40 protein-coding genes are annotated in these 47,507 nt (G+C 63.8%); 20 read left to right on the plus strand and 20 right to left on the minus strand.

Annotated elements, in window-relative coordinates; genetic code table 11:
• Positions 1-273 precede the first annotated feature (273 nt).
• The 3 genes from JXA24_04545 to JXA24_04555 all read left to right on the plus strand — a co-directional run bounded on the left by JXA24_04545 (position 274) and on the right by JXA24_04555 (position 5,769).
• The gene (locus JXA24_04545) at positions 274-1,497 is read left to right on the plus strand and encodes a hypothetical protein (GenBank protein ID MBN1283024.1); all 1,224 of its coding nucleotides are present in this window, start codon (positions 274-276) and stop codon (positions 1,495-1,497) included.
• Positions 1,498-1,645: 148 nt separating this feature from the next.
• Complete coding sequence (locus JXA24_04550; protein MBN1283025.1) at positions 1,646-3,856, plus strand: hypothetical protein; 2,211 nt, start codon at positions 1,646-1,648, stop codon at positions 3,854-3,856.
• 458 nt (positions 3,857-4,314) lie between these two features.
• Positions 4,315-5,769, plus strand: a complete 1,455-nt coding sequence (locus tag JXA24_04555) for a putative metal-binding motif-containing protein (protein MBN1283026.1) — start codon at positions 4,315-4,317, stop codon at positions 5,767-5,769.
• Between the two features lie 9 nt (positions 5,770-5,778).
• Here JXA24_04555 and JXA24_04560 read toward each other — a convergent pair whose 3' ends face one another.
• Positions 5,779-6,282: a hypothetical protein gene (locus tag JXA24_04560; GenBank protein ID MBN1283027.1), complete on the minus strand. Its 504-nt coding sequence runs from the start codon at positions 6,280-6,282 to the stop codon at positions 5,779-5,781.
• Positions 6,283-6,557: 275 nt separating this feature from the next.
• On the opposite strand from JXA24_04560, the gene hisG reads away from it, so the two are divergent.
• The 9 genes from hisG (at position 6,558) to JXA24_04605 (ending at position 16,550) form a co-directional block, all read left to right on the plus strand.
• On the plus strand, positions 6,558-7,430 hold the full coding sequence (hisG, locus tag JXA24_04565) for an ATP phosphoribosyltransferase (protein MBN1283028.1): 873 nt from the start codon (positions 6,558-6,560) through the stop codon (positions 7,428-7,430).
• Positions 7,431-7,438: 8 nt separating this feature from the next.
• Entirely contained in the window at positions 7,439-9,160 is a 1,722-nt protein-coding gene (locus JXA24_04570) for an aminotransferase class I/II-fold pyridoxal phosphate-dependent enzyme (protein MBN1283029.1), read from the plus strand.
• Positions 9,157-9,741 carry an imidazoleglycerol-phosphate dehydratase HisB gene (hisB, locus tag JXA24_04575; GenBank protein ID MBN1283030.1) on the plus strand — a complete coding sequence of 195 codons (585 nt, stop codon included), beginning with the start codon at positions 9,157-9,159 and terminating at the stop codon, positions 9,739-9,741. The genes JXA24_04570 and hisB overlap by 4 nt, the downstream gene beginning before the upstream one ends.
• A complete protein-coding gene (gene hisH, locus JXA24_04580; protein MBN1283031.1) occupies positions 9,741-10,340 on the plus strand; it encodes an imidazole glycerol phosphate synthase subunit HisH in 600 nt (199 codons plus the stop codon). The genes hisB and hisH overlap by 1 nt, the downstream gene beginning before the upstream one ends.
• A 16-nt stretch (positions 10,341-10,356) precedes the next feature.
• Positions 10,357-11,112 (plus strand): imidazole glycerol phosphate synthase subunit HisF, encoded by a 756-nt coding sequence (gene hisF / locus JXA24_04585; GenBank protein ID MBN1283032.1) that lies wholly within the window; start codon positions 10,357-10,359, stop codon positions 11,110-11,112.
• Positions 11,109-12,374 (plus strand): phosphoribosyl-ATP diphosphatase, encoded by a 1,266-nt coding sequence (gene hisE, locus JXA24_04590; protein ID MBN1283033.1) that lies wholly within the window; start codon positions 11,109-11,111, stop codon positions 12,372-12,374. The genes hisF and hisE overlap by 4 nt, the downstream gene beginning before the upstream one ends.
• A gap of 16 nt (positions 12,375-12,390) precedes the next feature.
• A complete protein-coding gene (gene hisD, locus JXA24_04595; GenBank protein ID MBN1283034.1) occupies positions 12,391-13,653 on the plus strand; it encodes a histidinol dehydrogenase in 1,263 nt (420 codons plus the stop codon).
• Positions 13,654-13,663: 10 nt separating this feature from the next.
• Positions 13,664-14,716: an aspartate--ammonia ligase gene (locus JXA24_04600; GenBank protein MBN1283035.1), complete on the plus strand. Its 1,053-nt coding sequence runs from the start codon at positions 13,664-13,666 to the stop codon at positions 14,714-14,716.
• Between the two features lie 340 nt (positions 14,717-15,056).
• The gene (locus JXA24_04605) at positions 15,057-16,550 is read left to right on the plus strand and encodes a phosphomannomutase (GenBank protein MBN1283036.1); all 1,494 of its coding nucleotides are present in this window, start codon (positions 15,057-15,059) and stop codon (positions 16,548-16,550) included.
• On the opposite strand, the gene JXA24_04610 is transcribed toward JXA24_04605, so the two are convergent.
• From JXA24_04610 to JXA24_04660, 11 genes are all read right to left on the minus strand, one after another.
• Entirely contained in the window at positions 16,534-18,081 is a 1,548-nt protein-coding gene (locus tag JXA24_04610; protein MBN1283037.1) for an aldehyde dehydrogenase family protein, read from the minus strand. The genes JXA24_04605 and JXA24_04610 overlap by 17 nt on opposite strands.
• 50 nt (positions 18,082-18,131) lie before the next feature.
• The gene (locus JXA24_04615; protein MBN1283038.1) at positions 18,132-18,476 is read right to left on the minus strand and encodes a histidine triad nucleotide-binding protein; all 345 of its coding nucleotides are present in this window, start codon (positions 18,474-18,476) and stop codon (positions 18,132-18,134) included.
• A 9-nt stretch (positions 18,477-18,485) separates the two neighbouring features.
• Positions 18,486-19,244, minus strand: coding sequence for a hypothetical protein (locus tag JXA24_04620; GenBank protein MBN1283039.1), 759 nt, complete (start codon positions 19,242-19,244; stop codon positions 18,486-18,488).
• Between the two features lie 65 nt (positions 19,245-19,309).
• Positions 19,310-20,605 (minus strand): UDP-N-acetylglucosamine 1-carboxyvinyltransferase, encoded by a 1,296-nt coding sequence (gene murA / locus JXA24_04625; GenBank protein MBN1283040.1) that lies wholly within the window; start codon positions 20,603-20,605, stop codon positions 19,310-19,312.
• Positions 20,606-20,695: 90 nt separating this feature from the next.
• Positions 20,696-21,556 (minus strand): peptide chain release factor N(5)-glutamine methyltransferase, encoded by an 861-nt coding sequence (prmC, locus tag JXA24_04630; protein ID MBN1283041.1) that lies wholly within the window; start codon positions 21,554-21,556, stop codon positions 20,696-20,698.
• 60 nt (positions 21,557-21,616) lie between these two features.
• Positions 21,617-22,693 (minus strand): peptide chain release factor 1, encoded by a 1,077-nt coding sequence (gene prfA / locus JXA24_04635; protein MBN1283042.1) that lies wholly within the window; start codon positions 22,691-22,693, stop codon positions 21,617-21,619.
• 91 nt (positions 22,694-22,784) lie between these two features.
• Positions 22,785-23,033, minus strand: a complete 249-nt coding sequence (gene rpmE / locus JXA24_04640) for a 50S ribosomal protein L31 (protein ID MBN1283043.1) — start codon at positions 23,031-23,033, stop codon at positions 22,785-22,787.
• A 72-nt stretch (positions 23,034-23,105) separates the two neighbouring features.
• Positions 23,106-23,609 (minus strand): hypothetical protein, encoded by a 504-nt coding sequence (locus tag JXA24_04645; GenBank protein MBN1283044.1) that lies wholly within the window; start codon positions 23,607-23,609, stop codon positions 23,106-23,108.
• Between the two features lie 203 nt (positions 23,610-23,812).
• Complete coding sequence (radA, locus tag JXA24_04650; GenBank protein ID MBN1283045.1) at positions 23,813-25,162, minus strand: DNA repair protein RadA; 1,350 nt, start codon at positions 25,160-25,162, stop codon at positions 23,813-23,815.
• A gap of 60 nt (positions 25,163-25,222) precedes the next feature.
• A complete protein-coding gene (locus JXA24_04655) occupies positions 25,223-26,581 on the minus strand; it encodes an MFS transporter (protein ID MBN1283046.1) in 1,359 nt (452 codons plus the stop codon).
• 80 nt (positions 26,582-26,661) lie between these two features.
• Positions 26,662-29,859: a hypothetical protein gene (locus tag JXA24_04660; GenBank protein ID MBN1283047.1), complete on the minus strand. Its 3,198-nt coding sequence runs from the start codon at positions 29,857-29,859 to the stop codon at positions 26,662-26,664.
• Between the two features lie 440 nt (positions 29,860-30,299).
• On the opposite strand from JXA24_04660, the gene JXA24_04665 reads away from it, so the two are divergent.
• From JXA24_04665 to recA, 4 genes are all read left to right on the plus strand, one after another.
• The gene (locus tag JXA24_04665; protein MBN1283048.1) at positions 30,300-30,773 is read left to right on the plus strand and encodes a phosphatidylglycerophosphatase A; all 474 of its coding nucleotides are present in this window, start codon (positions 30,300-30,302) and stop codon (positions 30,771-30,773) included.
• 36 nt (positions 30,774-30,809) lie between these two features.
• Positions 30,810-32,045 (plus strand): competence/damage-inducible protein A, encoded by a 1,236-nt coding sequence (locus tag JXA24_04670; protein ID MBN1283049.1) that lies wholly within the window; start codon positions 30,810-30,812, stop codon positions 32,043-32,045.
• 38 nt (positions 32,046-32,083) lie between these two features.
• Positions 32,084-32,668 (plus strand): RNA 2',3'-cyclic phosphodiesterase, encoded by a 585-nt coding sequence (thpR, locus tag JXA24_04675; GenBank protein MBN1283050.1) that lies wholly within the window; start codon positions 32,084-32,086, stop codon positions 32,666-32,668.
• Positions 32,669-32,758: 90 nt separating this feature from the next.
• Positions 32,759-33,865 carry a recombinase RecA gene (gene recA, locus JXA24_04680; GenBank protein ID MBN1283051.1) on the plus strand — a complete coding sequence of 369 codons (1,107 nt, stop codon included), beginning with the start codon at positions 32,759-32,761 and terminating at the stop codon, positions 33,863-33,865.
• A 7-nt stretch (positions 33,866-33,872) separates the two neighbouring features.
• On the opposite strand, the gene JXA24_04685 is transcribed toward recA, so the two are convergent.
• A complete protein-coding gene (locus tag JXA24_04685) occupies positions 33,873-35,213 on the minus strand; it encodes a hypothetical protein (GenBank protein ID MBN1283052.1) in 1,341 nt (446 codons plus the stop codon).
• Positions 35,214-35,358: 145 nt separating this feature from the next.
• Between JXA24_04685 and alaS the strand changes: the two genes are divergently transcribed.
• Positions 35,359-37,959: an alanine--tRNA ligase gene (gene alaS / locus JXA24_04690; GenBank protein MBN1283053.1), complete on the plus strand. Its 2,601-nt coding sequence runs from the start codon at positions 35,359-35,361 to the stop codon at positions 37,957-37,959.
• A 124-nt stretch (positions 37,960-38,083) separates the two neighbouring features.
• Positions 38,084-38,641: an elongation factor P gene (gene efp, locus JXA24_04695; protein ID MBN1283054.1), complete on the plus strand. Its 558-nt coding sequence runs from the start codon at positions 38,084-38,086 to the stop codon at positions 38,639-38,641.
• Here the strand turns inward: efp and JXA24_04700 are convergent, their stop codons facing one another.
• Genes JXA24_04700 through bamD form a run of 3 tightly spaced genes read right to left on the minus strand, consistent with a single transcriptional unit; the run spans position 38,642 to position 41,611 of the window.
• A complete protein-coding gene (locus JXA24_04700) occupies positions 38,642-40,033 on the minus strand; it encodes a class II fumarate hydratase (GenBank protein ID MBN1283055.1) in 1,392 nt (463 codons plus the stop codon). It abuts the gene before it with no gap.
• Positions 40,034-40,048: 15 nt separating this feature from the next.
• Positions 40,049-40,825, minus strand: a complete 777-nt coding sequence (locus tag JXA24_04705; protein ID MBN1283056.1) for a tetratricopeptide repeat protein — start codon at positions 40,823-40,825, stop codon at positions 40,049-40,051.
• Between the two features lie 15 nt (positions 40,826-40,840).
• Entirely contained in the window at positions 40,841-41,611 is a 771-nt protein-coding gene (gene bamD, locus JXA24_04710; GenBank protein ID MBN1283057.1) for an outer membrane protein assembly factor BamD, read from the minus strand.
• Between the two features lie 311 nt (positions 41,612-41,922).
• Between bamD and JXA24_04715 the strand changes: the two genes are divergently transcribed.
• Positions 41,923-42,165, plus strand: a complete 243-nt coding sequence (locus JXA24_04715; GenBank protein ID MBN1283058.1) for a DUF1844 domain-containing protein — start codon at positions 41,923-41,925, stop codon at positions 42,163-42,165.
• A gap of 14 nt (positions 42,166-42,179) precedes the next feature.
• A complete protein-coding gene (locus JXA24_04720) occupies positions 42,180-43,643 on the plus strand; it encodes a DegQ family serine endoprotease (GenBank protein MBN1283059.1) in 1,464 nt (487 codons plus the stop codon).
• 96 nt (positions 43,644-43,739) lie between these two features.
• Here the strand turns inward: JXA24_04720 and JXA24_04725 are convergent, their stop codons facing one another.
• The 4 genes from JXA24_04725 to JXA24_04740 form a co-directional block, all read right to left on the minus strand.
• The gene (locus JXA24_04725) at positions 43,740-45,275 is read right to left on the minus strand and encodes a thrombospondin type 3 repeat-containing protein (GenBank protein MBN1283060.1); all 1,536 of its coding nucleotides are present in this window, start codon (positions 45,273-45,275) and stop codon (positions 43,740-43,742) included.
• A gap of 170 nt (positions 45,276-45,445) precedes the next feature.
• Positions 45,446-45,865, minus strand: coding sequence for a YjbQ family protein (locus tag JXA24_04730; GenBank protein ID MBN1283061.1), 420 nt, complete (start codon positions 45,863-45,865; stop codon positions 45,446-45,448).
• A gap of 69 nt (positions 45,866-45,934) precedes the next feature.
• Positions 45,935-46,507, minus strand: coding sequence for an ORF6N domain-containing protein (locus tag JXA24_04735; GenBank protein MBN1283062.1), 573 nt, complete (start codon positions 46,505-46,507; stop codon positions 45,935-45,937).
• A gap of 188 nt (positions 46,508-46,695) precedes the next feature.
• Entirely contained in the window at positions 46,696-47,151 is a 456-nt protein-coding gene (locus JXA24_04740) for a hypothetical protein (GenBank protein MBN1283063.1), read from the minus strand.
• Positions 47,152-47,507 lie beyond the last annotated feature (356 nt).

A 47,507-nucleotide genomic window follows, 5' to 3' on the forward strand; every position in this document is an offset into this window, starting at 1 on the left:
GAGCCTGCCTGCCGGCAGGCAGGGAGGCCGGATTCAGCAGCCTATATGACCCGGCCGACGAAAGCCCCCGACGAGACGGCGTCTGAGTCGAGGAGGGATAGCGAGAAGAGCACCCCGAGCCGCTCCGTCTACATCTGGTAGATGAAGCGCAACTTCGGGGTGATCGATTCCCGATAATCATCATAGGGATTGGTGTTGCCCTAGTGCGCGTTTGGGCCTATAATGCGCCGGAAAGATTAGAGAAATCATAGCGTTTCAGGAGGTTCCCCGAACGTGTCGAACGTCTCGATAGAGCAGAGATACCAGCAGCTCATGGACCTGGTGCAGAAAAACGCGCCCATGGAGGAGATCCAGAAGGCGGAGGTGGAGCTGGCCGATGCAGTCCAGCGCGCGCCGTTCGAGATCAAGGAGGGCACGCCGTTCTTCCAGCAGCTCGCGCAGAAGCTCGACGCCACGCAGGCGTTCCAGCACTTCAGGCTATTGAACGGCAGGATGGTGGACGACCGGCGCGAGCAGTTCATGGGCCGCCCCGAGAAGCAGGCCGATGAGGCCGGCAGGGCGGCGCAGCAGGAGCAGGCCAAGGAGGTCGCAAAGGAGGTCGCCAAGGACGCCGCAAAGGAGGGCGCCAAGGCGGCGACAGAGGAGGCGGGCAAGAAGGCCGATGCCAAGGAGGCGAAGGAGGGCGCCCGCGCGGCCGCAAGCATGAAGCTCTCCGAGGGGCTGGACCAGAGGGCGGCAGGAAAGCGCCTGGACGAGATGCTCTCGAAGTTCGAGAGGCTGGTGATCGACCGCTTCGAGGGGGGCAAACAGGTCGCGCAGGAGAGCGCGGACGGAAAGCCCCACTTCAATCCCAAGACAGAGGCGGAGTGGAAGCAGTTCTTCCAGAACTTCCTGGACCGCACGGTCGCGAAGAAGGCCCTCATCGACGACATCAAGCAGCTCTTCATGCGCGGCGTGGTGCAGAAGGGCGGAAAAGGGATCTTCATCGGCGACATGCATCTGTCAAATGGGAGGGTGGAGAAGTTCGTGCGCTTCTCGATCATCGCCGAGGCGCTCGCGAGGCTCCGCGCCATGATGCCCGGCAGCCAGATCACAAAGGAGATGCTCGGCAAGATGACGAGCGAGGAGCTGCTCTACCTCGCGCTCGCCGCCACGCGCGGCCGCGAGTTCGCGTTTCAGCAGAAGGATGCGGAGGGCCGATTCGGGCTCGCGAAGGCGGAGGCCCAGGCCGCTGAAAAGCTCGGCATCCCGCTCGAGCAGCAGCTCGCTAAGAAGGCGCGGATGCTGAAAGACCGCCGCGGCCGCGGCATGGCCTGGTACGACAAAGACGGCGAGCCGGAGGAGCTGCCATACCAGTTCGTACCCTGGTGGCAGTGGGGCAACCTCACCGGCCCCTCCAACACCAAGTGGGTCACCCGCGTATTCTACGGCGCGCTGTTCATAGTCTCCCTCATAGGCATCGTGGTGCTCACCCTGCGGCTTTTGGCGGGTGGGTAAAGCTTCACTTTTGTAGTATCAACCTAATATATTAATTTATATGGTTTAATTTACTTTTACTTCAAGGCAACTCCAGGGCCCGCGCTGCCGATAATATTGATGTATGGGTATCATAATCAAACCTGGCAAAATTCCTGAAGAAACCGCTTTGAGGATAAAAACCCTCTACCGCGAAGAGGCCTCTGTTCTGCTCGCACAGGGCCCGCGTGAAACAGACAGGGCCCACTTCGAGCTCACGATACAGGAGGGCGAGATCGAGGGCGGGGAGGCGCTCGAGACAGGGGAGGAGGGCTCGGGTGTCCTGGCAGACTATCTCACACTGAACGAGGGCGGCAAAGGCGTCACTTCGAGCGGAATAGGCTTTGTGATCGAAGAGGGCGTGCCGGCGCCTCGCATAGATAATTTCAACCGCCTCTTCGTCACATATCACAACGGTTCGGGCGAGCTGCGCGCAAGGTCCTTTGACAACAGGTCGTGCATCCCGATGGATGTTGAGCAGGCAGACGGGCTCCCCGCGCAGAGGCTCGAATGCTTTGAGACCTCGTTCCTCGGCGCCGCGGAGTTCGTCTCGCTCAAGGTAGGGGACTGGAACGGCGACGGCCGGATCGACATGGCATATGTTGTGGATGACCCGATCCTGGGCAGGCAGACCTATCTCTTCCAGAACAAGCCGATCCATGAGATCGCGCCCGAGGGCGCCTCGCAGCTGTGGAAGGTCTACGACGGGCTGCTCGCGGACGGCGTGGAGCTGGACGCGCACTTCATAGGCAGGATGAGGGCGCTCGGCGCGAAGATGGTCGAGCTCATGAAAGAGGGTGAGGACGCCATTGTCGACGACATCATGCGGAAGATCGACTATGCAATGGGTCTGGGTCACAGCGTGGAATACAGTTTCAAGCTCGATTTCCTGACCGCGCTCCTCGACGTGTTCGAGCTCTCGGGCGGAGATCTTCGCATCGTGGCCGATGTCGGCATCAAACGAGACGAATTGCTCTTCCACAATCTTCGGCTCATGAGGCTCGCAGGCATGTTCGCGAAGGCGCGCGACAAGGACAGCACAGGCAGCCTCAAAGAGGCGTATCTGGTCAACATGATGAGCGGCCTCTACTGGTACTCAATTGCTGGAATGACGCCCTATGCGGATGCCGAGTACGAAGCCCTGGTCCGCTCCATAGCCTCGATGGGGAACGGCATGACCGAGGAGCAGCTGGCCGGCATACACGCGGCGATGTGGTTCGGCTTCATTCGCCCCCATGACGGTCAGGGGACCACTCCCGTCGGGCTCGCCTCGCAGATCGACCAGGCCATGTCAGCGCCGGATGCAAAGGGGCGCTATGCTGCGCTGTACGATCTCTTCAGGGGAGATCTCGATCTGGACGCGGATTTTCTGGTAAAGTACTCCCCCTTCATCACCGCCTCAAATCTCCCGACCTTAGAGGACTTGAGGATCGCCGATGCGGCCATCGGGTCCGAGGATGCGCTCCGCCTCTACCAGAAGTTCAACATCACCCGCTTCGCGCGCTATCATCCCTCGGTGCTCAGGCACCTGGTCGATATGGCGAAGGACCCGGATCACATGAGGGACAGACCGCTGGTCATGATCGTCACGGCACAGTTCGACGGCACGGGGATGTTCCACTGGGGCCGGAGGTTCGAGTACGACCCGCGCGTGCGGGTGGTGGCCGTGGAGGTGGGTTCGGTCCCGGAATTGGACTTTGCGATCAGGGACCTTGCGAAAAAATACGGCGCTCCGGACAGCGTGATGATAACCGCGCACGGCGACCCCTCGTACATGATGATGGGATATTTGAGCCCCGACGAAGCCCGCTCGTCTAGCACCGGTTTTCTCATGGCCGAAGAAAGATCTGTCGGTCACAAGGTGTCGTTGCTCTCGGTGGATCACCATTATGATTTTCTTTCCAAGAATCTCGGCGGCGTGTTCGGGAGCGCGAGGCCCCAGATCGTGCTCAACTCGTGCAGCACGGGCAAGGAGAGGCCCGACGGCAGGCTCAATGTTGCGCAGATGTTCGCCAACGTCTTCCAGACCGAGGTCTATGCGCCCGAGGCGGTGGAGGGGCTCTTGAAGCTCGACGTGGATGTGGACGCCAACGGCCGCGCGAGGCTGAATCCCCTCTTCGCAGAGGTGCGCGACGGTCCGATCGGTCTCAACGACGGCGGCCGGAGGTTCGTGCCGCAGCCCTACGGCATGGTCACGCGGCGGGGGCTCAGCCGGCGGCAGAGGGACGCGGTGGCCTCGTCCGGCGAGGCGCTCCCGGGCTCGGACCGCATCCCGGACCTCGGCAAAAAAGAGGGCCGCAGTCGCGCGCGAGAGTTCTTCCGCGGGATCTTCGGGTGGTGAGTCCCCCATCCGGAGACTTGAAACGACGAATCGTTCGATCCGACGTCCTTTCAGGGACGCAGCGATATCTAAATAGTTAAAATTTAAGAATAAATTATCGATCTGAAACGGTCAAAAAGGCCCGCATCTTGCATGTACATATCTCCATGACAAAACTTGACAGCTCATGCGTGGCGGTTCTGGCAGCGGTCCTGGCCTTGGCGTTCATCGCCGGTTGTTCTGCCGGCGGCAGCGACGCTGAGGAATGGTTCGATTCACCCGGTCCCGCCGTGCAGCAGGACGGGCAGCCGGACGATATGGCTGGCGATCTCTCCGATGGCTCCGGGGAGGAGCGCTCAGATGAGTCGATCGTGCCTGAGGACGAAGCGCCTCCGGACATCGTAGTCGAGGAGCCCGAGTTCGAGGGGTTCGGCACGAACGATACCGATACAGGCAGCCCTGCTGTCGAGCCGGAGCCCATGGAGATAGTAATCTTAGGCGATGTGCAGACGAGCGCGGTCGAGCTGGAGCCTTACACGCAGGAGTTCGCCGCAGCAGGCGGCACAGGGTTCTACACGTGGAGCATCAGCGGTGCGCTCCCCGACGGCCTCTCGTTCGTAAAGCAGGGGAGCGTCGTGAGTATCAGCGGAGCTCCTTCGGAGGGATCCGAGGGCAGCTATCCGATCACGATAACGCTCAGCGACACCCTGGGCTGGTGGCCGAACGATTCAGTATCCTTTACTCTCTCTGTCACGCTGCCTGCGGCTGAGGAGCCTGCGGCAGAACCTGAGCCTGAATCTGAACCTGAGCCTGAACCTGAGCCTGAAGAGGAAGCATCTCCGCCCGCTGTCCCGGACGGCCCCTATACGCTCCGCTGCTTCTGGGATGCGGACGACGTCGACGGCGACGGGTATGCAGCCGCAGGCTCCAAGTCCTATCTCGTCGGCAGGGAACTGAACAACCGGCTCACTTGCCCGGCCGGTTACGTGCCGGCGACCGGCGACTGCGACGATTCGAGCGCCTCGATCCATCCGAGGAGGGGCGAGATCGCGTTCAACGGCGTTGACGACAACTGCAACGGCCTCACGGACGAGCCGGCGCCTGTATACCCGTCGAGCTCATCCCGCAGCTTCGAGACCTCGTTCGAGATGATCTTCAAGCTCAACGACCAGGCCGCCGCAGCGGTCGAGGGCGATCTCTACGCTGACGTCGAGTACGCGAGGCTCAGGGATTCGGCGAACGCGCAGACCCGGTCGAAGGTGTTCGTGAGCGCCTACACCTCCGGCGGGAGCAGATACGCCAAATACACCCTCGACGGGCTGAGCACGACCACGGTCTACAGGGCGAGGGTCCGCTTCTTCAGCAGGGCCGGCACCTCGTACAGCGCTCTGGGGCCTCTCTCGCCCTGGTATTACACGACAACAAACGGCACGACCGAAAAGAGCATCGTCAGGACCAAAATCGTCGTCAAGGCTCTGAAGCAGCACTCGGACGCGCTCGAGGGCAAGGTCGGCACGCTAGGCACCGTGGACGTGAACGGCACGCGCTACGGCGCAGACCATGACGAGTGGTGGTGCAGTGAATTCTATGCGTGGAACGCGAGCAGCTGGCTCAAGGGCGTGGGCTCGAAGACCTCGGTGGACGCGCTGAAGAGCTACTTCTCATACTATGACGGATATTACACGGAGGCGGATATAGGCGTGGGCGATCGCGGCGACTGGGTGAGCATTGACGGCCATCACAGCACCATGCTTCTTGCCATAGAGAAGAACGGCTCTACGAACAAGGACGACTGGTCGATCTGGACCGTGGAGGGAAACACCGGCGATTCGGGCGGCGTGCCTGTGCCTGCGAACAACGTGGGCGTGAAGAAGCGGAAGGTCTCTTCCTATGTGATGGGGCTGGGCCACATCATGAGCTCCCAGCTGCTCTGAATCCCTTCATCATCTGATGAACCTGGCCAGCAGCTCTGCTCCCCTGAGGGACGGCGGCCGGGGGCAAGGCTTCCTGCCCAGCGTCCTGGCAAGGTTTCTTCCGTAATTGTTCGGGTGCGGGAAACGCACGATTCTCCGGGCTGCGATCTCGAGTTCCTCCATATCCTCTTCATCGCCCCCGCTCTCGCTGACTGAGACCGCTTCCTCCTCGTAGTCGTCGATATAGTATGGATAAGGGAATTCGGTCTGGGGCTCGCCTTTGAGCTCCGTTGTCTTCTCCTTTGTGCCGGGATCGTTCCGCCACGGTATTTCGGCAAAGAGCGGATGGGAGGCAAATCGGCCCGCAGGCAGCCTGAAGCCCTCAACGAAGGGCGTCCTGTGCAGATTGACTTCGATGGAGAGGGGAGTGCGCGCAAGGGCGCCTGCCGTCTTGATGCTGTTCTGCAACGGCTGCCTGTCCGGCAGCTGTATCGGGGCGAAGAGGCGAAAAAGGACGACCGGACTCGAGTTCATGCTGCGATCTCCTCTAATGCTTTATAATAAAGCGCCTGCGCCTAGTCAATGCGGAGGCGATTTGCAAGACAAAAAAAGGTTTTCAGTTGACACGGGAACCTTCTGTGGGGCAATCTCGATTCCCGATGAAGAAGGCGCGCGACAACCACTATCACATGACCAGTTCCTGAAGGAGCCGGTTTGTGATTTCGTGCGCAGAGCGATAGCACGCAAGACGCCGGCCCTGGGGCCGGCGTCGTCGTTTGCGGTCCCTCATGGGTCGCAAGGAGGATGCGATGATGATGAAGGACAGATCGAAGATCAGGATGGCGCTCCCCAAGGGACGCATGCAGGAGGGGGTAGTATCGCTCCTGGCCGACGCGGGGATCGACGTGCGTTTTCCGAAGCGCGGGTACAGGCCGCGGCTCTCTCTCGCCAACTACGAAGCTAAGATACTCAAGCCCCAGAATATCATAGAGATGCTCGGCGCAGGGTCGCGCGACGTGGGGTTCGCAGGCGCGGACTGGGTGGCGGAGCTGGGCTTTGAGCTCACGGAGCTCATCGACACCGGGCTCGATCCGGTGCGCATGGTGGCCGCGGCGCCGGCCGAGCTGCTCGAGGGCGGGAGGCTGCCCGGGGGAAGGCTCGTGGTGGCATCGGAGTACGAGAGGCTGGCGGGGAACTGGATCGGACGCGAGCGGCTGGACGCGACCCTGGTTCGCACCTACGGAGCCACCGAGGTATTCCCCCCCGAGGACGCGGACCTGATCGTCGACCTCGTGGCGTCGGGCGAGACCCTTCGCGCCAACAAGCTCGTGGAGGTGGCGGAGATCATGCGCTCCTCCACGAGGCTCTACGCGAACCCCCGCGCCATGGATGATCCGAACAGTCGCGCGGAGATCGAGGAGCTTGTCATGCTGCTCCGATCGGTCATCGAGGCGCGCGGCAGGGTGATGGTGGAGCTGAACGTCCCTGCCGACAGGCTGGAGTCGGTGATCGAGATACTGCCGTGCATGCGCGAGCCCACGATGGCGGAGCTGCACGGAGGGGCAGGCTACGCGGTAAAGGCGGCGGTGCCGCGCGCCGAGCTGCCGAGGCTGATACCGGAGATAAAGCGCAGGGGGGGCTCGGACATAGTGGTCATGAGCCTGGCGCAGATAATGTCATAGGGGCCAAGATGGGCGAGCGAAGATCCATAATGCCTTCGCCTGCGGTGAGCGGGATGACGGCCTACAGCGTCCCGAGGCACGGGGCGCCGATCGACCTGTGGCTCGACGGCAACGAGGGCGCGGCCCCTCCCGCGGAGCTGATCGAGCGGATAGCTGCCGCGGGCACAGAGGCGATGAGGCGCTATCCCGACGCGCGCCCTCTCGAGGAGAGGATAGCCTCTATGATCGGCATCGATCCGGGCCGCTTGATCGTCACCGCAGGAGGCGACGACGCGATATACCGCGCGCTGAAATCGGTGCTGGCCCCAGGCAGGGAGCTGATTCTGCCTGAGCCGACCTTCGAGATGTTCGAGCGCTACGCGAGGCTCGCCGGAGGCGAGGTGGCGAGGCTCTCGTGGGCGGAGGGGCCCTATCCGGTGGAGGATGTGATAGCCGGCATCAGCGAGCGCACCGCGGCGATCGCGGTGGTCTCCCCGAACAACCCGACGGGGCTCGTGGTCTCGGAGGACGATCTGAGGAGGCTTTCCGCCGCAGCCCCGCACGCCCTCATAGTCGTGGACCTTGCCTACGCGGAGTTCGCAGATCGCGACCTCACAGGGGCGGCGCTTGAGCTGCCCAACGCGGTCGTCATACGCACCCTGTCCAAGGCGTGGGGCCTGGCGGGCCTCAGGGTCGGCTGGGCTGCCGGCCCCGCCGAGGTGATCGGCTGGATGCGCGCCGCCGGAAACCCCTACGCGGTCTCCTCCGCTTCGCTGGCCATAGCGGAGGAGAGGCTCTCCCACCGGAGGAGCGTCGGCGAGTTCGTCTCGACCGTTCGATCGGAGGTGAAACGCATAAGCAGGGCGATCGAGGATCTCGGAGGCCGGGTCCTCCCCTCGCAGGCCAACTTCGTGCTGGCGAAATTCCCGGATGCAGCATGGGTGCGCGACGGGCTCGCAGGACTGGGCATAGCGGTGCGGGCGTTTCCCGGCAGGGAACGGCTCGAGGACAGCCTCAGGATCACGATGCCGGGGAACGGGAGGGATTTCGACAGGCTGCTCTCTGCGATAGAGACCGTGCTCGCCCCCGAGGCGATCATATTCGACATAGACGACACCCTCGCGGACGTTACCGAATCGTACAGGCGCTCGATCGTGGAGACAGCCCGCTCGTTTGGTGCTGCCGCCTCGCCGGCCGACGTCGCGAGGCTAAAGGCGGCAGGCAACTCGACAAACGACTGGGAGCTGACCTGGCGGCTGCTCGGGGAGTCGGGGATCGAGGCGTCGTTCGAGGAGGTACGGCGCCGGTTCGAGGCGATATACCAGGGCACGGGCGAAAGGCGCGGGCTCAAGGAGAACGAATCGCTCATGGTCGACTCGAGGATGCTCGAGCGACTCTCCCGCAGGTTGAGGCTCGGCATAGTCACCGGCAGGCCGCGCTCCGATGCGGCCGCCTTCCTCGCCAGGGAGGGGATCGACCGCCTCTTCTCCGCCGTGGTCGCCATGGAGGATGGACCGCAGAAGCCCGATCCCGTGCCCGTGAAGGCGGCGCTCTCTGCTCTCGGGGCCTCGCGCGCCTGGATGGCAGGGGACACGCCGGACGACATGCGCGCGGCCAGGGCGGCCGGCGTGCTTCCGATAGGGGTGGTCGCTCCGTCGGATGACCCTGAAGCAGCTCGGGCCGCGCTCACGGGAGCCGGGGCCGCCCGCGTGTTCTTGAAACTCTCCCAGATAGAGGAGGTGGTCCCATGACAAGGAAGGCCGAGATAAAGAGGAAGACCGGCGAGACCGAGATCGAGCTGATGCTCGACCTCGACGGCAGCGGCAGGGCAGAACTCTCCACAGGCGTCGGGTTCCTCGACCATATGCTCGCGGCGCTCGCGCGCCACGCCCGCTTTGACCTCGCGCTCTCGTGCAAGGGGGACCTCCGGGTCGACGACCACCACACGGCCGAGGACTGCGCGCTGGCGCTGGGCCAGGCGATCGACCGCGCCCTCGGCGAGAGGCGCGGGATCGCGCGCTTCGGCTGGGCGTACGCGCCCATGGACGATGCCCTCGCTCGCGCGTCGGTTGACCTGTCGGGCAGGCCCTTCTCCGTCGTGCGCCTCGGGCTCTCATCGGATCGAGTGGGGGACCTGGCGTCGGAGAACGCGGAGCACGCGATCGCCTCGCTCGCCCAGTCGGCACGCGCCGCGATCCACGTGGACGTGCTGCGCGGAATGAACGACCATCACAGGGCCGAGGCCGCCTTCAAGGCGCTGGCGCTCGCCCTCAGGCAGGCGGCGGCCCTGGACGGCTCACAGGAGGTGCCGAGCACCAAGGGGGTCCTCTGATGGGGCGCTCCGATGTGACCGTTGTCAGGACCGGCAGCGCCAACCTCGCCTCGGTCCTCGCGGCCCTGAGAAGGCTCGGCGCGGTGGCGAGCCTCACCGAGGAGCCGTCTGAAGTGCAGCGCGCGACACATCTGGTGCTGCCGGGAGTGGGGACGCTCGCGGCCGCGATGCGAAAGCTCACGGAGGACAGGCTCGTGGAGCCGCTCAGGGAGAGGGTCGCGGCCGGAAGGCCCACGCTGGCGATCTGCCTCGGGATGCAGATGCTGCTCGAGGGGAGCGAGGAGAGCGACGGCGTTGAGGGGCTCTGCATCGTTCCGGGCATTGCCGAACGCTTTCCAAAAGGGGTTAGGGTGCCGCAGCTGGGATGGAACCGGATAGAGGTAGAGGCTGAGGCTGAGATTTTGAGGGATGGATATGTTTATTTCGCGAACTCGTATCGGCTGGTCGCTGCGCCGGAGGGCTGGTGCGTGGCCTCCTCCGACTACGGCGGCCGCTTCGTCGCGGCCGTAGAGCGCGGCAGCGTCATCGGCTGCCAGTTTCATCCGGAGCTCTCGGGGGAGTTCGGGCTGGGAATAATCGAAAGATGGTTCAAAGGTTAAAGGTGAAAGGAAGTCGATGCTGACAGTGAGGATAATCCCCTGCCTCGACGTGCGCGACGGGCGCGTGGTGAAGGGGATCAGGTTCCAGGGGCTCAGGGACGCGGGCGACCCGGCTGAGCAGGCGGCGCTCTACGAGCGCCAGGGCGCGGACGAGATAACCATGCTCGACGTCTCCGCCACGCCGGAGGGCAGGAATACCGCCCTCGGGACAGTGGCCGCGGTCCGGGAGAGGATCTCGCTCCCGCTCACGGTCGGCGGCGGCGTGCGGGGCGTCGGGGATGCGCTCGCATTGCTCGCAGCCGGCGCGGACAAGGTGGGCGTGAACACCGCGGCTGTGGAAAACCCTGAGCTCATCGCCGAGATGGCCGATCGTTTCGGCAGCCAGTGCGCTGTCCTCGCGATCGACGCCTCGGCCCGGGGAGGCGGCGGCTTCGAGGTGATGACTCACTCGGGGAAGAGGCGGACCGGGATCGACGCGGTGGAGTGGGCGGCGAGGGCGGCGGAGCTCGGTGCTGGAGAGATACTCCTCACCTCCTGGGACCGCGACGGCACGAGGTCCGGATACGACCTTGACCTCATTTCCGCGGTGGCGGGCGCGGTCGGCGTGCCGATCGTAGCGTCGGGCGGAGCATCCGACGCATCGCACATGGCGGAGGCGTTGCGCGCCGGCGCCTCCGCGGTGCTGGCCGCGTCTATCTTCCACTACGCGGAGCACACCGTCGGATCGCTCAAGGCGGAGCTGGCCGCGATGGGAATCGAGGTGCGCAGATGATCATACCTTCGATAGACCTGCAGGCAGGCCGGACTGTACAGCTGGTGGGAGGGGAGAGGCTCGAGATCGACGCGGGCGACCCCATACCCATAGCCGAGCGCTTCAGCGTGGCCGGCGAGATAGCGGTCATCGATCTGGACGCGGCGATGGGCAGCGGCGGGAACAGGGCGCTCGTCGAGGAACTCGTGCGACGATTCACGTGCAGGGTCGGGGGAGGGATACGGGACTATGGGGCCGCCGCCGGATGGCTCGACGCCGGCGCGAGCAGCGTGATCATCGGCACCGCAGCGACACCGGAGCTTTTGCGCCGACTCCCGAGGGAGCGCGTGATAGCGGCGCTGGACGCACGATCCGGAGAGGTGGTGGTCGAGGGATGGAAGAGGGGGACCGGCCGGGGCATCATCGAGAGGGTCGCGGAGCTGAAGGATCACGTCGGGGGGTTCCTCGTCACCTTCGTCGAGCGCGAGGGGAGGATGGGCGGAACGGACATGGAACTCGCCCGCAGGGTCGTGGAGGCGGCGGGGAAAGCGAAGGTGACGATCGCAGGCGGCGTTGCGGCCCTCGCCGAGATAGCGAAGCTCGACCGGATGGGCGCGGACGCGCAGATCGGAATGGCTCTCTACAGCGGCAGGATGGATCTCGCGGACGCTATCAGCTCGCCGCTTAGATCGGACAGGCCCGACGGGCTGTGGCCAACGGTCGTGGCCGACGATTCGGGGGTCGCGCTCGGGCTGGCCTGGTCGGACGCGGAAAGCCTGCGAGAGGCGGTCCGCCTGCGCCGCGGGGTGTATTGCTCACGAACGCGCGGCCTGTGGATCAAGGGCGAGGGCTCGGGCGACGTGCAGGATCTCATCCGCATAGACCTCGACTGCGACCGCGACGCGCTCCGTTTCACGGTGCGACAGTCCGGGCAGGGCTTCTGCCACCTGGGCACCAGGACCTGCTGGGGCGACGATGGCGGGCTTCGGAGTCTATCGCGCAGGCTGTTCGAGAGGAGAACCAAGGCCCCCGACGGCTCCTACACGAGGAGGCTCTTCGACGACCCGGCGCTGCTCGCTTCCAAGCTCAAGGAGGAGGCCGGAGAGCTCGCCGAGGCAAGGGGGGATGGCGTCGCAGAGGAGGCGGCGGACCTCATCTACTTCGCGCTGGTCGCCATGGCGCGGTCGGGGGTGGAGATCGCGGAGGTCGAACGCGTGCTGGACAGACGCTCGCGGAAGCTCACGCGCAGGCCGGGCGACGCGAAGCCGGCCATGAAAAAATGACGCGGATGGAGATCATATGGTTCTGATGAAGATCATGGATGCGGGCGATCTCAATCTCTCGCGCAGGGAACCGGTGGACTCAGAGGCGCAGAGGGTCGCGCAGGCCGTGGTCGATGAAGTGCGCGCGGGCGGCGAGGAGGCGCTGCGCCGCTGCGCGGAGCGCTTCGGCGAGGTGAGGCAGGGGGACAAGCTGTTCTACTCGCGCGAGGAGCTTGCGCGCTCGCTCGATTGCGTGGAGAGGGCCGACAGGGAGCTCATCGCCCGAGTCGCGGATCGGATACGCAGATTCGCTGCAGCGCAGCGCGAGAGCTTGAAGCCGTTCGAGTTCCCCATCCCGGGCGGCACGGCGGGCCAGATGATCGCGCCGGTGGCGCGCGCCGGATGCTACGCGCCGGGCGGCCGCTTCCCGCTTCCATCCTCGGTGCTGATGACGGCGGTGACCGCCAGGGCGGCCGGCGTCGCCGAGGTGTGGGTGGCCTCTCCGAAGCCCACCGCCATGGTGCTGGCGGCCGCGGCCGCCTCGGGCGCGGACGGGCTCCTCGCGGCGGGCGGGGCGCAGGCGATCGCGGCCATGGCCTACGGCGCGGGCCCCATGCCCGCGTGCGACGTCATCGCTGGGCCGGGGAACAGGTACGTGACAGCCGCCAAGAAGATCGTATCAGGCACTGTCGCCATAGACATGCTGGCCGGCCCGTCCGAGCTCGTGGTGCTGGCCGACTCGTCGGCAGACCCAGCGGTCGTGGCCGCGGACCTCATCGCTCAGGCGGAGCACGACCCCGACGCGATTCCTGTCCTCGTGACCACCGACCGATCCTTGGCGGAGGATGTGCTGCGCAGGATGGACAGGCAGCTCGAGAGACTCCCCACCGCCAAGACCGCGCGCGGCGCCCTCGCCAACGGCTTCGTCCTCGTCGCCTCCGACATGAAGGGGGCGATCGAGGCGTGCGACCGAATCGCGCCCGAGCATATCGAGCTGCAGGTCAAGGATGCCGAAAGATTGGCGGAGAAGCTCTCCAATTATGGCGCCCTGTTCATCGGCGCCGCTGCCGCGGAGGTCCTCGGAGACTACGGTGCGGGCCCGAACCACACGCTGCCCACCGGCGGCACCTCGCGCCACACCGGGGGGCTGTCGGTGCTCAATTTCCTCAGGGTCCGCACGTGGATGCGGATCGACGACGCGGCCGCGGCCCGGGGGATGATCGAGGATGCGGCGCGGCTGGGCGAGATCGAGGGATTGGCAGCCCACGCGATTTCGGCTAATCTGCGCATCTCACGATAAGGGGGGGACGATGGCAAGGGCGGCGCAAGCGAGAAGGCACAGGCTGATAATCCCCGAGGGCTACAGGCCGAAGCTCCACCTGCGCGAGACAGAGGTGGCCATAAAATTCGTCAAGGACCTCTTTCAGAACCGCCTTGCGCGCGTCCTCTCGCTGCAGCGCGTCTCCGCGCCGATCGCGGTCACGCAAAAGAGCGGGGTCAACGACTACCTGAACGGCATCGAGCGTCCGGCATCGTTCTACATAAAGGACGTCGGGCTCGAGGCGGAGATCGTGCAGTCCCTGGCCAAGTGGAAGCGCGCGGCGCTGGCCGACTACGGCATGAGGCCGGGCGAGGGGCTCTACACGGACATGAACGCGATCAGGCCGGACGAGCGCCTGGACAGCCTCCACTCCGTCTACGTGGACCAGTGGGACTGGGAGAAGATAGTGAGAAGGGATGAGCGCAGCCTCGAATATCTGAAGGGGGTCGTGCGCTCGATATACGCGGTGATCGCCGGGACCGAGCGCATGGTCTGCCGCCGCTGGCCCAAACTCGGCAAGCCGGTGCTCCCGCCGCGGATCCACTTCGTGCACTCGGAGGATCTGGAGGCGGCCTATCCCTCGCTTTCCCCCGAGGATCGCGAGGAGAGGGTCGCCAGGCAGAGGGGCGCGGTCTTCGTGATAGGCATAGGACACCCGCTCGCCGACGGCAGGCCGCACGACGGCCGCGCGCCCGACTACGACGACTGGTGGACCGAGACCGGCCGCGGCCGCAGGGGCTTAAACGGCGACATAATCGTCTGGAACCCGACGCTCGGCTGCTCGTTCGAGCTCTCATCCATGGGCATCAGGGTGGACAAGGTCTCTCTCAAGGCCCAGCTGGCCCTCCGGGGCGTCGAGACATCCCCCTACCACCGCAGGATCCTGAGCGGAGATCTGCCGCTCTCCATAGGCGGGGGCATCGGCCAGTCCAGGCTCTGCATGTTCTTCCTCCGAAAGGCCCACATAGGCGAGGTGCAGGCCGCGGTCTGGCCCGACCAGATGCGCCGCACCTGCGCGGATGCAGGCATAGAGCTCCTCTGACGAGTTTTGCCTTGCCTTGCCCCGATTTGCGTTATAAGACGCATGATCCTGACACCGCGAGGAGGCCGAAATGATCGGAAAGCCGGCATCGCTTCTGCCAACTCTTGCACTGAGACCGCCGGGGGGCAACTCTTCGATAGTGATGTGGAGCGGGCAGCTCAGCGGGGAGATCGTCCTGGGGAACGCATTTCCAGATCTGGCGAGGGGATTTATTCGGAACGATCGGCCGAATGCGGCGCGCTTCGCGTCAGGGCCCCCTCCCTCAGAAGGGGGAGCGCTTCGCGGAGCGGGCGGAGTTCCCCCGCAGGGGGGCGGAGGCGACAACGGATCGGAGGGGAAGATGAGCAGGGTGAAGATCGGCGATCTCATGCAGCAGAGCGGGGTGAAGTTCGGGACCAGCGGGGCCAGGGGCCTTGTCAGCCGGATGACCGACCGAGTCTGCTTCGCGTACACCATGGGTTTTCTGCAGTACCTCATGAAGCGCTGGGATCTCAAGGAGGGCGATCAGGTCGCCGTCGCCGGCGATCTCCGGCCCAGCACCGACCGCATCATGGCAGCCTGCGCTGCGGCGGCGGATTACCTAGGCTGCAGGGTGGCCAACCTCGGCAAGGTTCCGTCGCCGGCATCGGCCAATTACGGGATACGGATGGGCGTGCCGGTCGTGATGGTCACCGGCTCGCACATCCCGGACGACCGCAACGGCATCAAGTTCAACAAGCAGGAGGGCGAGATACTCAAGGACGACGAGGCCGCCATCAGGGAGGAGGTCGTCGACATCCCCGATCGCCTCTTCGACGGGGGCGGATCGTTCGTCGAGGGCGCGGTGAAGCCTCTGCCCGAGGCGACGCGCGAGGCGGAGGAGATGTTCTATCGCCGCTACGTCGATTTCTTCGGCCCCGGGGCGCTCCGGGGCTCGCGGATAGCGCTCTACCAGCACTCCGCCGTGGGCCGCGACCTGCTGGCGCGCGTGCTGGAGGGGCTGGGGGCCGAGGTGACCCCCCTGGGCCGCTCCGAGAGGTTCGTGCCGGTCGACACCGAGGCCATTCGCCCGGAGGACGCAGAGTTCGCGAGAAGGGTCGGAAGCGAGGGCCGCTTCGACGCCATCGTCTCCACGGACGGCGATTCCGACAGGCCGCTGGTCGCAGGGAGCGACGGAAAGTGGCTCCGAGGCGACGTGCTCGGCATACTGGTCGCGAAGTTCCTGGGCGCCGACGCGGTCGCAGCGCCGGTCTCCTGCAACACGGCGCTGGAGAGGTCGTCACTCTTCGCAAACGTCTTCCGCACGAAGATCGGCTCGCCCTATGTCATCTCCTCGATGATGGACGCGGTGCGCGGCGGCGCGGCGAGGGCGGTGAGCTACGAGGCAAACGGCGGATTCCTCACCGCCACCGGGATCGATATGGGCGGCAGGGCCCTGGCCGCGCTTCCCACCCGCGACGCGTTCCTGCCTATAATCGCCGCGGTCATGCTGGCCAGGAGGGAGGGCAAGGGGGTCGAGGCGCTGGTGGCCGATCTCCCGCAGCGCTTCACCGCCAGCGACGTGATCAAGAACTTCCCTGTCGAGAACAGCTCCAGGGTACTCAAGGAGCTCGCGAGCGGGGATTCATGGGCCGATCTCCCGAAGATCGACGATCGATTCGGCCCCCCGTTCGGCCCGGTCAAGACCATCGACTACACCGACGGGCTCAGGATGACCTTCGAGAGCGGCGACGTCGTCCACCTGCGCCCCTCCGGCAACGCGCCCGAGTTCCGCGTCTACACCGAGGCCGCGAGCGAGGCGCGCGCTCTCGAGATCAACGGGACCGCCATGGGCGTGATCAGGGGGATGATCTAGTACGGCGCAGGAGCCTGGCCAGTATCGGGATCGCCCCCAGCCTTGAGATAGTCCCGCACGGGATGCGCCGGGCCAGCGAGGACAGTCCTTCGACGAGTCCCATATCGTATGGATACCACCAGAACGGTTTGCGCGAAGATCGGCACTCGTGCAGGTGCACGGGGGCGGTGAACTCCTCGATGCCGGCCGTGCCGTGGCTTCGGCCGAACCCCGAGAGCTTCACCCCACCCCAGGGCGCCCCTGCGATCGCGTGCGCAGACAGGCAGTCGTTTATCATCACGGTGCCGGCGCCGATGACGGCCGCCATCCTGCGCGCGGCCTTTTTGTCCCTGGTCCATATCGAGGCGGAGAGGCCGTAGGCGGAGTCGTTCGCCAGGCCCGCCGCCTGCATGTCGTCCGAGAACGGCATGAGCGCGAGCACCGGGCCGAACGTCTCGTCGCGCATGATGGGGAAGGAGTGGTCCACGCCGGCGATCACCGTGGGGGGCATGAAGAACCCCACGCGCGAGCGGTCCCTCTCCCCCCCGCAGAGTACGTTGGCGCCGCGGGCCCTGGCGTCGATCAGCTGCTCCTCCACGTGCTCGAGCTGCGCGAGCGTGGTCATCGGCCCCACGTCCACGTCCGGGTCCATGCCGTTGCCGAGCTTGAGGGCGAGCGCCTTGCGCACGCACAGCTCGACGAACACCTCGAAGATCGACTCGTGGACGTAGCACCGCTCGACCGAGGCGCAGGCCTGGCCCGCATTCGTGAATGCGCCCCAGACCGCGCCGTCCGACGCGAGGTCGATGTCCGCGTCTGCTCGCACTATCATCGGGTCCTTGCCCCCCAGCTCCAGGAGGAGAGGCGTGGCGGACTCTGCTGCCTGCCTCATCGCCTCCCTGCCGACGGCGGCGCTGCCGGTGAACGCTATCTTGTCGACCCGCGCGGAGATGACGGCGCGGCCGGTCTCCGCGTCGCCGGAGAGGGTGGTGAAGAGCCCCTCCGGCAGCCCCGCTCCGGCGAACATGGCTCCCACCATCCCTCCGGCTATCGGCGCGTGCGAAGAGGGCTTGTGCACCACCGCATTGCCGGCGGCGAGCGCGGCCGCGGCCTGACCGGCCGCTATGGAGAACGGATAGTTCCACGGGGCGATGATGCCGACCACCCCGCAGGGCCTCCTTTCCACCGTTGAGCTGCGGCCCATGAGCCCCATGATGCCGATGGGGACCCGCAGATCCCGCACCGCCTTCGGAGCGGTCCTCGCGGTCTGACGCAGGAGCTCGATGACAGGGAGCACCTCCTGGGCCATGGCCTCTGCGAGCGGCTTTCCGTTGTCGATCGTGATCGTGCGGGCGAGCTCGTCGGCGTTCTCGCCCAGCCAGCTTGCGGCCGCGACGAGAATATCGCAGCGCTCGCGCACCGGGAGACGGGCCCAGTCCTTTTGCGCGGCCCTGGCTTTCGCCACGAGGTCCTTGACCTTTGCGGGGGGCGTGATCGGCACCTTGCCGACCGTCTCGAGTGTTGCCGGATTGATGGAGACGATATCAGTCATCTACTTCGAGTTTTTACAGGTTACGTGTCACTGGTCACGTGTCACGGTTATTACCCCATCTTCTCAAGGGGCCTGCCGCCGATCACATGCATGTGCAGGTGGAATATCTCCTGGCCTGCCTGGCGGTTGGTGTTGATGATGGTTCGGTAGCCGGTCTCCGCGACCCCGGTCTTTTGGGCCACTTCCTTGGCCGCCATGAGCATCTCCCCCGCGATGCCCGACTTTTCGCTCTTCACGTGGTTGAGCGTGGAGATGTGCTCGCGCGGTATGATCAGCACGTGCGTGGGGGCCACCGGGTTTACGTCCTTGAAGGCCAGCAGCGTTTCGGTCTCGAGGATCTTATCGGCCGGTATGTCTCCCTTGGCGATCTTGCAGAAGATGCATTCCTCTGACATGGCTGCCTCCTAGATGTCTGCGAGGGTCTCCTCGTTGCCGCTGCCTATGATGAGGTCGTTCACCATCACGACCGCGCTGCGGAGATCGATGCGGTCCTCGGCCAGCGCGCGGCCGAGGACTATCCCGTCCAGGCGCGGCGCGGAGAGGGCGACTATGCGCTGAACGTCGGAGAGGCTCGATATCTCCGAGGTGCAGATGATCCTCGCGGTGACGTTTTTGCAGAACTCGAGCATGTTCCTGAAGTTCTCGTCGCCCATGGTGCCGTCCGCCCGCGTGTCCGAGTAGAGTATGTAGCGGACCCCGGCATCCAGGAACTGCCCTGCGTAGTCCATGGGCGTCTTATTGGTGACCACCGCATAGCCGGGTATCGTGACGTGGCCGCCCTTGCAGTCGATGTGCGCGCCGATCTTGTTCGGGAACTTCTCGCAGAGCTCCCTGAGGAACGCCGGCTGCTGGTACGCGATCGAGCCCTGGGCCACGAACTCCACGCCGGCGTTCACGTAGGCCTCCACCGCCTGCGGGGTCTTGAACGTGCTGTCGACGTAGGCGGCGATCTTGAGCTCGCGTATGACCTTGTTGACCAGCGCCGCGTGGGGGGCGGCCCCCACCGTGGTGGGCGCGAGGTCCACGAAATGGAGGGTTTCCGCTCCCGCGGCCTTCATCGCCGCCGCGGTGGCCATGACGTCCTCGGAGAAGAGGGCGGAGCGACCCCCCCCGGCGACCGCCACCCTGCCGTCCTTGAGATATATCTGCGGAATCAGCTGCATAGCCCCCCCGGGATTCGGGTCAGGATACTAGCACATGCCGCACTGTTGTGAAATGGCAATTCTGCCTAGGCCTGTTCGTCCGGCTCGCGCCTGATCCTCGCCCCGCAGGCGGCGAGCTTCTCCTCTATGCGCTCGTATCCGCGGTCCAGGTGATAGATCCTCCGGACCTCGGTGTTCCCCTCGGCCGCGAGCCCCGCCAGCACGAGCGACGCCGAGGCGCGCAGGTCGGTGGCCATCACCGGCGCCCCCTTGAGCCCGGGCACTCCCTTTATGATCGCAGTGCCGCCGTCGGTGGATATCTGTGCGCCCATCCTCGTGAGCTCGGGCACGTGCATGAAGCGGTTCTCGAATATCGTCTCGGTGATGATGCTGGTTCCGCCGGCCACGGACATCATGGCCATGAACTGCGCCTGCAGGTCGGTGGCGAAGCCGGGGTGAGGGGCCGTGGTGACGTCGATGCCCTTGAGCCTCCCGGAGGAGAACGCGCTCGCGCGGTCGCCGTCCACGTCGATCGACATGCCCGCGTCTGCGAGCCTGGCGATCAGAGTTTCGAGCATGTCGGCGGGGAAGTTCTCTACGACGAGCTCGCCCCCGGTTATGCCGGCAGCCATGAGGAGGGTGCCTGCCTCGATGCGGTCGGGGATGATCCTGTGCGGCGCCGGCGAGAGGCTGTCCACGCCGCGTATGGTGATGCGGTCGGTGCCTGCGCCCTCGATCTTGGCTCCCATCGATTTGAGGTGCCTGGCGAGGTCGGCGACCTCCGGCTCGCGCGCCGCGTTCTGGATCACGGTGACGCCGTCCGCGAGCACTGCTGCCATCATTATGTTTTCGGTGCCGGTGACGGTCACCTTGTTGAAGGTGATCTCGGCCCCGCGGAGGTGCCGGGCGAACACCTCGACGTAGCCCTCCTTGAGCTCGATCTTCGCGCCCATCGCCTCCAGGGCCTTCAGGTGCATGTCTATGGGCCTCGCGCCTATTGCGCAGCCGCCCGGCAGCGATACGCGCGCCCGCCTGAGCTGGCCCACGAGCGGGCCCATGATCAGCACCGAGGCGCGCATGGTCTTCACCAGGTCGTAGGGAGCCTCCACGCCGTTGAAGCGGTTGACCTTCAGGCAGAGCGAGCCGTCCCACCCCTGCTGCCATCCGTCGGCGCTCCCGGAGTGCGGAGTCACCTCCGCGCCGATGTGTTCGATGAGCCTGGCCATGGTGCGGATGTCGCGCAGGTTGGGCACCCCCTCGAGCCTGTGCTCGCCGGTGGCCAGCAGCGTGGCCGCCATGATCGGGAGCGCGGCGTTCTTGGAGCCGCTCACCTTCACGGTGCCCGCTAGCGGCCTGCCGCCCTCTATTATGAGTTTTTCCATAAGGACCGTGACTCGTGACTCGTGACTCGTGACTCGTGACTCGAATCACAACTCACAACTCACAACTTGTAGCGTCATGCGTAACTCATTTCAGAAAAGAGTCTTCCTTGCAATCACGACTCTGTCGATTCCGGCCAGGTCCTTCGCGGTCCTCACCGTGTCGTAGCGGTCGAGCCCGGTCGCCATGAAAAAGATCGCCTCCGCCTGGCCCGCGCCGATCTCCATGAGGAGCCATCCGCCCGGGACGAGATGCCGGGGGGCATCCTCCAATATGCGGGCCACAAAATCAAGCCCGCCGGGGCCGGCCGCGAGTGCGGCCCTGGGTTCGTAGTCGCGCACGTCGCGGGGGAGCGACGGCATCTCCCCGTCCGGCACGTAGGGCGGGTTTGCTGCAATGATGTCAAAGGGTCCCAGCCCCGCCTCCTCGATCGGCGCGAAGAGATCGCCCTGCAGGAGGCGCACCCTTTCGCCGGCAAAGCGGAGGTTCTCCCCGGCGATCGCCAGAGCGGCCGCCGATGAGTCGGAGGCCACGATCGCGGCGCCCGGGAGCTCATCCGCAAGGGCCGCCGCGATGCATCCGCTGCCTGTGCAGAGATCCAGAACGGACGGCGGCCCCTTGAGCCCTGAGGAGATCCTGACAGCCTCATCCACCACAGTCTCGGTCTCGGGCCTGGGGATGAGCACGTCGGGCGTGACCGCGATCTCGCGCGACCAGAACCCCTTCGATCCGGTGAGATAGGCGACCGGGCAGCAGCTCGCCCGCCTCTCGACCATGGAGTCGAACCCTGCGCGGGCGTCCGAAGGGAGCTCATCGCGCATGCGCGCGCAGAGGTCCGTGCGCCTCATGCCCATCGCGTGGGCGAGCAGCACCTCCGCATCCAGCCTCGGCGTCTCGATACCCGCAGCTGAAAGCTTCGCTTCAGCCGATCTCAATGCCTCGTTGATATCCATGACTCGTGACTCGTAACTCGTAACTCGTGACTCGTGACTCGTGGTCTGTTCACTGACCACTCAATCAGTATCTCCACCTGCCTTCATGGCCTCCGCCTGATAGTGCGTCCTCAGGGCGTCGATCATCTCGCCGAGCCGGCCCTCGAGCACCTGCTGCAGGTTGTAGAGGGAAAGCCCGATGCGGTGGTCGGTGAGCCTGTTCTGAGGGTAGTTGTAGGTGCGGATCTTCTCGGAGCGGTCGCCGCTGCCGACCATCGACCTCCGCGTCGCCGTGCGCTCCTTCTCCTGCTTCTGGATCTCCAGATCCAGTATCCTCGATTTCAGTATCTTCATGGCGCGGGCCTTGTTCTTGTGCTGGCTGCGCTCGTCCTGGCACGCGACGACGAGGCCGGTGGGCAGGTGCGTGAGCCGGACCGCCGAATCGGTGCGGTTGACCCCCTGGCCGCCGGGGCCCGAGGCGCGGTACACGTCCACGCGCAGGTCCTTCTCCTCGATCGCCACGTCTATGTCCTCCGCCTCGGGCAGCACCGCGACCGTCACCGCCGAGGTGTGTATCCTGCCCGACGCCTCTGTTTCAGGCACGCGCTGCACGCGGTGCACGCCGCTCTCGTACTTGAGGTCGCTGTAGACGCGCTCGCCGGCGATGACGGCGATCACCTCCTTGATGCCGCCGAGTCCCGTGGCGTTCTGCTCGAGTATCTCGACCTTCCATCGCCTCTCCTCTGCGTAGCGCGAGTACATGCGGAAGAGGTCCGAGGCGAAGAGCGCAGCCTCCTCTCCGCCGGTGCCGGCGCGTATCTCGAGGATGATGTTCTTCTCGTCGTTGGGGTCTTTGGGCAGCAGGAGGATCCTGAGCCTCTTCTCGAGCTCGGAGAGCTCCCCCTCGAGGGCGGGGATCTCGGAGCGGGCCATCTCCACGATCTCAGGGTCGGACTCGTCGGCCGCCATGTGGCGGTTGTCTGCGAGCGCCTGCTCGACCCTGCGGTAGTCGCGGTAGGCCGAGACCACATCCTCCAGGCCGGAGCGCTCCCTCGCTATCTTCTGAAAGCGCGCCTGGTCCGAGGCCACCGACGGATCCCCCATCTCTGCGGTGAGCTCCTCGAACCTCTTCTCGACCTCTTCAAGCTTCTTGAACATAGTTTTTACCTGTCACGAGTCACGAGTCACGGATAAGACAATGCCCACGGGCCATTGGGCCCATGGGCATATCGGGTTTGGGTGAGCACAGCTACTGGTTGCCCGCCGCCTTGCTCTTCTTGGCGTCCTGGTGGGCCTGGAACTTCTCCATTCGCTTCTGGAAGCGCTCCACGCGGCCGGTGGAGTCCACCAGGCGCTGCTTGCCCGTGAAGAACGGGTGGCATTTGGAGCAGAGCTCCACGGTGAAGTCCTTGCCGAGGGTCGAGGTGGTCTTGACCACAGCCCCGCAGGTGCAGGTGATGCTGACCTCTTCTGATTTCGGATGGATTCCTTCCTTCATCTGCCTCTCCTTTTGAAAGAGTGGGCGACCTAACATATAAAATCGCCAGAGGCAAGGGGGAAAAACGCGATATTACGCCTTGTTGGAGTGTGTCTTGGCCATCGAGGGAATGGGCCTCGAGCTCCTGGGCAGCGCCGGCCTGACCGGCAGGGACGCCCGGTGGGCCTTGGGGGTCACTTTGTTGAGGGGCTTCGAGTTGAGCGAGACGTTGCTCTGGGCCTTGGGCCTTTGGGGCTCAGCGGCTATGACCTTGTCCAGGAAGTTGAGGATCGCGCGGTCGGACGGGGCCTTGGCGTCTGCGCTGACCGGCGCGGTGCCCCGCTCCACGTGCTCGTGCAGGCTCTTCTTGTAGGGGATGCCCGGGACCTTTGCCGGCGCTGTCTTCCTGAAGTCGGCGTTGGGCGCGAACGAATCCATGTTGCGCCTGTCGACCCTGTTGAAGTCGTCGAGGGGCTTGGATGCCGCAGGTTTCTGCACCTGCGCTGCCGGGCCCTGCGAGAGCGCCCTGCGCTCGCCGTAGGAGCCGCCAACCCTGTTCTGCATCTGCGACTGGTCTCTGGTCTTTACAAATGCCATTTTAGAGTCCCCCTGATTCGGAGTCACCAACCCCTCGGCAATAGATAGTTGCAAGATCGCTGCCAAGATTCGGGAGTTTCTTATAAATGTAACTATTTGATTTAAAAGGTTTATTGTACGGGATCCAGCTTGGGAACGGCGATCCTGGGCCGATTTCAGCCCTCATCTGGGGCCTTGAGACCCCGTTGTCCTCGGTCACATGTTTAAAGGAGCCTCAAACACTCGGCGACGGAGGAGGCGCCGAAGACCTCCATCTTGGACGGGAGCTTCGACTTGAGGTTGGATTTCGGCACGATGGCGCGCCGGAATCCCAGTTTCTCCGCCTCCTTGACGCGCGCCTCAACACCCATGACCGCGCGGATCTCGCCTGCGAGCCCCACCTCGCCCACGATCACAGTGCCGTGGTCTGCGGGTCTGTTCAAGAAGCTCGAGTTGATGGCGGAGATCACCGCCAGATCGGAGGAGGGCTCGGTGATGCGCATGCCGCCGGTGACGTTGAGGAACACATCCTGGTCGCGGAGCGTGAGCCCCTCGATCTTCTCGAGCACCGCGATCAGGAGCGCCAGCCGGCTAGTGTCTATTCCTATCGCCGTGCGGCGCGGGGTGCCGAAGCCCGAGGATGAGCAGAGCGCCTGGATCTCGAGCAAGAGCGGCCTCGAGCCCTCCAGCGACGCCGAGACCACCGAGCCCGCAGCTGCCGATGGCCTCTCGGAGAGGAATATGCCGGACGGGTCGCGCACCTCCTTGAGCCCCTGGCCGGTCATCTCGAAGACGCCGATCTCGTTTGTGCTCCCAAAGCGGTTCTTGATGGCGCGCAGTATCCGGAACGAATGGCCGCGCTCGCCCTCGAAGTAGAGCACCGTGTCCACCATGTGCTCGAGGACCTTGGGGCCGGCGATCGCGCCGTCCTTCGTCACGTGGCCGACGAGGAACGCGGCGATCCCCATCTGCTTCGCGCAGCCGAGTATCTTGGCCGCCGACTCGCGCACCTGGCCGATCGTGCCGGGCGCTGAGGCGAGGTCGGAGGTGAACATCGTCTGTATGGAGTCGATGGCCACCACCGCGGGCTTCATCTCCCTCATGTGGTCGACTATCCGCTCCACGCAGTTCTCGGTCAGCACGGAGAGACCGCGGCCCGAGAGCTTCATCCGGTCGGCGCGCAGCTTTATCTGGGAGGCGCTCTCCTCGCCGGAGATGTAGAGGGCAGGGGCCCCTGCGGCTGCCACGCGGTCGAGGGCCTGCATGACGATCGTGGACTTGCCGATGCCCGGGTCTCCGCCGATCAGCGCCACGCCGCCCGGTATGTACCCCGAGCCCAGCGCGCGGTCGAATTCGGCGATGCCAGTGGGCACGTGCCCGCCCTCGCCTGCGGTGATGTCGCAGAGGTCGACCGGCCGCGCCGAATCGGGCGCATAGGCGTCCGCCTTGTGCGGCGTCTCCTCGCGCTCCTCGGCGTATGTGTTCCACTCGCCGCACTCGGGGCAGCGGCCGATCCAGCGCGGCGACTGCGCGCCGCAGCCCTGGCATGAGAATATCGTGCGCACCCTGGCCATGGCACATGGCCTATCAGGCGCGCGTTCACATATCAATAGCGCAGTGAATATTGAAGCGGGTCACATGTGCTTTGGCTTTGCGTTCCACATGAGCGTAGTGAGCAGAGCTCCTGCGGCCGCGGCCCCCGCCCAGAAGAGGATACCGCCTATCCAGCTGTATTTGTCTATCATCACGCCCGAACCCAGGCTCGACAGCGCGGCCCCCGCGTAACCGAACGTGCCTATGAAGCCGGTCGCGGTCGCCGCCGCCTTGCGGGATCCGAAGTCCAGCGCCGCCGCGCCGCTGATGAGGAACTGCGGCCCGTAGGTGAAAAAGCCGATCAACCCCAGGACTACGCTCTGCAAGATGTTCCAGCCCGGGGGCACGAAGTACATCGCCAGTATCGACAGGGCGGTGCCGATGAAGAAGATCACGGTGGCCGGGGCCCGCCGCGCCTTGAAGAGCCTGTCCGACATCCACCCGGCGAGGATCATCCCCACTATTCCGAACAGCGGGATCATGCTCGCCTCCATTGAGGCGAATTCTATCGTGCACCCCTTTTCCTCGACCAGGAATTTCGTCGCCCAGTCCAGCGTGCCGAAGCGCACTATGTAGACCGATATGTTGATGAACGAGCAGAGCCATATGTACTTGTTGAGCAGGACCTGGTGCAGAAAGATCTTTCCGAACCCCTCGTGCTCGGTCTCCTGGTCGAATTCGCGCGCGGACTCCTTGTCGACCAGCTTGTCGCGCTTGTATTTCTCGACGTGGGGCAGCCCCATGGCCTCGGGCGTGTCGCGCAGCGCTACCACCAGCGAGACAGCGGTGACGATCCCTATCGCCGCCGGGATGTAGAATATCGCCCTCCATCCGAAAGAGGCTATTATGAAACCGCCGGTGAGCATTATGATCCAGGTGCCCACCTGATGGCACGTGGACCAGATGCCGAACTTGGTCCCGCGTTCGGAGATGGTGAACCAGTGGCACATCGCGCGCGCGAACGGGGGGTTGCCCATGGACTGGAACCAGCCGTTCAAGCCCCAGAAGAAGGCCAGGGCCACCAGGCTCCCGGTCACGCCCATCATGATGCAGCACAGGGATGAGAGGAAGAGGCCGACCGCTGAGAAGTACCTGAGGTTGGCCTGGTCGCCGAACACGCCGTTCACGAATTTGCCGATCGCGTAGGTGACGTAGAGGGCGCCCCCCAGGAGCCCGAGATCGGTGTTGGAATAGCCGAGCTCGGCGCTCATGGCGGGCAGGGCAGCGGAGATGTTTTTTCTGCAGAGGTAAAATACGACGTAGCCGACGAACGTCGCGATGGCCACGCGCTTTCGCCAGTGGCGGTAGAGCCGGTCGACTTCCCCGGGATCGGAGATCGCTGGCGCTGCGGGCTGGGCCTTCAGCGCCCTCCAGATCGTTCCCGCAGCGTTTCTCTTCATAGGTGCGTCTCCACGACAAGCGGTTGAAATTTCAGGGAAAGTAAGGGGTCAGGGAGGGGATGTCAAACAAAATGAGGTGGCTATTTCTCTTCCGCTTCAGCCGGCAGGGCCGTGGTCCCGCCTCTCTCATCCGGCTGTGAGGCAGAATCCTTCGGCCGTGCGATTCCGACGAAGAGGCGGTCCGCGTGACGGGTGCCCGCCTCTGCGCGCCTGTGCGCCATCATGCGCTGCTCCGTGACTTTGAACGGCTCCTTTAATCTCTCGCGCACGTATGCGCGCCGGTCGAGCCCGTAGGGCGCCTTCGGGGACTTGTGGAGGTCGAGATCGACCCCGAGCGCCATGGGTATGTCCGGGCGCTCCGTGAAGAACTCCCTTATCGCCGCGCCGGAGCGGCTGCTGCCCCTTGCGAAGGCGAGGGTCTGCACCAGAGGCCTCAGGGAGCCGTATCTCTGCACATCTGGCGCGTAGAACTTCAGATACTCGAAGAGGATCGACAGCTGCTCATCGGAGACCTTTCCCTCCTCGAGGAGCCTGTATATGGAGGTGTACTGCATCTCGTTGGGGATGTGCGGGAACGAGGGCGGTTTTACGGCCCGGCTTATGGAGACGACCTGCCAGAGGCGGTCCTTCAACGACTTATGGCCGAAGAAGGGGTGCAGGCCGTGCATGCGCTGACCGGCCAGCCTGAAGAACTGATCGAGCTTCGTCTCCTCGAACATCCTCGCCATCTCCGGGCGCGAGAGTTTGCCCGCGGCCTTGAGCTCCTGGAAGGCTGCGAATGCCTTGCTCGTCCTCGCCTCGAACTGCTCCATGTCCCAGCGCGTCCCGCTCGGCTCGGGCCAGGTGGCGGTCGTGGCCCCGTTGATGGTGAGCAGGTTCATGCCGATGAACGCCCCGTAACCGGCGAGGCTGTTCCATCCCAGCATCGACCTTATCCCCGCGGAGGGGAGGTCCCATGTGCCCGAGCGGATGCCCCTGTTGTAGGTGTAGAACGCCCTGAACGACCTGAGGAGCGCGTACGCGGACCCCGCCGCGCGGACCGGGAAGGCCCTGCCGGCCCGTTCGCGCCACGCCTCGGAAACATTGGCGATGATGCTGTACTTGCCCTTTGCGACTCCGCTCATGAGGAGCGCGATGGGCAGCTGGATGAAGGTGAGCGCCGAGCCCTGGATCATGCCCCGCACGAACGTCGACGGCCTCTCCCCGACCATCTGCTGTATCGCGTGGCCTATCGGGGCTGTGATTCCGATCATGATGGAGGCGGTCATCGGGAGCATCCAGTTGCTGTCCTCGTTGCGCGGGTCCAGCCCCTTCAATGCCGGAACGGTGGAGGATGCGAACCTCGAGAGCACGTTTCTCTTCTTCCCGGAATCCTGCTTCGCGGCCATGGGGGTCGCGCCCGCGTTGGTGAGCATCAAGAGGCTCTCGGTGACGCCCAGTGCGCTCAGCCCGGCGGCGACCCACCACGCCTTGTCGACGAACGGTGCGGCGTCGATCCCGACGATGGATGCGCTGATGTCGGCCGAGAGCATCATGGCGCCGGGCAGAAAGAGGAACGGCAGGCGGCAGTTTCTGATGAAGGGCAGGTGCTTGAGTATCGGCACCGACTTGAGAGTCGTCGTCTTGAGCCACTCTCTCCCTTTTTTCGGGAAGTCGGCGAAGAAGATCGCCAGGGAGCTCTTCGTGTAGAGGTGGTAGGCCGCGCCCAGGGCCAGCTTGACCCCGGGCGTGGAGGCTATGGCGTCCCTGGCCCTGGCGGTCGCATCGCCGCTGACGAGCGAGTTGAAAAATGCCGCGCCCTTGTCGGGAAGATCGAGGATCCCGGAGAACGCCTTGGCGAACGCCTTGGCGAACGGTGTGTAGAACTCGGTCGCCCCGCCTGCGCCCGACGCGAGGAGCGCCGACGGGAGCAGCCACGCGGCCATGGTCATGGCGCCGTGAGTCACCACGCGGGCCGCGTCCCTGAGCGTATCCAGGAAGCCGCGCTCGTATGTCCCCGTGCCGCCGGCCGCCTGGGCCTCGTTCGTGTTCCAGCCCCTTATGAGGCGGTATAATGTGTCGAGGATGCCGGCGCCCGCCACGCCGCCCGCCAGCGTCCAGCCGCCAGTGAGCAGGTATTCCCCTGCCATGCCTGCGGCCATGCCGATGGCGCCCGCGAGAGCGGAGTGTTTGAGCCCCTCCGATTGCGAGTGCTGTATTGCGGCCTGCAGCCTCTTGCGCCAGCGGCCCTTTCGTGAGAGCGCCTTGATCTCCTCGCCCCCGAGTACCCGGTCGCCGTCCACGAACGGCTCGAATATCCTGTCCTCTGCGAGGCGATGCGCCGCAGGGGTCCCCCTGAAAGACTCGGCGAGCGTTCGGGCCATCCTCAGCGCCGGGTTCCACAGCTTGTGGAGGGCCATGAGCTTCGCGGAGTCGTAGAGGTGATCTGCGGCAAGGCGCTTCATCTCATCCGTGAGATGGGCCGGCTTCAGCTTCTTGAACTCGTTGTGCAGCTCCTCGATCAGCGCATCCCGCTCGCTCTGGTGTGTGCGGTTGTGGGCGAGCTCGATCAGGCGCGAGATGATCTCGATGTTGAGCAGGCGGGTGGAGAACTGAAGGTCGCGCCCCTCTCCGTCGGCCGAACCGTCGATCGTCTGCAGGGCGCGCCGAAGCGACTCCTGCGCGTCCGACAGCAGCTTGAGCGGCGGCGACGATGCCGAAGCGGCGTGGCGCATCAGCTGAAAGGCGGTGACTACGTCGGCCTTTGCCCGGTCGGTCCCGCTGAATTGGGCCGGGTCCTTTATCAGCTCCCTCACCATCGCCAGTCGCTTGAGATGGGCTGCCGGGGCCTCGGCGAGGTGAAACAGCGCCGCCCCGATGGAGGACTCCCTGAAACGGTTCACGCCCTGCGCGATTTCAAGATAGAAAGCCCTGCCGCTCGCCGCATCGGTCTGTTCGAGAGCGCCGGCTGCAGCGGCGTATTCTTTGCCGCTCTCTTCATAGCGGCCCTCGCTCAGATGCCTGCGCGCGTGCTCGATCCCCTGACTGGCCTCAATGCCGATCCGGGCGCGTTCGTGGTCCACGACCCCCCCGTCCCCCATGGAGCGCGCCTGCGCGGCGAATCTCGAGGCGTGGGTGCGGGCCGGATTCACGTCAGCGATCAGCTGCCCGGCCCCGGGGGGCCCGCTGAGGAAAGGATCGTTGGCGGTGATCTTGATCGGGCCTTGCGCCGGGATGCCCGAGGGCGATGCCGGCGGTCCGGCGCAGGGGAACGTCAATGTGAATCTGTGCTGGATCATCGCGTCCGTTCTCCATCCCCGTTATCGGCTAACCGCGCGCCGAGTTGCTCAGAAAATGGGGTAAAACGGCCGATTTTATTACCGCTTTCTATTGTCTTAAAAACCCTGAAAGGGCCGAAATAAGGGCATTTGCCCGTGCCTCGCCCTAGCGCCATCCTGTGATCTTGTCAACATAATCAAGCCGGATGCGCCTCTCGATCAGAAAGATGCCGTTCCCGGGCCTTCTGTTTTCCCTTGAAATGTGAACGGCGGAGGGCGGAAGGTGAGGGGGTGCCCAAAACTGTGCAGTGCTGCAGCGTTTCGCAGCACCTGTTTTTTTCGGCTCTTTGATAAATAAAGGATTTTTTCCGGCACAGCTCGTGCATTGTTCTGCGTTGTCATTTTATCCGTCAGGTGATAGCGTCGCCCGCCATTGAGGCAGGGGGACCGTGCTGAGACACATGACCGCATTCTTCGCGACAGGCTGCTTTGCAGGGCGCATACCGCTCGCCCCGGGCACGTGGGGCACGGTGGTGGGGTTGGGCCTTTACTGGCTGGTCCGCTATCTTCCGCCCCTCTCCTACGCGATCTTCACCGTGACATTCGTCGTGTTCGCCATATGGATAGCAACCCGCGCGCAGTCGATCTTCGAGGAGACCGACCCTCCGCAGGTGGTGATCGACGAGATAGCGGGATATCTCGTCACCATGGCGTTTCACAGGCCCTCTTTCGCGCTCGCGGTCGTGGGGTTCGTACTCTTCCGCATATTCGACATCGTCAAACCGCCTCCCATACGCTGGATCGAGAGGCGCTTCTCCGACGGCAGGGGCGTGGTGCTCGACGACGTCATGGCCGGCCTCTACGCCAGCGTGTCGCTGCTCGCGCTGGAGTTCGTCCTCCCGGCCCTGGGCATCCAAGGCATCACCTGGTGGTGAGGTTTTTTCGAGTCACGAGTCACGAGTCACGAAACAATGAAGATAGCCGTTATAACAACCGGCGACGAAGTCATCCAGGGCGTGATAGTCGACTCCAACGCCGCCTGGATATCGGAGCGCTGCACCGCCCTCGGGCACGAGGTAGCGATGCACGCCTGCGTGCCCGATGACATGCGCGCGATAGGCGACATCCTCAGGCTCGCCTCAGAGAGGGCCGAGTGCGTGATGGTCACGGGCGGCCTGGGCCCCACGGCGGACGACATCACGGTGGAGGCCGCGGCGAGGGCGTTCGACGCGAATCTTGTTCGCAATGAGGGCATCATTGAAGAGATGCGGGCATTCTTCGTCCGGGTCGGCAGGCCCTACTCGCCCTCGAACGACAAGCAGGCCATGGTCTTTGCCGGCTCCGAGATACTCCCGAACCGGGTCGGCACCGCCCCCGGCCTCAGGGCCCCGCTCGGCGGCCGCGATTTCATCTTCCTCCCCGGCGTCCCTTCCGAGCTCCACCAGATATTCGGCGACTCGGTGGAGCCGTGGCTCAGGGAGCGCTCGAGCGGCGCGCGCGTGGAGAAGGTTTTCCGCTGCTTCGGCCTTCCGGAGGCCACGATCGACGAGAGGCTCAAGGGAGTCGATCTCTGTGGCGCGAGACTCTCGTTTCGGGTGAAGTTTCCCGAGATACTCCTCAAGACAGTCGCCAGGTCCGGCTCCGAGGCGGAGGCGAGGCGCATGATCGACTCCGCTGCCGGGAACATCCGCGAGCGGCTCGGCGAGGTGATCTACGGCGAGGGGGATGCGACGCTCGCCGAGGTCGTGGGCCGGATGTGCGTGGAGAGGGGCGCGACGCTCTCTGTCGCCGAGTCGTGCACCGGCGGGCTCATATCGTCCATGATCACCGACGTCCCGGGCGCGAGCCGCTGGTTCGAGCGCGGCGCAGTCGCGTACAGCAACCGCTCCAAGGAGGAGTTCCTCGGCGTGCCGCGCCAGACCATCGAGAGGCACGGCGCGGTCTCCAGGGAGGTCGCGGAGGCCATGGCTCGGGGCATAAGAAGCGTGAGCGGATCTTCCGTCGGCCTCGCCGTAACGGGCATAGCAGGGCCGTCGGGCGGCACCGCTGAGAAGCCGGTGGGCACCGTCCATATAGCGATGGCGATCGAGGGCGGCATCGAGCATTCGCACCACGTCTTTGAGCGGGCGAGGATCGAGTTCAGGCAGATGGTCGCTGCGACCGCGCTGGACATGGCGCGCAGACATATGATCAGAGCTCAAAGCTGAAAGCTCAAAGCTGAAAGCTCAAAGGGAGAGGCCTTAAGGTGAAGATGAGATCGTTTCTGGCGTTCGATATACCGGAGGAGCTCAAGGTCGAGCTGGGAAAGCTCATCGAGCTCTTCTCCCCGAAGGTGCGCGGCGTGAAGTGGGTGAACCCAGAGCTCGTGCACTGCACGATCCGCTTCTTCGGCGACGTGGAGGAGGAACTTCTCACCGGGAAACTGTCCAGGCTCATCGAGCAGGAGGTCCGGCACCAGTCGCCGTTCAAGCTGTCGGGCCACGGCGTAGGCGTGTTCCCGAACTGGCGCTACCCAAGGGTCCTGTGGGTGGGGCTGCAGGGCGAGACCGAAACGGTCATCTCGCTGCACGCCAGGCTCGAGGAGGCGTTCGCGGATATCGGCATCAGGAAGGACCCGAGGATATTGCGCCTCCACCTCACGCTCGGCAGGGCCAGGGCGCCTTTCAAGGACAGCGAGGCGCTGGTGAGCATGGTGGAGAAGATGACTGACACCGACCTCGGCGAATTCACGGTGGATTCGCTGGCGCTCTACAGGAGCGAGCTCACCCCCAAAGGGCCGATCTACACCGTGCTCGAGCGCTTCCCGCTCGGCAGCGGAGGCAGGAAATGATGCTGGAGATTGCGTAAGTCGTGAATCGTTTGGATTTTGCGAGTCACGAGTTACGAGTCACGAGTCACGCAACCAGAAAAAGGAGACCATATGACCACCACAGCACCGAATCCCCCGACGGACAATCGAGAGAAGGCGATCGGCCTCGCGGTCGCGACGATCGAGAAGCAGTTCGGCAAGGGCTCGATCATGCGCCTAGGGAGGGACGAGCCCCTGTACCAGGGGCTCGACACCGTATCAACGGGCTCGCTCTCCCTCGACATAGCTCTCGGGGTGGGGGGGCTCCCCCGCGGCCGCGTCATCGAGATCTACGGCCCCGAGTCGTCGGGCAAGACCACCCTCGCGCTGCAGGTGGTCTCCGCGGCCCAGAAGCAGGGCGGGATCGCGGCCTATGTGGACGCCGAGCACGCGCTGGACGTGGAGTACGCGCGGAAACTCGGCGTGAAGACCGAGGAACTGCTCATCAGCCAGCCGGACAGCGGCGAGCAGGCGCTGGAGATAGCGGACACGCTGGTGCGCTCCGGCGCGATCAGCGTGCTCGTGGTCGACTCGGTGGCTGCGCTCGTCCCCAGGGCGGAGCTCGAGGGCGACATGGGGGACGCGCAGATGGGCGCGCAGGCCCGCCTCATGAGCCAGGCGCTCCGCAAGCTCACCGCCACGATCTCCAAGTCAAAGACCATGGTGGTCTTCATCAACCAGATCCGCATGAAGATCGGCGTGATGTTCGGCAACCCCGAGACCACCACCGGCGGCAACGCGCTGAAGTTCTACTCCTCGGTCCGCCTGGACATCCGCAGGATCGCGCCGGTGAAGGTCGGCGAGGACGTGATCGGATCGCGCACCCGCGTGAAGGTCGTGAAGAACAAGGTCGCGCCCCCGTTCAAGCAGGCGGAGTTCGACATCATCTACGGATTGGGCGTCTGCCGCGCCGGCGACGTGCTCGATCTGGCCGCCGAGATGGGGCTCGTGGAGAAGAGCGGGGCGTGGTACTCCTGCGGCGAGGAGCGCATCGGCCAGGGCCGCGACAACGCCAGGGACTTCCTCAGGGAGAACCCGAAGGTCATGGCGCGGCTCGAGAAGGCGATCCTCGAGAAGCACGGGATCGTGAAGAGGGCGGATGCAAACGCGCAGAAGGTGGATGTGCCGAAAGGTGCTGCAAAGGAGCAGCCAAAGGAAGCTGCGAAGGGGCGTGAATAAGGGGGCGCTACAGCTTTTTCGTTGAGATATATTTCTCCGGTATCTCCCTGACAACGTCGTCGGGCAGCGGGTCGTAGTGTTTGAACTCGGAGCAGAACATGCCTCTGTGGAAAGCCCAGTCGTTCTTGCCGTCGCAGTAAATCTCTGCGGAGCGCAGGTTCGCCATGTGGCCGAGCACTTCTCTGGCCGGAGCGGTCAGCATCTCGCTGTACCTTGCTGGCAGATCCGACAGAGATTTGCCAATTTCTCCGTTCAGCATGCCCATTATAGTGTCGTGCTGGTGAGAGCTTATGTAGCCGTATTTTTTCAACAGGTCGATCTTCTTCGTAAAGGTCGGAATACTGTTTTCCATCCTCCTGAGAGTGTAGTCGTTTTTGTAAATCTTGCCCACGAGCTCGGATATGTCTTCGTCATAGCTCGTAGTTGCGTATAACGATATCAATCCCTTCTTCGTCAAGGCCCATTCGAGATCGCTGTATGTTCTCCACTCGTCAACATCTATGTGCGGCAGGTCGTCATTTGAGAGAAGCCCCTTGTCGAGATAGGGTTCAACTTTAGCCCGAAGGCTTTTCTCGCGCGGGTCCCCACCGCTGAGTCCGACATAGACATCTCCCGCAGCTTCTATCCACTCCGCCTTCAGCTTTTCACCGTGCAGATCTGTCAGGAGGTGTGCTGCTTCGTGGTACGTCAGCTCGCCGGAGCCCTTGGCATCGTACCCCCTGAGATGGATATGGCTGATATCTGAATAGGAGTTGCCTTGAACATTCAGGAGACCGTATTTTGAAAAATCGAGCTCCCGTTCCCTCAAGTCGATCGAATGCAGGGCTGATCTGAGCTGGGGCGTGAGGGTTTCGTAAAGGCGGCGGAAGGCTTCAAGCCTCATGGTCTTCGTTACAGTGCTGTCTCTTTCATCCAGCACGATTTCAACATAGTCCATCTCTTTCGAGTCGTATTTCTCAAAGAGCTTCAAGAGGGGCTCGTCGGCGATGAGCGATCGCTCGTCTTCACGCGATTTCAGCTTTGCCGAGTGAAGGGAGAACCAGTCGGCTGCCTCCGAGTTAAGCAGGGCCCTGATGCCCCGGCAGATGAAATCCGGTATGGGCAACTCAGAGACAGCCCTGACGATTACCTCCCTCGAGAGTCTGACCGCAGCGAGTCGATAGAGGTTTTTCTCGGCGCCGTCCGGCAGGGAGAGTATTTCGACCTCCGGTGTCCCGATCAGTCCGATGGTGCCGTCAAGCGCGTCGCCCGAGACGATTGCCTCGTAGTCGTTGCCGGTAAGCTCCTTCAGGAATGCCCTCTCCTGAGGGGTCAGTCTGGCAGCCTCTTTTACGATGGTTGGTGCCATCCATTGACAGTTATCGGCAGGCAGAACCCCCGAAGTTGCCTTGTCATTTCCTGCCGGTGATGTTAGGTATGCCCGAACTTGCCCCGGCCGGTTCAGGTTGGGCGCCTAACATATTGATTTATCTGCATAAAGGAGCGTTCAGCTCATGAAGGCTCAAGAGATCCGCGAGGCGTTTCTCGCGTACTTCGAAAAGAACGGGCACACCAGGGTGAAGAGCTCGTCCCTCGTCCCCCAGAACGACCCCACGATCTTCTTCACCAACGCGGGCATGGTCCAGTTCAAGGAGACCTTCGTGGGCGATGAGAAGAGGCCCTACACCCGCGCCTGCTCCTCGCAGAAGTGCATGCGCGTCTCCGGCAAGCACAACGACCTGGAGAACGTGGGCCACACGCCGCGGCACCACACGTTCTTCGAGATGCTGGGCAACTTCAGCTTCGGCGACTACTTCAAGCAGGAGGCGATCGCCTACGCGTGGGAGTTTTTGACCGAGAAGCTCGGCCTCGACCCTGAGCGCATGTACGCCACGGTCTTCAAGGATGACGACGAGGCGGAGAGGCTCTGGGAGGCGCACCTGCCCAAGGGGCGCATCTTCCGCCTGGGCGAGAAGGACAACTTCTGGGCGATGGGAGACACCGGCCCCTGCGGCCCGTGCTCCGAGATCATCTGGGACTTCGGCGAGGGCCCGGTGAAGGCGGAGGACCTCGACTCCGACCGCTTCATGGAGATCTGGAACCTGGTCTTCATGCAGTTCAACCGCAGCGAGGGCGGCGAGCTCGTGAAGCTCGAGGCCCCGTCGATCGACACCGGCATGGGGCTGGAGCGCCTGGCAGCGGTGGTCGAGGGGGTGAAGTCCAACTGGGAGACCGACCTCTTCAGGCCGCTCATCGCCGAGGCGGCGAGGGCGACCGCCGTCAAGGCCGGCTCGAAAAAGGACGTCGATGTCGCGCTGCGCGTCATCGCCGACCACCTCCGCTGCTCGGCGTTCCTCATAGGCGACGGGGTGATCCCCTCGAACGAGGGCCGCGGATATGTCCTGCGCCGCATCCTCCGCCGCGCGATCCGCTACGGGAAGCGCATAGGGAGGGACGAGCCGTTCCTCTCCGGGATGGTGGGGGTCGTGGTGGAGGAGATGGGCGCGGCGTATCCGGACCTGGCCACGCACGAGCACTTCATCACCAAGGTCATCGGCGCGGAGGAGGAGCGCTTCTTCGCGACCCTGGACAAGGGGCTCGATCTGCTCATGGCCGCGGCAAAGACGGCGAAGGACAGGACCATATCGGGCGAGACCGCGTTTCGGCTCTACGACACCTTCGGCTTCCCGCTGGACGTCACCGGGCTCATCGCGGCGGAGCAGGGGCTCTCGGTGGACACGCAGGGATTCGAGAAGCTGATGGAGGAGCAGCGAATGAGGGCGCGCGCGAGCTGGCGCGGCTCCGGCGAGGAGTCGGTCGGCCCGGCATACAAGGAGATGGTCTCGCAGGGGATCAGGTGCGGCTTCGAGGGCTACGGCAAGGACACGACCGAGTCACAGGTCATCGCCATCCTCCGCGGCGGCGCGCGCGTGGAGGCGGCGAAAGAGGGCGACGAGATAGAGTTCGTCGCCGCCTCTACCCCGTTCTACGGCGAGTCGGGAGGCCAGGTCGGCGACACCGGCGTCGCGGTGGCCGAGGGCATCGAGATCCAGGTCGAGGACACGAAGAGGCCCCTGCCCGACCTCATCGTCCACCGCGGCAAGGTGATGCGAGGCGAGCTCTCCGTGGGCGCGCGGCTCACCCTCGCCATCGACGCCGAGCGCCGCGACAGGATACGCGCCAACCACACCTCCACGCACCTGCTCCACCGCTCGCTGCGCGAGGTGCTCGGCGAGCACGTGAAGCAGGCCGGTTCTCTCGTGGGCCCCGACCGCTTCCGCTTCGACTTCTCCCATTTCCAGGCCATGACCGCGGAGGAGCAGAGGGAGGTCGAGCGCAGGGTCAACGCGGCCATACGCAAGAACTACCCGGTGCTGACGTACGAGCTAACCTACGACGAGGCGGTCTCGCGCGGCGCGCTGGCATTCTTCGGCGAGAAGTACGGGGAGCGCGTGCGAATGATAGACGTCTCGGGGTTCTCGCAGGAGCTCTGCGGCGGCACGCACGTGCACGCCACGGGCGACATCGGCATGTTCAGGATCCTCTCCGAGTCGTCGGTAGCGGCCGGCATCCGCAGGATCGAGGGGATCACCGGCGCTGGCGTGGAGGAGTACATCGACGACCTCGTCGCGCAGAGGCTCTCCCTCGCAAAGGCGCTCAGGACGCAGCCTGGCGAGCTTCTCGATCGCGCGGAGAAGATGGCGAAGGAGATCTCCGCCCTCGAGAAGGAGTTGAAGATCGCGCGGGCCGGCGGCGCGAAGGGCGGGATCGACGCCCTGCTGGGACAGGCGAGGGATGTGGGCGGCATGAAGCTTCTGGCCGCGCAGGTGGATGCGCCGGACCGCGACACCCTCTCCCGGTGGGCGGAGAAGTGCCGCGACAGGCTCGGGAAATCGGTGGTCGTGCTGGCCTCGGTCTCAGACGGCAAGGTCTCGATGATCGCCGCGGTGTCGAAGGACCTGACCCCGGGGGTACACGCCGGCAAGATCGTCGGAAAGGTCTCGGAGATGGTGGGAGGAAAGGGCGGAGGCAGGCCCGATTTCGCGCAGGGCGGCGGCGCCGACGCGGCGAACCTGGACAAGGCCCTCGCTGCGGTCGAGGGTCTCTTGAAATAGGTATTGGCCGTCAGTATGACGGCGACGCGAGCCAGAATTTGAGGCCCCTTTTTACAGCGTCATCGGAAAAAGGGTCCTCAAATTGTGGCGGGAGGAGCCGCCGCTCTACAGGAGGAGAGGGAAAATGGTCCAGGCGAACAGGATGAGGGCGGGGAACGTGATAATCTACAACGGCGACCTGTGCAGGGTGCTCTCTGTCACGCACCTCACGCCCGGCAACCTCAGGGCCATGGTCCAGGCGAAGATGCGCAGGATCAAGGACAGCGTGCAGCTCGAGAACCGCTTCCGCGCGACCGAGGAGGTGGAGATGGCCTACCTCGAGGAGCACGAGATGGAGTACCTCTACGACGACGGCGGCCGCTACCACCTCATGAACACCTCAACTTACGAGCAGATCGAGATGGACCACGAGATGTTCGGGGACGCGATCCAGTATATCCTGCCGAACACGAAGGTGAAGATCACGTTCTACGAGGGCACCCCGATCGGCGTGGACCTGCCCACGACGGTGGACCTCAAGGTCATGGATGCGGAGCCCTCGGTGAAGAGGCAGACCGCGTCCGCCTCGTACAAGAAGTGCACGGTGGAGACCGGGCTCACGGTCATGGTGCCCCCGTTCGTGGAGGCCGGCGACAGGATAAGGATCAAGACGGAGGACGGCGAGTACGTGGAGAGGGTCTAGCTATTCGTTGGTCGTAAGCCTCATCGCATCCAGCATCTCGTCCAGCTCGGCCTCGTCGGCCACGCCCTGCTCCAGGGCCACCTCGCGGATCGTGCGGTCCGAGAGCGAGGCCTCCTTCGCGATCTCCGCGGCAGCGGAGTAGCCGAGCTTGGGCGCAAGCGCCGTGGCCAGCGCCAGGCTCTGCTCGATGTCGCGCGAGCATATCTCGTCGCAGGCCTCTATGCCTGCCACGCATCGCCTCGCGAATGCGCGGGCGGCGCCGGCGAGGATCGAGATCGATTCCGTCAGGTTCGCGGCGATCAGCGGGAGCATCGTGGACAGCTCGAGGTGCCCGGCCTGCGCGGCTATGGAGACCGCGGTGCCGTTTGCGATCACCTGCGCCCCGACCTGCGTCACCATCTCCGGGATCACCGGGTTCACCTTGCCGGGCATGATGGACGAGCCGGGCTGGACCGGGGGGAGGGTTATCTCGCCGATCCCGAGCCTCGGCCCCGAGGCCATGAGCCGAAGGTCGTCCGCTATCCTCGTCATGCTCGTTGCGGTGGCAGCGAGCGAACCCGCCGCCTCGGCGCAGGTGGAGCGGGAAGAGAGCGCCTCGAAGCGGTCCTTGGCCGGCCTGAAGTCGAGCCCGAGATCTTCGGACAGGAGCGCGCACACCTCGGGGGCGAAGTCCGGGTGAGCCCCGAAGCCGGTGCCCACGGCGGTCCCCCCGAGCGCCAGCTCGCACAGCGCGGGCATGAGCCTGCGCAGCCTCTCTATGGCCTTCTCGATCTGGCGGGCGTATCCCCCGAACTCCTGGCCGAGCCTGACCGGCATCGCGTCCATGAGATGTGTGCGGCCGGTCTTGACGATCCCGTCGAAGGCCCTGGCCTTCGAGGCGAGCGAGGCCCTCAGCTCCTCGAGCGCGGGAACGAGCTCCCTGTCGATCTCGCCGGCTGCGGCGAGGTGTATCGCGGAGGGGATCACGTCGTTGGAGGACTGGCAGCGGTTGACGTGGTCGTTGGGGTGGACCGGCCTGTACTCGCCGGCCGCGCCGCCCAGCGCGATGTTCGCGAGGTTGGCGATCACCTCGTTGGCGTTCATGTTCGTGGAGGTGCCCGAGCCGGTCTGGAAAACGTCGAGCGGGAACTGGGCGTCGTGTGCTCCCTCCGCCACCTCGTTCGCCGCGTCCGCGATCTGCCTCGCGTGCGCTTCGTCCACGAGCCCGAGCCGCCCGTTCACAAGGGCGGCCTTCGCTTTGATCAGCCCGAGCGCCCAGATGATCTGGCGGGGCATCCGCCTGCCGCTGACGGGGAAGTTCTCGAGCGCCCGCTGTGTCGATGAGCCCCACAGGGCGTCGGAGGGGATATTCACCTCGCCCAGCGCGTCCCTCTCTGTCCTCGTTTCGCTCATGGGAGAATCCTGCCGCTATCTCTTTCTTGATCGCCTGCCCTTGACCTCAACCTTATCCTTAACCTTAGCCTTGACCTTAACCTTTCCCGAACTTCGCTCCGTAGCGGCGCAGAGCCTGAGATACATCTCGGCATAGGGGTTCTTCGATCCGTCCATCGCCTTCTTCCACGACCGCTTCGCGTCCGGAATGTTTCCCATCGCGTAGTGGGTGACTCCGAGCTGGACGAGCGCGGGAGCGTATCTGCCGTTTGCCTTGAGCACCGCTTTGAGCTCCGAGACCGCCTCCTTGGGCCTGCCCCCCTCGCGCAAGGACTGCCCGAGCTTGGTGCGGATGTCGAAGTAGGTGGGATTGAGCGTGAGCGCCTTGCGGTACTCGTCGGAGGCCATGTCGAAGAGGCCGATGGAGCGGTAGATGTCTCCGATGTCCGCGTGCAGGTTGGAGAGCTTGCCCCTGAGGACCGGCTCTATCTTGGAAGTGCCCCTGGCCGTGCGCCCCTTGAGCTTCTCGTAGAGCCTGCGCGCGTCGTCGTACTGCCCCAGGTCGTTGTAGAGCACCGCGAGGTTGAGCATCGCCTCGGTGTAGCCGGGGTTGATCTCCAGCGCCCTCTGGAAGCAGTCGATCGACGAGGCGAACCTGCCCTCCGAGTGGGCGATCACGCCCAGCATGTTGAGGACGTCGGCGAAGTTGGGGTTCATCTCGATCGCCCGGCGCAGATACTCCTCCGCCTTGCGGTACTGCCTCCCCTCGAAGCACTGCTTTCCCGCAGCAATCAGCTCCTTGATGTTTTCCATTCGATGCCCCCGCTGTCAGGATTTTTTGCTCACGGCGCTGAGCATCTTGCGCTCCGCGCGCTTTGTGTAGGAGCTGTCCGGGTAGCGCGAGACGAGCTTGCCGTAAGAGTCCCTCGCGGCCGCGATGTTGCCGAGCCCGAGGTTGGCCTCGACCATGTGGTAGAGGGCGCGGTCGGCCAGGCCGGACTCGGGATAGATCTCGGCCACCTCGTCGAAGCGGCCGAGGCACGCCTTGTACTCGCCGGTCCTGTAATAGAAACGGCCGACGTAGAACTGGCGCCTGGCCAGGCGGTTGCGCGCCGCCTTGAGCGTCGCGATGGCCGCCTCGCGGTAGTCGCTGCCCGGGTACCCCCTGGCCGCGGCCTTGAGATGTATGATCGCGTCCTCCAGGTATTTCTGGTCGCGGTCGATCGCCTTGGGCGCTTCCTTGTAGTAGCAGACGCCGATGCGGTAGTGCGCGTAGTCGGCTTTCGGGTGCAGCGGGTAGAGCTTGATGAATGCGGCGTATGACTCGGCCGCCAGCAGGTAATCCTTGCGTGCGAAGTATGAGTCGCCTATGAGGAGCTCCGCCTCCTGGGCCTCGCGGGTGTTGGGGTAGCGGGCCTTGAACATCTCGAGGCACTGAATCGCGTCCTCGTGCTTTCCCCTGGAGGAGAGGGAAAGGCACTTGGATATCGCGGCGCCCGGCTCGCCCTCGCCCACCATCACCTTTTCCTTTCCGCACCCGCAGGCGAGCGCCGATATGGCGCAGAGCGCGAAAATGGCCGTGATAAATCGCGATTTCATCGCGGAGGATAGTAGGAGATGGGTTTTAAAAGCGCAAAGGAAAAAAGCATGGTCGGGCAGCCTTGACACGCGCCGGGCCCGGATGTAACAGCTCAGCAATTCAGGGGGTTATCATGTCTGAGAAGCGGGAGAACGAGGGCGAGGGCGACATCAAGGTGAAGGACCGGCGGCGGTTCGACTCGGAGGGCAGGCCCAGGGACGACGCTGACGAGGGGGAGGAGGGGGCCCGGGAGCCCGAGGCCTCGCCCGTGGGCGAAGGGCGGCAGGGGTCTTCGGCAGCTGCCGGCGCGGAAGCCGAATCACCGCCGCCCATGGATTTCTCCACGTTCACGCTAAGCCTTGCCACCTCCGCGCAGTTTCACATGGGGCTGGTGCCGCATCCCTCCACGGGCAAGCCGGAGAAGAACCTCCCGCTCGCCAAGGAGACGATCGACCTAATCGCGATGCTGCAGGAGAAGACGAGGGGCAACCTGAGCGAGCAGGAGTCGAGACTCATGGAGCACGTGCTCTACGACCTGCGGATGATGTACGTCGAGGTGAAAAAGCAAGGATGAAAGGAGAGTGTGCGATGAAGAAGATGACACTGGTGATGATGGCCGCCCTGGCGCTCCTCGTTTCGGCGGTCGCCGGCGATGCGTGCGCATTGGCGATCTCCCGGGCCGAGGTCGAGGCCGGGGCCCTCGTGCCCGCCTCCTGGTTCAAGGCCGAGCCGATGTCGTTCGCCGACCTGGCGGAGAGGGTGGAGCCGGCTGTGGTCAACATCTCCACCAGCAAGAAGATGAGGGGCGGCGGCATGGCCATCCCGCGCTTCGGCCCCCGCGATCCGTTCGATGACTTCTTCGAGCGCTTCTTCGACCAGGGCATGGTCCCGCGCGAGCAGGTCCAGCACAGCCTCGGCTCCGGCTTCATCATCGACAGGGACGGCACCATCCTCACGAACAACCACGTCGTGAGCCAGGCCGATCAGATAGAGGTCGTGCTCTCCGACGGACGCAAGTTCAAGGCCGAGGTCGTGGGTCGCGACGAGAAGACCGACATAGCGGTCATAAGGATCAAGGCGGACGGCGACCTGCCGGTGGTTGCGCTCGGCAACTCCAAGACCCTGAGGCCTGGCGACTGGGTCATGGCCATAGGCAACCCCTTCGGGCTCGAGCACACTGTGACCGTGGGCGTCGTCAGCGCCAAGGGCAGGGTGATCGGCGGGGGCCCCTATGCCCGCTTCATCCAGACCGACGCCTCCATCAACCCGGGCAACTCCGGCGGGCCGCTCTTCAACCTCAAGGGCGAGGTGATAGGCATCAACACGATGATATATGCTGCAGGACAGGGCATCGGCTTCGCGATACCGATAGATATGGCGACCTCCATGCTGCCCGAGCTCATCTCCAAGGGGAGCTTCTCGCACGGCTGGCTGGGCGTTGCCATCCAGACGATCACGCCGGAGCTGGCCAGGTCTTTCAACCTCAAGGACGAGAAAGGGGCGTTGATCACCGAGGTTTTCGGGGGCTCCCCCGCCGCGGAGGCGGGGCTCAGGCGCGGGGACGTCATAGTGAAATTCGACGGCGAGAAGGTCGACGACCCCATGGACCTCTCCGTCGCGGTCGGCCAGACCAAGCCCGGCGCAGAGGCAAAGGTCAAGTTCCTCAGGTCCGGTGAGGAGAAGGAGCTGACCGTGAAGATCGGCACTCAGGACAAGGCGACCGCCGAGAGGGGGAAGGTCGAGCCCTCGCCATGGAGCCGCGGCAAGGCGGACATGCTGGGGCTCGTGGTCAGGGAGATAACGCCCGAGGAGGCGCGCGGGCTCGATGTGCCCGAGAACTTCAGGGGCGTGGTCGTGTCGCGCGTGGAGCCGGGGAGCTCGGTCGAGAGCGCGGACGTGAGGAGCGGCGACGTGATCCTCGAGATAAACGGCGACAGGATTCAGACCATGGAGGATTACGCAAAAGCGACCGAGAAGCTCAAGGAGGGCCAGATGGTACGCCTCTTCATCAAGCGCGGCCGCTCCAGCATCTACCTGGCGTTCAAGCTGTGAAGAGGCTTAAGAAGAAGCTAAGACGCTGAGAAGCCGAGATAAAGAAAAAAAGCCCCGCCTTTCGGCGGGGCCTTTTTTTGCCTTGTGCGCTCGCCGCTACCAGCAGTTGCGGCTGAAGGGGCACATGTCCTGGAAGTCGAGGATCGAATCCGCATCGTCGTCGCCGTCGCAGACATCGCCGTAGAGGTCGCCGACTACTACCGCGCCGGACGGGTGCGTGAAGGATTCGTCGATGTAGCGGTGGTCGAAATTGAGCTGGTCCGGGTTCTGCATGTAGGGGCAGTTGTCGTAGCAGTCGACCGTTTCGGCGTCAATGCAGGTCTCCCACAATTCATCGCTGCCGTCGTCGAGCCGGTTCGGGATCCCATCGCCGTCCATGTCCGGATCGCAGGCGCTGCCTGTCGTGTCGTAATCGATGTCCTCCTGCAGCGGGTTGGGGACGAACTGACAGTTGTCATCGCATGCCTTCCACATGCTATCCTCGGTGCACTTGCTCGGGTCGGCGTTGAGCGAGCAGTATTTCGAGCCGAAGCCGCGGCACGGGTTGTCCCCGATGATGCCCGACGCGTCGCCGTCGTCGAGTATGCCGTCGCCGTCGATGTCGGGGTCGCATGCGTCGCCTATCCCGTCGCCGTCTAAGTCCTCCTGGAGCGGGTTGGCGTTCATCGGACAGTTGTCGTCCTCGTTGAGGACTCCGTCGCCGTCGATGTCAGGGTCGCAGTCGTCGCCGAGTCCGTCGCCGTCCAGGTCCTCCTGTCCGGGGTTGGGGATGAACTGGCAGTTGTCGAAGACGTCGAGCACGCTGTCGTTGTCGTCGTCGTCGTCGCAGACGTCTCCCATCCCGTCGCCGTCGTTGTCCTCCTGGAGCGGGTTGGGGTCGAGCACGCAGTTGTCCACGCCGTCGAGGATGCCGTCGCCGTCGGTGTCGTCGTCGCACGCGTCGCCGATCCCGTCACCGTCCAGGTCCTCCTGGAGCGGGTTCGGGACCCTTGCGCAGTTGTCGTCCACGTTCAGCACTCCGTCGCCGTCGATGTCGTCGTCGCAGACGTCGCCGATCCCGTCGAGGTCCAGATCCTCCTGGCCTGGGTTGGGGACGATCTCGCAGTTGTCGTCCACGTTGAGGACTCCGTCGCCGTCGATGTCGTCGTCGCAGACATCGCCGATCCCGTCGCCGTCGAGATCCTCCTGGAGCGGGTTGGGGTCGAGCACGCAGTTGTCTATGGCGTCGCCCACTCCGTCCCCGTCCGCGTCGTTGAACTCAGGGTCGCAGGCGTCGCCGATGCCGTCGCCGTCCGAATCGAGTTGAGAGGGGTTGAACACGACGACGCAGTTGTCGCGCACGTTCGGTATGCCGTCGCCGTCGATGTCCTCGTCGCAGGCGTCGCCTATCCCGTCGCCGTCAATATCGCGCTGGTCTGGATTCGGGATCGTGGGGCAGTTGTCCACTCCGTCGAGTATCCCGTCGCCGTCTGTGTCGATGGCCTGGCTGACATCCGGAGCGGGTGGAGCGATGATCTCCGGGTCGGGTATCTGGCCCGAGCTGGAGTGGCCGCAGCCCGAGGCTGCAAACAGGGCGATGAATACGATCGCCAGCAGGTAGAGGAAACCGCGTGCATTGATCGGCTTGCTCATATGCAACTCCTTGTTGTTATTGGTTTTTTCGTGCTATCCCCCATAGGATGCCAGCAGAATAACATAAAAGCTTATGCGCCGCAAACACTTATATGATCTTTATGAAGTGATCTGGAGGGATATGGGGGATAGGGCTGAAAGATATGATAGATAAATTAATATAAATTATACTAAATACCCATCACTTTTACGATCACGCGCTTTTTGCGCCGGCCGTCAAACTCCGCGTAATAGACCTGTTCCCAGGGGCCCAGATCCAGTTTGCCCTTGGTGATGGGCAGCATCACCTGATGGCCGAGGGTGAGGTTCCACAGGTGCGCGTAGCCGTTGGTCTCGCCTGTGCGATGGTGGCGGTAGTCCTTGTCCTGCGGCGCAATTGAGTCCAGCCACTCCTCGATGTCGGCGATGAGCCCGCTCTCCGCGTCGTTCACGTACACCGCGGCCGTGATGTGCATGGCCGACACCAGCGCCATGCCGTCCTTGATACCGCTCTTGCCGACGATATCCGCGACCTTGTCAGTGATATTCACGAACTCGTGCAGCTTCTCGGTCTGGAACCAGAGGTAGTCGGTGTGGCATTTGCAGGTCATATTGAAATTATTACAACATTTCGCCCGAAAAAACAAAGGCCCCGCATCGCGGGGCCGTGGAGTATCTTTTCAGTGAATGAACCCGATCTTTTTCTTTTTCGGCGGTGGCAGGGCTATCATTTTCTTGATCGCATTGAAGAGAGAGGTGATCGCCTTGTCGTGGATGTCCATTCGTTGTTCAATTTCATCTATCTTTTTTGCCAGCTCTTTATTCCAGGCCATTGCCTCACGGAGCCTGATGAAGGCCCTGACGACATAGACGCTCATATCCACGGCCCTCTTGGACCTCAGGATATTTGCAAGCATCACAGCTCCGTGCTCTGTGAACACGGTGGGTAACGATGTGGAATGTTTAAGGTTTTTGAACCGGTCGCAATTTGCGACCAGTTCAGCCCATTCTTCGTTCGTCAGCTTGAACATGAAATCAGGCGGGAAACGCCCATGATTCCGCTTAACCTGCTCATTGAGTCGTTTGGTCGATACACCGTACAAATATGCCAGATCAGCATCGATCATTACCCTCTGGCCCCGGATGATTAGAATGTGATTCTCGATCTCCGGCGCCTGCTCCGATGAAGCAGGCTGCAATTCTGTGGAGCGAGCCGGTGAGTTGCGATCATTGTCAGAGGTTTTGCGGTCCATGAGAAATTGAATAGCAAGGAGCATGCCAGGAAAAACAGATTGAAAATCAAGGGGGCCTTATCAGGCAGGTGCAGCGTTTCGCTGCACCTCTGCAGTGTTTTCGTGCAAGGCCCTGATTGCGCTGCCACCCGCCCGAAAAAACAAAGGCCCCGCATTGCGGGGCCTCATTGTCCTGAGTCAGACCTCGTTCAATCACCCCGCAAGATGCCCGCCGCCCTCAACGCAGACTCATAGGCCATAACTGCGGGGGCAACAAACTTGATGAATATCTCCGTTGTGTTTCGATACATAAAATGGCGAAGAAGTTGCAGGCTCGCTTCGCCCGCGCGACCAATTAGAATATTGTCTGTATCTTCGTACGGATTGCCAATGTCATTGCCATCCACTATCAGTACATTCCACCACTGATTGTCTATCCGCAGGCGAGACTGGAACCAGATCTCTTTCGTAGGCAGCTGTATTTTTATAAACTCCGGGTGGTCCTTTCTTGCCTTATTGAGGGCCTGGTCACTTCCATCAGGAGTGTCTGCAGTGCAAATGCCTGTTGAGCAATCGCAGTTGAGCTTAGGAAAGTTGTCTTTCAACCACTGACAGTCGCCGGACTGGATGCGGCGCGTAACATCGGGAATACGTGGGTCACTCATAGATGTCTCCTGTTTGTTTGTCTTAACCTCTTACTACCCATTATCGGTTTTTTTTTTTTTTAATGTTGCTAGGTTTTTTTTGAGAAAATTCGGGCTCGAAATAATCATAATTATATCAAGAAGATAGGGGCAACTTGCATACATGCACGCGTCGGGCGCGAAGGACCCCCGCTTGATATGTGACAGCGTTTTCGTGTCCTCCCGGAGGAGACCTAAAGGCGCTCCTCCCGAGCACTCAACCTATAACGACCTGGCAAGCCATAAGAGTGGTTGTTATGGGTTGAGTGCTCGGGATGCGAGAACGAGCGTACGCGGAAGCGAAAAGATCGAATGGTTTCACGAGTTCGGGGCCGACA

The sequence above is a fragment of the Pseudomonadota bacterium genome (assembly GCA_016927275.1).
GTDB lineage: Bacteria > UBA10199 > UBA10199 > 2-02-FULL-44-16 > JAAZCA01 > JAFGMW01.

Excerpts from the sequence above, each read along its gene's own strand:
- JXA24_04555 (MBN1283026.1), top strand. The coding sequence starts at position 4,315 with ATGGAGATAGTAATCTTAGGCGATGTGCAGACGAGCGCGGTCGAGCTG.
- JXA24_04560 (MBN1283027.1), bottom strand. The coding sequence starts at position 6,282 with ATGAACTCGAGTCCGGTCGTCCTTTTTCGCCTCTTCGCCCCGATACAG.
- hisG (MBN1283028.1), top strand. The coding sequence starts at position 6,558 with ATGATGATGAAGGACAGATCGAAGATCAGGATGGCGCTCCCCAAGGGA.
- JXA24_04570 (MBN1283029.1), top strand. The coding sequence starts at position 7,439 with ATGGGCGAGCGAAGATCCATAATGCCTTCGCCTGCGGTGAGCGGGATG.
- hisB (MBN1283030.1), top strand. The coding sequence starts at position 9,157 with ATGACAAGGAAGGCCGAGATAAAGAGGAAGACCGGCGAGACCGAGATC.
- hisH (MBN1283031.1), top strand. The coding sequence starts at position 9,741 with ATGGGGCGCTCCGATGTGACCGTTGTCAGGACCGGCAGCGCCAACCTC.
- hisF (MBN1283032.1), top strand. The coding sequence starts at position 10,357 with ATGCTGACAGTGAGGATAATCCCCTGCCTCGACGTGCGCGACGGGCGC.
- hisE (MBN1283033.1), top strand. The coding sequence starts at position 11,109 with ATGATCATACCTTCGATAGACCTGCAGGCAGGCCGGACTGTACAGCTG.
- hisD (MBN1283034.1), top strand. The coding sequence starts at position 12,391 with ATGGTTCTGATGAAGATCATGGATGCGGGCGATCTCAATCTCTCGCGC.
- JXA24_04600 (MBN1283035.1), top strand. The coding sequence starts at position 13,664 with ATGGCAAGGGCGGCGCAAGCGAGAAGGCACAGGCTGATAATCCCCGAG.
- JXA24_04605 (MBN1283036.1), top strand. The coding sequence starts at position 15,057 with ATGAGCAGGGTGAAGATCGGCGATCTCATGCAGCAGAGCGGGGTGAAG.
- JXA24_04610 (MBN1283037.1), bottom strand. The coding sequence starts at position 18,081 with ATGACTGATATCGTCTCCATCAATCCGGCAACACTCGAGACGGTCGGC.
- JXA24_04615 (MBN1283038.1), bottom strand. The coding sequence starts at position 18,476 with ATGTCAGAGGAATGCATCTTCTGCAAGATCGCCAAGGGAGACATACCG.
- JXA24_04620 (MBN1283039.1), bottom strand. The coding sequence starts at position 19,244 with ATGCAGCTGATTCCGCAGATATATCTCAAGGACGGCAGGGTGGCGGTC.
- murA (MBN1283040.1), bottom strand. The coding sequence starts at position 20,605 with ATGGAAAAACTCATAATAGAGGGCGGCAGGCCGCTAGCGGGCACCGTG.
- prmC (MBN1283041.1), bottom strand. The coding sequence starts at position 21,556 with ATGGATATCAACGAGGCATTGAGATCGGCTGAAGCGAAGCTTTCAGCT.
- prfA (MBN1283042.1), bottom strand. The coding sequence starts at position 22,693 with ATGTTCAAGAAGCTTGAAGAGGTCGAGAAGAGGTTCGAGGAGCTCACC.
- rpmE (MBN1283043.1), bottom strand. The coding sequence starts at position 23,033 with ATGAAGGAAGGAATCCATCCGAAATCAGAAGAGGTCAGCATCACCTGC.
- JXA24_04645 (MBN1283044.1), bottom strand. The coding sequence starts at position 23,609 with ATGGCATTTGTAAAGACCAGAGACCAGTCGCAGATGCAGAACAGGGTT.
- radA (MBN1283045.1), bottom strand. The coding sequence starts at position 25,162 with ATGGCCAGGGTGCGCACGATATTCTCATGCCAGGGCTGCGGCGCGCAG.
- JXA24_04655 (MBN1283046.1), bottom strand. The coding sequence starts at position 26,581 with ATGAAGAGAAACGCTGCGGGAACGATCTGGAGGGCGCTGAAGGCCCAG.
- JXA24_04660 (MBN1283047.1), bottom strand. The coding sequence starts at position 29,859 with ATGATCCAGCACAGATTCACATTGACGTTCCCCTGCGCCGGACCGCCG.
- JXA24_04665 (MBN1283048.1), top strand. The coding sequence starts at position 30,300 with ATGACCGCATTCTTCGCGACAGGCTGCTTTGCAGGGCGCATACCGCTC.
- JXA24_04670 (MBN1283049.1), top strand. The coding sequence starts at position 30,810 with ATGAAGATAGCCGTTATAACAACCGGCGACGAAGTCATCCAGGGCGTG.
- recA (MBN1283051.1), top strand. The coding sequence starts at position 32,759 with ATGACCACCACAGCACCGAATCCCCCGACGGACAATCGAGAGAAGGCG.
- JXA24_04685 (MBN1283052.1), bottom strand. The coding sequence starts at position 35,213 with ATGGCACCAACCATCGTAAAAGAGGCTGCCAGACTGACCCCTCAGGAG.
- alaS (MBN1283053.1), top strand. The coding sequence starts at position 35,359 with ATGAAGGCTCAAGAGATCCGCGAGGCGTTTCTCGCGTACTTCGAAAAG.
- efp (MBN1283054.1), top strand. The coding sequence starts at position 38,084 with ATGGTCCAGGCGAACAGGATGAGGGCGGGGAACGTGATAATCTACAAC.
- JXA24_04700 (MBN1283055.1), bottom strand. The coding sequence starts at position 40,033 with ATGAGCGAAACGAGGACAGAGAGGGACGCGCTGGGCGAGGTGAATATC.
- JXA24_04705 (MBN1283056.1), bottom strand. The coding sequence starts at position 40,825 with ATGGAAAACATCAAGGAGCTGATTGCTGCGGGAAAGCAGTGCTTCGAG.
- bamD (MBN1283057.1), bottom strand. The coding sequence starts at position 41,611 with ATGAAATCGCGATTTATCACGGCCATTTTCGCGCTCTGCGCCATATCG.
- JXA24_04715 (MBN1283058.1), top strand. The coding sequence starts at position 41,923 with ATGGATTTCTCCACGTTCACGCTAAGCCTTGCCACCTCCGCGCAGTTT.
- JXA24_04720 (MBN1283059.1), top strand. The coding sequence starts at position 42,180 with ATGAAGAAGATGACACTGGTGATGATGGCCGCCCTGGCGCTCCTCGTT.
- JXA24_04725 (MBN1283060.1), bottom strand. The coding sequence starts at position 45,275 with ATGAGCAAGCCGATCAATGCACGCGGTTTCCTCTACCTGCTGGCGATC.
- JXA24_04730 (MBN1283061.1), bottom strand. The coding sequence starts at position 45,865 with ATGACCTGCAAATGCCACACCGACTACCTCTGGTTCCAGACCGAGAAG.
- JXA24_04735 (MBN1283062.1), bottom strand. The coding sequence starts at position 46,507 with ATGGACCGCAAAACCTCTGACAATGATCGCAACTCACCGGCTCGCTCC.
- JXA24_04740 (MBN1283063.1), bottom strand. The coding sequence starts at position 47,151 with ATGAGTGACCCACGTATTCCCGATGTTACGCGCCGCATCCAGTCCGGC.